33 protein-coding genes and 8 pseudogenes are annotated in these 41,278 nt (G+C 66.7%); 25 read left to right on the plus strand and 16 right to left on the minus strand.

Features of this window, described 5'->3' with window-relative positions:
* The first annotated feature begins 9 nt into the window (after positions 1-9).
* Together OXS49_RS17670 and OXS49_RS17675 are read left to right on the plus strand one after the other, a co-directional pair.
* A complete protein-coding gene (locus OXS49_RS17670) occupies positions 10-1,068 on the plus strand; it encodes a GSCFA domain-containing protein (RefSeq protein ID WP_267425931.1) in 1,059 nt (352 codons plus the stop codon).
* A 231-nt stretch (positions 1,069-1,299) separates the two neighbouring features.
* The gene (locus OXS49_RS17675) at positions 1,300-2,007 is read left to right on the plus strand and encodes an SGNH/GDSL hydrolase family protein (protein WP_267425900.1); all 708 of its coding nucleotides are present in this window, start codon (positions 1,300-1,302) and stop codon (positions 2,005-2,007) included.
* On the opposite strand, the gene OXS49_RS17680 is transcribed toward OXS49_RS17675, so the two are convergent.
* Positions 1,971-2,552, minus strand: a complete 582-nt coding sequence (locus OXS49_RS17680; protein WP_267425901.1) for an SGNH/GDSL hydrolase family protein — start codon at positions 2,550-2,552, stop codon at positions 1,971-1,973. The two genes, OXS49_RS17675 and OXS49_RS17680, sit on opposite strands and share 37 nt — an antisense overlap.
* Before the next feature lie 121 nt (positions 2,553-2,673).
* Between OXS49_RS17680 and OXS49_RS17685 the strand changes: the two genes are divergently transcribed.
* Entirely contained in the window at positions 2,674-2,880 is a 207-nt protein-coding gene (locus tag OXS49_RS17685; protein WP_267425902.1) for a hypothetical protein, read from the plus strand.
* A 304-nt stretch (positions 2,881-3,184) separates the two neighbouring features.
* Here the strand turns inward: OXS49_RS17685 and OXS49_RS17690 are convergent, their stop codons facing one another.
* Positions 3,185-4,231, minus strand: a complete 1,047-nt coding sequence (locus tag OXS49_RS17690; RefSeq protein ID WP_267425903.1) for a hypothetical protein — start codon at positions 4,229-4,231, stop codon at positions 3,185-3,187.
* A 400-nt stretch (positions 4,232-4,631) separates the two neighbouring features.
* Here OXS49_RS17690 and OXS49_RS17695 point away from each other — a divergent pair, with 400 nt between their 5' ends.
* A complete protein-coding gene (locus tag OXS49_RS17695; protein ID WP_267425904.1) occupies positions 4,632-5,615 on the plus strand; it encodes a WcbI family polysaccharide biosynthesis putative acetyltransferase in 984 nt (327 codons plus the stop codon).
* A 254-nt stretch (positions 5,616-5,869) separates the two neighbouring features.
* Here the strand turns inward: OXS49_RS17695 and OXS49_RS17700 are convergent.
* Positions 5,870-6,942, minus strand: a pseudogene (locus OXS49_RS17700) (IS3 family transposase); the annotation flags it as partial.
* Between the two features lie 134 nt (positions 6,943-7,076).
* On the opposite strand from OXS49_RS17700, the gene OXS49_RS17705 reads away from it, so the two are divergent.
* From OXS49_RS17705 to OXS49_RS17750, 10 genes and pseudogenes are all read left to right on the plus strand, one after another.
* Positions 7,077-7,292, plus strand: coding sequence for a type II toxin-antitoxin system ParD family antitoxin (locus OXS49_RS17705; RefSeq protein ID WP_267425905.1), 216 nt, complete (start codon positions 7,077-7,079; stop codon positions 7,290-7,292).
* 5 nt (positions 7,293-7,297) lie between these two features.
* On the plus strand, positions 7,298-9,811 hold the full coding sequence (locus tag OXS49_RS17710; RefSeq protein ID WP_267425906.1) for a PAS domain-containing protein: 2,514 nt from the start codon (positions 7,298-7,300) through the stop codon (positions 9,809-9,811).
* 337 nt (positions 9,812-10,148) lie between these two features.
* A pseudogene (locus OXS49_RS17715) lies at positions 10,149-10,469 on the plus strand (ATP-binding protein); the annotation flags it as partial.
* A 207-nt stretch (positions 10,470-10,676) separates the two neighbouring features.
* Positions 10,677-11,393: pseudogene (locus OXS49_RS17720) on the plus strand (ATP-binding protein); the annotation flags it as partial.
* Between the two features lie 196 nt (positions 11,394-11,589).
* Positions 11,590-12,471 carry an STAS domain-containing protein gene (locus OXS49_RS17725; RefSeq protein ID WP_267425932.1) on the plus strand — a complete coding sequence of 294 codons (882 nt, stop codon included), beginning with the start codon at positions 11,590-11,592 and terminating at the stop codon, positions 12,469-12,471.
* A gap of 4 nt (positions 12,472-12,475) precedes the next feature.
* Entirely contained in the window at positions 12,476-12,877 is a 402-nt protein-coding gene (locus OXS49_RS17730; protein WP_267425907.1) for an STAS domain-containing protein, read from the plus strand.
* A complete protein-coding gene (locus OXS49_RS17735; RefSeq protein WP_267425908.1) occupies positions 12,858-13,262 on the plus strand; it encodes an ATP-binding protein in 405 nt (134 codons plus the stop codon). Before OXS49_RS17730 ends, OXS49_RS17735 begins: the two co-directional genes overlap by 20 nt.
* Positions 13,263-13,264: 2 nt before the next feature.
* On the plus strand, positions 13,265-14,266 hold the full coding sequence (locus OXS49_RS17740) for a SpoIIE family protein phosphatase (RefSeq protein ID WP_267425909.1): 1,002 nt from the start codon (positions 13,265-13,267) through the stop codon (positions 14,264-14,266).
* A 20-nt stretch (positions 14,267-14,286) separates the two neighbouring features.
* Positions 14,287-14,637, plus strand: a pseudogene (locus OXS49_RS17745) (ATP-binding protein); the annotation flags it as partial.
* A 369-nt stretch (positions 14,638-15,006) separates the two neighbouring features.
* Positions 15,007-16,146, plus strand: a pseudogene (locus OXS49_RS17750) (ATP-binding protein); the annotation flags it as partial.
* A 24-nt stretch (positions 16,147-16,170) separates the two neighbouring features.
* Here OXS49_RS17750 and OXS49_RS17755 read toward each other — a convergent pair.
* A complete protein-coding gene (locus tag OXS49_RS17755; RefSeq protein WP_346016956.1) occupies positions 16,171-16,755 on the minus strand; it encodes a response regulator in 585 nt (194 codons plus the stop codon).
* 365 nt (positions 16,756-17,120) lie between these two features.
* Complete coding sequence (locus OXS49_RS17760; protein WP_267425910.1) at positions 17,121-18,839, minus strand: HWE histidine kinase domain-containing protein; 1,719 nt, start codon at positions 18,837-18,839, stop codon at positions 17,121-17,123.
* Between the two features lie 256 nt (positions 18,840-19,095).
* Between OXS49_RS17760 and OXS49_RS17765 the strand changes: the two are divergent.
* A pseudogene (locus OXS49_RS17765) lies at positions 19,096-20,117 on the plus strand (histidine kinase dimerization/phosphoacceptor domain -containing protein).
* 253 nt (positions 20,118-20,370) lie between these two features.
* The gene (locus tag OXS49_RS17770; RefSeq protein ID WP_267425911.1) at positions 20,371-22,161 is read left to right on the plus strand and encodes a PAS domain S-box protein; all 1,791 of its coding nucleotides are present in this window, start codon (positions 20,371-20,373) and stop codon (positions 22,159-22,161) included.
* An 86-nt stretch (positions 22,162-22,247) separates the two neighbouring features.
* Here OXS49_RS17770 and OXS49_RS17775 read toward each other — a convergent pair whose 3' ends face one another.
* From OXS49_RS17775 to OXS49_RS17795, 5 genes are all read right to left on the minus strand, one after another.
* On the minus strand, positions 22,248-24,221 hold the full coding sequence (locus tag OXS49_RS17775) for a response regulator (RefSeq protein ID WP_267425913.1): 1,974 nt from the start codon (positions 24,219-24,221) through the stop codon (positions 22,248-22,250).
* 225 nt (positions 24,222-24,446) lie between these two features.
* Complete coding sequence (locus OXS49_RS17780) at positions 24,447-24,863, minus strand: ester cyclase (RefSeq protein ID WP_267425914.1); 417 nt, start codon at positions 24,861-24,863, stop codon at positions 24,447-24,449.
* Between the two features lie 61 nt (positions 24,864-24,924).
* The gene (locus OXS49_RS17785; RefSeq protein WP_267425915.1) at positions 24,925-25,470 is read right to left on the minus strand and encodes a type 1 glutamine amidotransferase domain-containing protein; all 546 of its coding nucleotides are present in this window, start codon (positions 25,468-25,470) and stop codon (positions 24,925-24,927) included.
* Positions 25,471-25,516: 46 nt separating this feature from the next.
* A complete protein-coding gene (locus OXS49_RS17790) occupies positions 25,517-25,741 on the minus strand; it encodes a hypothetical protein (protein ID WP_267425916.1) in 225 nt (74 codons plus the stop codon).
* 83 nt (positions 25,742-25,824) lie between these two features.
* Complete coding sequence (locus OXS49_RS17795) at positions 25,825-26,904, minus strand: catalase family protein (RefSeq protein WP_267425917.1); 1,080 nt, start codon at positions 26,902-26,904, stop codon at positions 25,825-25,827.
* A gap of 358 nt (positions 26,905-27,262) precedes the next feature.
* On the opposite strand from OXS49_RS17795, the gene OXS49_RS17800 reads away from it, so the two are divergent.
* The 4 genes and pseudogenes from OXS49_RS17800 to OXS49_RS17815 all read left to right on the plus strand — a co-directional run bounded on the left by OXS49_RS17800 (position 27,263) and on the right by OXS49_RS17815 (position 30,179).
* On the plus strand, positions 27,263-27,499 hold the full coding sequence (locus tag OXS49_RS17800) for a hypothetical protein (protein ID WP_267425918.1): 237 nt from the start codon (positions 27,263-27,265) through the stop codon (positions 27,497-27,499).
* Positions 27,500-27,640: 141 nt separating this feature from the next.
* A pseudogene (locus tag OXS49_RS17805) lies at positions 27,641-28,465 on the plus strand (cytochrome b/b6 domain-containing protein).
* Positions 28,462-29,385: pseudogene (locus OXS49_RS17810) on the plus strand (molybdopterin-binding protein). The pseudogenes OXS49_RS17805 and OXS49_RS17810 overlap by 4 nt, the downstream one beginning before the upstream one ends.
* Before the next feature lie 224 nt (positions 29,386-29,609).
* Positions 29,610-30,179, plus strand: a complete 570-nt coding sequence (locus tag OXS49_RS17815; protein ID WP_267425919.1) for a fasciclin domain-containing protein — start codon at positions 29,610-29,612, stop codon at positions 30,177-30,179.
* A gap of 52 nt (positions 30,180-30,231) precedes the next feature.
* On the opposite strand, the gene OXS49_RS17820 is transcribed toward OXS49_RS17815, so the two are convergent.
* The 5 genes from OXS49_RS17820 to OXS49_RS33675 form a co-directional block, all read right to left on the minus strand.
* Positions 30,232-30,927: an anti-sigma factor gene (locus OXS49_RS17820; protein WP_267425920.1), complete on the minus strand. Its 696-nt coding sequence runs from the start codon at positions 30,925-30,927 to the stop codon at positions 30,232-30,234.
* Complete coding sequence (locus OXS49_RS17825) at positions 30,924-31,475, minus strand: sigma-70 family RNA polymerase sigma factor (RefSeq protein ID WP_267425921.1); 552 nt, start codon at positions 31,473-31,475, stop codon at positions 30,924-30,926. Before OXS49_RS17825 ends, OXS49_RS17820 begins: the two co-directional genes overlap by 4 nt.
* A gap of 223 nt (positions 31,476-31,698) precedes the next feature.
* Positions 31,699-32,871, minus strand: a complete 1,173-nt coding sequence (locus tag OXS49_RS17830; protein WP_267425922.1) for a hybrid sensor histidine kinase/response regulator — start codon at positions 32,869-32,871, stop codon at positions 31,699-31,701.
* 8 nt (positions 32,872-32,879) lie between these two features.
* On the minus strand, positions 32,880-33,305 hold the full coding sequence (locus OXS49_RS17835; protein ID WP_267425923.1) for a response regulator: 426 nt from the start codon (positions 33,303-33,305) through the stop codon (positions 32,880-32,882).
* Positions 33,289-34,413: a PAS domain-containing sensor histidine kinase gene (locus OXS49_RS33675; protein ID WP_267425924.1), complete on the minus strand. Its 1,125-nt coding sequence runs from the start codon at positions 34,411-34,413 to the stop codon at positions 33,289-33,291. Before OXS49_RS33675 ends, OXS49_RS17835 begins: the two co-directional genes overlap by 17 nt.
* Positions 34,414-34,624: 211 nt before the next feature.
* On the opposite strand from OXS49_RS33675, the gene OXS49_RS17845 reads away from it, so the two are divergent.
* The 5 genes from OXS49_RS17845 to OXS49_RS17865 all read left to right on the plus strand — a co-directional run bounded on the left by OXS49_RS17845 (position 34,625) and on the right by OXS49_RS17865 (position 40,461).
* Complete coding sequence (locus OXS49_RS17845; protein WP_267425925.1) at positions 34,625-34,834, plus strand: hypothetical protein; 210 nt, start codon at positions 34,625-34,627, stop codon at positions 34,832-34,834.
* Between the two features lie 41 nt (positions 34,835-34,875).
* A complete protein-coding gene (locus tag OXS49_RS17850; RefSeq protein ID WP_267425926.1) occupies positions 34,876-35,511 on the plus strand; it encodes a glutathione S-transferase N-terminal domain-containing protein in 636 nt (211 codons plus the stop codon).
* 99 nt (positions 35,512-35,610) lie between these two features.
* The gene (locus OXS49_RS17855) at positions 35,611-35,772 is read left to right on the plus strand and encodes a hypothetical protein (RefSeq protein ID WP_267425927.1); all 162 of its coding nucleotides are present in this window, start codon (positions 35,611-35,613) and stop codon (positions 35,770-35,772) included.
* A gap of 176 nt (positions 35,773-35,948) precedes the next feature.
* A complete protein-coding gene (locus tag OXS49_RS17860) occupies positions 35,949-36,461 on the plus strand; it encodes a hypothetical protein (protein WP_267425928.1) in 513 nt (170 codons plus the stop codon).
* 997 nt (positions 36,462-37,458) lie between these two features.
* Positions 37,459-40,461, plus strand: coding sequence for an ATP-binding protein (locus OXS49_RS17865; RefSeq protein WP_267425929.1), 3,003 nt, complete (start codon positions 37,459-37,461; stop codon positions 40,459-40,461).
* Here OXS49_RS17865 and OXS49_RS17870 read toward each other — a convergent pair.
* Complete coding sequence (locus OXS49_RS17870) at positions 40,385-41,032, minus strand: phage integrase N-terminal SAM-like domain-containing protein (protein ID WP_267425930.1); 648 nt, start codon at positions 41,030-41,032, stop codon at positions 40,385-40,387. The genes OXS49_RS17865 and OXS49_RS17870 overlap by 77 nt on opposite strands.
* Positions 41,033-41,278: the final 246 nt, after the last annotated feature.

Genomic DNA, 41,278 nt, shown 5'->3' on the forward strand with positions numbered 1-41,278 from the left:
GAGGCCAAAATGTCGAACAACCCGTACAAGTCGCTGCCGTCCAGGCAGTTCTGGTCCAATGCTGTTACGAATGTGCCGCCTTTCGCCCTGGATCTGCGCTCAAGCGACAACTTCACCATCTCGTCCGACGACCGGGTAGCCACGGCCGGTTCCTGTTTCGCGCAGCGCGTGGCGGTCGCTCTCCGTGCTTCGCAGTTCAACTACTACGTCACCGAGACCGCACCCGCTGGCATGTCGCATGCCCAGGCGCAGGCTCTTCAGTACGGCACATATTCGGCCCGCTACGGCAATCTGTACTACACGCGACAGTTCGTGCAGCTGTTCGATCGGGCATACGGGATCTTCGAGCCCGAACTCACTACCTGGGAGCGGGCAGATGGACGGTTCGTCGATCCGTTCCGGCCGAGGATTCAACCGGGCGGCTTCGCGAGCGCGGACGAGGTACGGGCGGCGCGCGACGCTCATTTTGCCGCCGTGCGTCGGTTGTTCGAGACGTTAGACGTTTTGGTGATCACGCTCGGTCAGACCGAAAGCTGGCGTTGGCGTGCAGATGGAGCAGTCCTGCCGCTCGCCCCCGGAGTCGCCGGCGGCACCTACGACCCGGCTCTCTACGCGTTCGTCAACGTAGGCGTCGCCGAGGTCATCGACGACCTGAACGGTTTTTTGGACCGGTTGTGGCGTGTCAATCCATCAGCGCGCGTCGTGATGACGGTTTCACCCGTCGCAATGGTGGCCACTTACCTTGATCAGCACGTCATGACTTCGAATTGTTATTCCAAATCGATTTTGCGTGCCGCGGCCGGCGAATTGTGCGCCGCGCGAGGCGATAAGATTGTGTATTTCCCATCTTACGACCTCATCACCGGCAGTGCGAATGCCGGGCGGTATTATGATGAGGACCAGCGCACCATCAACGATGCCGGGGTGCGCCATGTCATGCGACAGTTCCTTGGAACCTTCGCAACGAACCGCGCTGAACCCGCGGTGCATCGAGCTTTGATCGACCTTCAGGCCGAAGCCAACTGCAACGCCGCTGTGATCTGCGACGAAGAAGCCATCACGCGATAGCTTTCTGTCAACGTTCGCAAGTCTCTTCCCATGTTTTCATGCGGCAATTTCTAGTTAATAAGCAAATACTAGTCGCATGTCGCAGTCTTATCGAACGGATTCAAACACTGTCTGGCGAAAAAAAGTGCCGTTAAGATATATTGATGCAATGGAATGTCTATGATTTGGTTTAATAGTCCAATAAAGAATTGGCGGCAGGCGCGATTCATCCGTCTGCGCCGGATCGAGCGCTTGCCGATTATTCGCGCCGCGCTCCGCACGGCACCGAACGGCTACGTCGCCTTGGTCGGAGACTCGCATGCCGAGTTCCTGGGAACACCTGATTTCGGCGGCCGAAGCTGCGTCAATCTCGGCATCGGCGGCAGCACGGCAGCCGATTGTGCACGCCACCTCGCCAGCCTGCACCCGGACGCCGGTGCCACAGCTGCCGTGCTGTTCGTCGGCACCAACGACATTCTGCGCTGGCGACACCCAGACCGGCCGACGGCTGCGGACTGCTTCACCGACGACGTTGACCGGATCTTGCAAACCCTTTCGGCCTGGGCGGAACAGATCTTTGTGGCGGCGGTCCCGCCGATCGGCCCATGGACCACGGGTCGTGACCCCGCCGCGGTAATCGCCTTCACTGAACGCCTTCGGGCGTTATGCGGGCGAAGCGGTTTCACCTTTTTCGACCCGTTCGCCGGGATCCGCGACGGCGCGAGCGGTTTCGCGCTGGCGGGACTGCATCGCGACGGCTTTCACCTGGCCGATTATCCCGGCTTGGCTAAGGAGGTGGTTCGGCTGGTCAGCCTTCGCGTCGCGCCTTCTCAGGTACCGACGATCCGGGCCGCCTCAACTTCGACGCGGGATCGGCATCCCCGGGCGTCGAACAGGACGTTCGGCGCCGTTCGTTTACGCTTCTATCCAACAACGCCTGCACGCTCACTCGACTGTTGAGATCGACGATCGCCATCAAGGACAGAGCCGACAACCCGATCGATCTCACCAGCGAGGGCCACGTAGTCGGCCAGATGTATATCGTCGGAGAAGAGGCCAGTCGTCGCGCGGCCTCCGGCGCTCGTGCGAATGCCCGCGAATGGATCGAAGAAGACGTGCCGCTTCTCCGCGCAGAGTTGCTTAAGGCGCTCTGAAAAGGTCACGACGGCGTCCGCGTCATGGTCCGCCGCGTCGGGGCCGAGGGGCGGCACGGCGGCGACGAAGACATGCGCGGACCAATTACCAAGGATCGCGAGGATACGCCGTACGTCGGCCTCGAACCGTCGCCCCGTGACCGGCCGTTCCGGGCGACGGCGCCGGGCGACGTCGTTCGTCCCGATGATCAGCACTGCGGCATCGGTTCGTGCCGGCGTGTCGAGGCGTGCCAGCCGCGTGGCGCAACCACGTGCGGTGATACCGCCGACGGCAATATTGATGCTCGGTGGTCGACCGGCGATCTGGGGGTGTTCCAGCATAGCTGCGTGCGAGTTGCCGACGAGCAGCACGCCCCCCTCGGGAGCGGCGGCGAGGTCAGTTCGAATTTGCGCCCAACGCGTATCTGCGCGTTGTCGAAGCAAGCTTCGATTCCGCCAATTCTTCACAAACGAGTGGATCGAGGGAGCATACATGACCATCCTGACACCGAATGAACGATTGTCAGCGTATCTGAAAGCCCGTGAAGGTCAGGTACGAGACAATTGGCGACGATCGATGGACAGGATGGTCAACATTCAAAATCGCTATCGACCAGACAGCCACCGCAATAAGGCACAGAACGTCCTTGAAATGTATGTTTCGAATATCACTGGGGGGAACTTTGTTTCTCAAGCCTGATGTTTGCTGCTGATGATGGTTTCTGTTTTTGCCCATTGCCCATTTCTCATCCTAAAATATTAAATCCGACTTATTTAGCATTCAGGCGGCTAACCGCAGAATGCTGGCGACAACGAAATTTGTTCGACGGACGCTTGTTTAAGTAATACTGTCACGCGATCAAACATACACATGTAACCGGCCGCCGTATCCTGCAAGCATTATGCAACTGTGACCAAATGTAGTATACATGGCTCATCTTTTTAGAAGTCATAATTAATTTCTACACAGTTCCTATTCAATCCGTTTTGCGCGCCATCTAAGATCAACCGTCCCAGTGCTTCCCGACCGAAGCTTTCACCATGTCGGATAGGGCCACGTCGAATACGAGCATCTCCTCGATCGCCTTGACGGATTTGAGCCGCTCCGCCAACGCCTGGGTCTTGGCGGGCACCGGCGGCATGATCGGGATCGGCGCGTCGACGCCGAGGCGGTCGAACAACATCGACGCGAAGGCGGGGAACTGGACCTTGTGGCCGACGATGCCGACCCGAGCGAGAACCTCCACCGCGACGATCGAATTTCCCGGGTGCAGGGGATCCTCCGGCAAGCGAGTTCCGAGCTGGCGGGTCAGCGGATTGTAGAGCAGCCGATAGGCTGCTTCTGGCAGCATGCGGAAGAACCGCTTGAAGCTCTTTACGTCGGTGAAATCATACTCGTCCGCGAAGGATGCGGCCTCGGCGAGCGGGCCCAGGCGCCAGCTGCGAGCGGGATCGGCGGCGTCGTCAGCCCGCGCCTTTAGCCAGAGCAAACGAGTTGCCATCTCGACATGTGGTTCTTGTAACAAGATAGCGGTGACCATCAGGTCCGGCGTCATATAATCCTCGTAACGCGGGATCACGATTGCGCCCGACAAAAGCGCGGACGGCATAGCTTGTGTCGTTAGAAGACTCCTCATGATCTCGTCAGACAGGCGATGCACGTTGAAGTGGCAGTGCTGAAAATGTGGGAAGAGCGCGGTCTGAAGCGCCGTCTCAGGCTCAATGCCGGTGTTGATCAGCATGGTCCGTAGTGGGACCGTCCCGTCCGGCGGCAAGCGACGGTAGATCAGTACGTTGGTGTCGGCGTCGTAGAGCTCGAGCCGCGGGATCTCCGGCAGCCCCGGCACCTCCGCATGGGTGAGCACGAAAGTGCATTGCCCGGTCGCGTGCCAGCCATTGCGTTTGAACGCCTCGTCAATGACGCTGGCTGAGATCTCGGCCACGCGGCGTCCATCGACGGAGACGGCAACTCGGCTGATAGCGAGGGGATTGTCTGGCACGATCCAGCCGCGGATCGAATTGCCCTGATCGTGGTCGATGAAGAAGCGCATAATCAGACCGGGGTTACCGTCGGATGCTTTGTGCCGCGGAAGTACTCGGGGCCGCAGCTTGCTGCGGTGTTGGTGGCTGAAACCCCCACAAACGGCTCGGTTCACACACGGTTTGGCGCCAGATGCGTCCGCGGGCGACGACAACGGCTGGGGCGGCAAATGTCCTGCGGCACGACGATCTAAAACGTGGCAACATGCTATAGCTCATTGACGTGTGATTTTTTCCCACGTATACGGTCCGGAATGATGTGGCAAGTCCTGCCGCAAACGACAGCATAAAAATGCGTCTATCTAAAAATCATGCTCTGAATCAGGTCGAATTCGTCGTCTTGACCGCGGCAAAAAGCAGATTTGGCGTCCGTACGCTATATCTGAAACGCCGAATTGTCGGCATATCGTGATGATGTCGTTGCTCGATACTTCCATAATTCAGAGAGTCAGATCGATTTTCTCCGCTCGGCAGTCGAGTGGCTCGCCGCGCCTCCTCGTCGTCGGAGGAGAGCAGAGCGCCGCGGTCGCGCATGCGATGGGATGCATCGCACCGGAGGCAGCTGTTACATTCAAGCACGTTGTCGCCGCGGCCAAACTTTATACGGCAGAACGACTCTTATCTGAGTTCGATCGGCATGACGTAGTCTTCCTAAGAAGCGATCTTCCAATCTGCCGCCCAGTTGGAGCGGTCGCAGGCTCGCACGGTCATACCAAGGTCGTGCGCGTTCCAACAATTGCGTTCGCAGCCTTCCACCCCGATCAGATTCGAGTCGGTTCCGATCACCGCTCCCCGATCGTAGGGCCGATGGGTCAGTTACATTCCGCGCTCGTCCTGTTCGGTTTCCTTTCTGGCCTATCCCAGGGTGCAGTGATGAAATTGTTCCAATGCAGCGCCTTCGAGCGGGTTGGTTACTTCGAATTTTGGGCCGAGGCCGCGAAGCGGCTGTATGAGTTCGGTGCTGAGGCGGACTATGATCTCGAAGCGTCCCTAGCGCGCTGGATGCGGCGGGGCTGCTTTATGCACTCGGTCAATCAGATCAAGCTGCATGTTGTCGTCGATCTCGCCCGAGGGCTCCTCGAGCAAGCAGGGATTCGCTATCAGCAATGTAACCTTGAGGATTATCTATCCGGTGATCCCGGGAAAGGGGAGAGCTGGCCGGTCTATCCTGAGATCGCCGCCCATTACGGCGTTGCTGGTAGCGCTCTCTTCCTGCGGCCAGCATCGGGACGGCACACATCACGCTCGACGATGTCGCTCAGCTGCTTCATCGAGGAAAGCTTCGACGCGTACGCGCGCCTGCCTCGAACGTCCCTGTTTAATAACAGGGTGATGCAGTGGCAAACCGATGTGGATCTCCGAGCGGATCTTTGCCGCATAGCGGAAGGCTCGTGATGCTGCTTGGAAAACGGATCGCCGTCGTCCTCCCCGCCTACAATGCGGCCGCTACTCTCCAGCGGACCTACTCAGAGATCCCATTGGACATTGTTGACGATATCATTCTGATCGACGATGCCAGTGGCCTGCCCCCATCCGGTGGCCCAGGTTCAAAGTTAGTGCATCGTCGGTCGTGTGACGATGGCAGGGCGAGCGGACGGCACTGAGCCGCTCGGTTCGGTGGGCCAGATGACGACCTCTGGCGCAGGCTAGCGGTAGCCGAGTGACGAGTGCGGTCGGATGCTGTTGTAGTGCCTCCGCCATTGTTCGATCACGACGCTGGCTTCCTTGAGGGTGTAGAACACCTCGCCGTTGAGGAGTTCGTCCCGCAGCTTCGCGTTGAAGCTTTCGCAGTACCCGTTTTCCCAAGGACTACCTGGCTCGATGTAAGCCGTCTTCGAGCCGACCGCTGCGATCCAGTCTTGGACAGCTTTGGCGATGAACTCCGGGCCATTGTCCGAACGGACATGCCCGGGCACGCCGCGCAAGCTGAACAGATCCGAGAGCACGTCGATCACGTCGTGCGCCTTCAGCTTACGGGATACGCGGATGGCCAGGCACTCACGGGTGAACTCATCGACCACGTTCAGCATCCGATACTTGCGCCCATTGTGCGTGCGGTGCTCGACGAAGTCGTAAGACCGGACGTGGCCGGGCCGCTCCGGCCGCAAACGGAGGCAGGAGCCGTCGTTGAGCCAGAGACGGGCTCGCTTCGGCTGTCGGGCTGGGACCTTGAGCCCCTCCCGCCGCCAGATCCGTTCGACGCGCTTCACGTTCACCGTCCAGCCGTCGCGCTGGAGCATCGCCGTGATCCGACGGTAGCCGTAGCGCCCGTACTGGAGAGCCAGTGCGACGATGGCGGCGGTCAATGCGGCCTCGTCCTCGGCCACCACGGCGCACTTGCGCTGTGTCGAGCGGTGCTGACCGAGAACGCGGCAAGCGAACCGTTCCGATACGCCATGCTCGGCCATGACGTGATCGACACAAGCCCGGCGGCGAGCCGGGCTCAGAAGTTTCCCGAAGCTGCCTCCTTCAGGATAAGCTTTTCCAGCGTCAGGTCCGAGATCGCCCGACGCAGGCGCAGGTTCTCCATCTCCAAGGACTTTAGCCGCTTGACCTGATCACCCTTCAGGCCGCCGTACTCGGATCGCCAGCGGTAATACGTGACCTCCGTCACCTCGATAGACCGGATTGCTTCGGCGACCTTGCGTCCCTGCGAGACCAAAACATCGACCTGACGCAGCTTGGCGACGATCTCTTCAGCCGTATGCTTCTTCCGACGCATCATAACATCCTCCACATGGCGCGAAGCCATACCTCAGGGAGGACCACTTTTCAGGGGGCAGGCCACGACCCTTCGCCCGTGAACCTTCGGGTGGCTGAAGGTGTCACCCATCCCTTCGGATGGTAGCTTGGCGGATGGCTGCCAAGTTTTCCCAGCACGTCGCGCTGACCGCCCCGCTCGCGCGCTACGTCGCAGACCAGGTCGAGAAGGGCGAGTACGCAACGGCGAGCGAGGTCATCCGGGCCGGGCTGCGCCTGCTGATCGAGCGCGACGAGGATCGCGCCCTGGCCAAGGCCGGACATGACCGGCGCCCCACCGTGGCGACCACGCCCTCGCGCGGGCAGGCCTGAGCCCGATGCTGACCTTCGGGAACAACGACGGCGCGGTCGCCGCCCGCCACCTCGTCGAGCGCGAGCGCCGTGTGCTTGCCCGGATCGCGCGCGGCGTCCCCCTGAACGAGGTGCTGGAGGAGTTGCTCCTTGCCGTCGAGCAGGGCTCCGAACGGCACATGATGACCTCCGTGCTCTTCGTGAGTGAGGACGGGGGCTTCCTGCGTCACGGGGCCGGGCCCAGCCTTCCCGCCGCCTACAATGCCGCCATCGACGGCATCGCCGTCGGCGAGGGGGTCGGCTCCTGCGGGACGGCCATCGCCCGGGGCGAGCCCGTCTACGCGAACGACATCGCCACCAACCCGCTTTGGAAGGACTTCGCCGGGCTCGCCCTCGGGCACGGCCTGCGCGCCTGCTGGTCGACGCCGATCCGGACCGCGGAGGGAACGGTGCTGGGCACCTTCGCCGTCTACTACGCGGAGCCGCGCGCCCCGACCGAGAACGACCTCGAAGCCATCGCCTTCGTCACCCAGACCGCGGCACTGGCCATCGAGCGGCACAGGTCGGACGAGGCCCTGCGCCGCAGCCAGGCCGACCTGACGCGCCTCGCCGAGCGCCTGGAGCAGGACGTCGCCGCGCGCACCCAGGAGCGCGACCGAGCCTGGCGCGTGTCGCAGGACCTCCTGGCCATCGCCACGGCCGACGGCATTTTGGAGGCCATCAACGAGGCATGGACACGCCTGTTGGGCTGGGACAACCACGAGCTCGTAGGCACGCCGGCCCTGGACCTCGCCCACCCCGACGACGTCGCGCCGACCCTGGCCGTCCTCGGGAGCATCATGCACCGACCTTTGACGGTGCCCTACGAGTATCGACTCCGTCACAAGGACGGAGACTACCGCTGGTTCGCTTGGACCGGGAGCTTCGAGAACGGTCGGATCTACGGCAGCGGCCGTGACGTGACAGCCCACAAGGAGCGCGAGGCGGTCCTGAGCGACACCCAGGACTTCGCTCGTCTCGCGTTGTCAGCCGTCGGTGGCGTCGGCGCCTGGACCTACGAGGTCGCCACCGACCGGTTCCACTACGACGCCAACATCGCCGAGCTTTACGCGCTTGATCCGGCGCGGGGGGCGAGCGGCGTCAAGCGAGCGGAGTTCCTGGGCAACGTCCACCCCGAGGACAGGGCGAGCCTGCGCGAGACCATGGTCCGGGGGCTGAAGAACGCCGGCGACCTCGAACTCGAATACCGCATCCTGCACCCGAATGGAGCGATCCGATGGGTCCACTCTCGTGGGCATACCTATCATGATGCCGATGGCACTCCGGTCCGGCGCACCGGAATCGGGGTCGACAACACCGGCCAGCGCCAGACCGAGGAAGCCCTTCGCCAAGCCCAGAAGATGGAGGCGGTCGGGCAGTTGACCGGGGGGGTCGCGCACGACTTCAACAACCTGCTCACGGTCATCAAGTCGTCCACCGACCTGCTCAAGCGCCCCAACCTCGCCGAGGACCGGCGCATCCGCTACGTCAGCGCGATCTCGGATACGGTCGACCGGGCCGCGAAGCTGACCGGGCAGCTCCTGGCCTTCGCGCGCCGACAGGCCCTGAAGCCCGAGGTGTTCGCGGCCTGCGACAGCGTCCGGGCCATCGGCGAAATGATGGCCACGCTCACAGGCGCCCGCGTCGAGATCGAGACCGACCTGCCGGCGGAGACCTGCTTCGTCGACGCCGACCCGAGCCAGTTCGACACGGCGCTCGTCAACATGGCGGTCAACGCCCGCGACGCCATGGACGGCGTGGGCCGGCTCACGATCAGCGTGCGTCCGGTCGAGGGGATACCCGGGCGAACGCGACAGGGTGCGGAGAAGGGCGCGTTCGTGGCGGTGTCGGTCACGGACACCGGTTGCGGCATTCCGGCGGAACGGATCGACCAGATCTTCGAGCCGTTCTTCACCACCAAGGGCGTGGGCCAGGGCACCGGCCTCGGCCTCTCCCAGGTGTTCGGCTTCGCCAAGCAATCGGGGGGCGAGGTCACGGTCTCAAGCACGGTCGGCGCCGGCACGACCTTCACGCTCTACCTCCGGCGGGTCACGGGGGAGACGGTCGCGAAGGCGAGTTCGGTCGAGCCGGAACCCCTCGCCGATGGACATGGCACCTGCGTGCTGGTCGTCGAGGACAACCTCGACGTCGGCACCTTCGCCACCCAGACCCTGACCGAGCTCGGCTACCGGACGGTCTGGGCTGCGAACGCCGAGGAGGCGCTGGCCGAGTTGGATAAGGACGCCGACCGGTTCGACGTCGTCTTCTCGGACGTGGTGATGCCGGGCATGAACGGCATCGACCTGGCGCACGAGATCCGCCGCCGGCACCATGACCTGCCGGTGCTACTCGCCTCTGGCTACAGCCACGTGCTCGCGAAGAACGGCACCTACGGCTTCGAGCTCCTGCACAAGCCTTATTCGGTCGAGGACCTTTCGCGGCTGCTGCGCAAGGTCGCCATCTGGCAACGCCGCAAGCGCATCCTCGCGGGACAGCCCTAGCTTCGACGTCCGTCCCGGACCCGCGTGACGCCCGGTTCGTTATGCTATCCGGCGGCCAGGCCCAAGGCATCCGACGGAGCAATGACGGAATGCGGTTTCTGACGCAGGATCAACGAGCGCAAACGCCGACCCTTTCCCCGTCTCGCCTCGTATCCCCGTCGGGCGGCGAAGATGACCGGAAGCCATGTGGCTCTAGAGGGCGCGGAACGTCTCGCAAGCCGCCAGATGCGGAAGCCATGGATGGTGGATTTGCGCAGGCATACCTCGCACCGGTTGTGCACTCGTGACCTGGCCGCTCGTCACCACCCGCATCATCCACGAGGCCGACATCGTCGTCGTGCGACAGCAATGCCGCCGTCTCGCCAAGTGCCTGGGCTACCCGACCCTCGACCAGACCCGGCTGGCGACGGCCGTGTCCGAGATCGCACGCAACGCCTATGTCCACGCCGGGGGCGGTAGGGTCGCCTTCCGGGTCGATGCGGAGGGGGGCGAGCAGTTCCTGGTCATCGAGGTCGACGACGATGGGCCGGGGATGAACTCAACCGACGAAGTCCTCGCCGAGACCTGGCGTCACGGCAAGCTCGGCGGGCTCGGCCTCGTCGGGGCCCGACGCCTCATGGACCGTTTCGAGCTACGTTCTGAAGCCGGCGTGGGCACGCGCGTCACGCTCGGGCGTCGCCTGCCTTCGCACCGCCCGCCCCTGACGGGTCCGGATGCCGCCGTCGCCGCAGCGGCGTCGCGCGCGCTTCCCGAGGACGGGCCCTACGCCGTCGTCCAGCAGCAGAACGACGAGCTCCTGCGCAGCCTCGCGGCGCTGACCGAACGCGAGGCCGACCTCATCGCCCTGAACCGGTCGCTCGCAGCCGCGGAAGCCAGCGCCGACGAGGCGCGGCGGGTGGCCGAGGAGGCGAACCGGGCAAAGAGCGAGTTCCTTGCCAACATGAGCCACGAGCTACGTACGCCGCTGTCGGCGGTCATCGGCTATTCGGAGATGCTCCAGGAGGAGCTTGAGGACCTCGGGCACGGCGACATGCTCGGTGACATGCGCAAGATCGAGTCGAACGCACGCCACCTGCTTGGACTTCTCAACGACGTCCTCGACCTCTCGAAGATCGAGGCCGGCGGCATGGAGGTCTACGTCGAGGAATTCGACGTCGCCGCCGTCGTCCACGACGTCGCCGCGACGGTCGAGGGACTGGTGGCGAAACGTGGGAATACCCTCGTCCTCGAACTGCCCCGCGACGTCGGTCAGGCGCGATCCGACATGACCAAGGTGCGGCAATGCCTGATCAACCTACTCGGCAACGCCGCCAAGTTCACCGGGGACGGCCGCATCACCCTGTCCGCCCGTCGCGAGGGCGACATCCTGGCCTTCACCGTCTCTGATACCGGCATCGGGATGAGCCCGGGCCAGGTCGAGCGACTGTTCGCGCGCTTCTCGCAGGCCGAGGCATCGACGACGAGGCGGTTCGGCGGCTCGGGGCTCGGCCTGGCGATCACCCGTGCCTTCGCCGAGATGCTTGGCGGCGACGTGACGGTCAGCAGCCGGGAGGGCGAGGGCAGCGCCTTCGTGCTGCGTATCGCCGGGACGTTGGCCCCGCCATCGCCGTAACGGCGTCGAGCCAAGAGGTTCGCTCACGATTGCGAGCCCTTTCGGCTAGGGACAAGGCATCGCCCTGTCCGAATTCGTGCAATCGATCCGGCGGCTACTATCGACGACGCCGACCATGGGCTAGACGCGGCGGGAACGAAACAGGATCCGGCGCGAGGGGACCTTGATGGGGACGGACGGCAGCGAGGTCCTGACCAGGACCGTGGCGGGCGAGGCGGACACGATCCTGAGGGAATGGCTTGGCCTGCTCCGGGCGGGTAGCTCATTGCAGTCGGGCCGCATCCGAGAGGCCGAACTCGAAACCCAGGCCAAGTCCGTGCTCGGGCTGTTCGCAGACGCCCTGCGCTCGGGCGGAACCGACGCGGGCACGGAAGCCTACGGCGCCCTCCGGGACACCCTCGGCGACATCTCCCGTTCCCGCGCCGTCCAGGGCTTCACGCCGACCGACACCGCCAATTTCGTGCTCTCCCTCAAGGAGCCGATCTTCGACGCCCTCAACCGGGTTTCCGCGGGGGACGCTGCTCAGGTGGCGGCTGGCACCTGGGCCGTGAGCAGGGTGGTCGACGTCCTCGGCCTGCACACGATGGAGGTCTTCCTTCAAAGCCGCGAGGAGGTGATCGGACGGCAGGGCGAGGAGATTGCCGAGCTCTCGACCCCGGTCGTGCGCCTGTGGGACGGCATCATCGCGCTGCCGCTGATCGGCACCCTCGACAGCGCCCGCACCGGCGTCGTCATGGAGAACCTGCTCCAGGCCATCGTCGACGAGGAGGCGGAGATCGCCATCATCGACATCACCGGCGTGCCGACCGTCGACACGCTGGTCGCCCAGCACCTGCTCAAGGCCATCGCCGCCGCTCGCCTCATGGGCGCCGACTGCATCGTCTCGGGCATCCGTCCCCAGATCGCCCAGACCATGGTCCATCTCGGCGTCGAGCTGAACGTCGTCTCGAAGGCGACGCTCGCCGACGCGTTCGCCGTGGCGCTGCGCCGGACCGGGCGCGCCGTGGTCCGCAAGCCCCAGGCGACATCCAACGAGGCGGCGCGATAGCCCAATGGACCGCATCCCGATCCTCAAGCTGGGTGGCGCGCTCATCGTCACAATCCAGGTCGACATGCACGACCGGCTCGCCGTCGCCCTTGAGGAGGACCTCACGGCGATGATCGTGCGCACCGGCGCCCGCGGCGTGCTGATCGAGATCTCAGCCCTGGAGATCGTCGACTCGTTCATCGGGCGCATGCTGGACACCATCGCCTCGGTCTCGCGCGTCCTGGACGCTGAGACCGTCGTGGTCGGGATGCGTCCGGCGGTCGCCATCACCCTGGTCGAACTCGGCTTGACACTCGCCGGCATCAGGACGGCCCTGAACGTCGAGCGCGGCATGTCGATGATCCAGGCACGGCTCGACGAGGATGCCGACGGCCTGGGGAGCGCCCGTGGCCGTCACGAGGACTGAGCTGCTGCCGATACGGTCGGGCGAGGATGTCGTCCGCGTGCGGCAGCGCGTGCGTGCGCTTTCGGTCGAGGCGGGGTTCGGCCTCGTCGACCAGACCAAGTTCGTCACCGCTGCGAGCGAGCTCGCCCGGAACACGCTCGATTACGGCGGCGGGGGGGACGTCGCCTGCGATCTCCTCCAGGAGGGCCGACGGAAGGGGCTCCGGTTGACCTTCGCTGACCAGGGGCCTGGCATCCCGGACGTGGAGAAGGCGCTGACCGACCATTACACCACGGGCGGCGGGCTCGGCCTCGGGCTCGGCGGTGCCAAACGCCTTTCCAACGAGTTCCACATCGAGTCGACCGTCGGCGTCGGGACCCGCGTGACCATCGCGCGCTGGAAGTGAGCATGATCAGCATCGCGGTGACGGAGGCAAGCGGGGTGGCCGAGGCCAGGCGCCGCGCGACCGGCGTCGCGCAGGCGCTCGGCTTCGAGACGACGGCGGCGGGTCGCGTCGCCATCGTGGCGACCGAACTCGCGACCAACCTCGTCAAGTACGCGACTGGCGGCGAGATGCTGATCGGGACGTTCGAGGACGACACGGGCACCGGCGTGGAGATCCTTGCCCTCGACCGCGGCGCCGGCGTTTCAAACGTCGCGGACGCGCTCCGGGACGGGCATTCCACCGGCGGCAGTCCCGGCACCGGCCTCGGCGCGGTCAAGCGGCAATCGGAGGCCTTCGACATCGCCGCCTGGCCCGGGCGGGGCCTCGCCGTGCTCGCCCGCGTCGCGGCGGCGCCGAGGCCTCCGGGCGCGAGCCTGCCCGTCCCTCGGTGGGGCGCGGTCGCGGTTCCGCTCCGCGGCGAGACGGCGAACGGGGACGCTTATTGCATCCGCCGCCGCGGCGACGGGTGGACGGCGCTCGTCGTCGACGGGCTCGGTCACGGCCTCCAGGCCGCGCAGGCGTCCGAAGCGGCCGTGCGCGTGTTCCGGGAGCACGAGCACGAATCCCCGGGTTGCATCGTCACGGCGATCCACGCCGGTCTCGGCCACACCCGCGGCGCCGCCGTGTCCGTGGCCCGCTACGAACCGGGGCGGGGCACGCTGGTCTTCTCCGGCATCGGCAACGTGGCGGGCGCCATCGTCACGGACGGCGTGGTCAAGCGTCTCGTGTCGTTGTCCGGGACGGCCGGGCTCGTGGCGCGGCGCATCCAGGAATTCGAGTATCCGTTCATGTCGCGGAGCCTCCTGATGATGTGCTCGGACGGCATCGGCACGAACTGGACGCTCGACGACTATCCGGGTCTCGCCGCCGCCCACCCGGGCCTGGTCGCCGGGGTGCTGTACCGCGACTTCGCGCGCGCGCGTGACGACGCGACCGTCCTGGTCGTCCGGGAGGCAGGGGCGTGAGGTGGCCGCTCGTCACGATGATGGTGGCGCACGAGGAAGACATCTTCACCGTGAGGCAGCGCGCGAGGCGCGTCGCGGGTCAAGTCGGGTTCGGCGCCCCGGACCAGACGCGGATCGCCACGGCGGTATCGGAGATCGCGCGCAACGCGCACGACTACGCCGGCGGCGGCAGGGTCGAGTTCGGGATCGACGACGAGGGGCCGCGACAGCTCCTCGTGGTCCGCATCGTCGACAAGGGTCCGGGCATCGCCGAGCTGCCGGCCATTCTCGAAGGCCGTTACCGCTCGACCACGGGCCTCGGCATCGGGATCACCGGCTCGCGCCGGCTCATGGACCGCTTCGAGGTCGTCACGAACCCCGGCGCCGGCGCCGTGGTGACCCTGGGCAAGGCCATCCCGACCGGCCGGCCGGCGCTCGACGGCCCGGCCATCGTCGCCCTCGCCGATGCGATGCGGTCGTGGAGCGAGGGACCGCAGGCCGCGATGCGCGAGCAGAACCGCGAGCTGCTCGCGAGCCTCGCCGAACTAAGCGAGCGCGAGGAGGAGACGCGGCGCCTCAACGCCGAGCTCGCCGAGACCAATCGTGGCGTGGTCGCGCTCTACGCGGAGCTGGAGACCCAGGCCGGTCGGTTGCGTGAGGCCGGAGCGAGTCTGGAGAACCAGGTCGCGGCCCGGACCGCCGAGCTCGCCGAGGCCAACGCGCGCCTTGAGGCCGAGGCCACCGAGCGTGAGCGCATGGGCGAGGACCTGCGCCAATCCCAGAAGATGGAGGCCGTCGGGCAGCTCACCGGCGGCATCGCGCACGACTTCAACAACCTGTTGACCGGCATCGTCGGCTCGCTCGACCTGATGCAGTCCCGGATCGCGAAGGGGCGTGTCGAGAACCTCGGGCGCTACATCGAGACGGCGATGGCCTCGGCGCATCGCGCGGCGGCGCTCACGCACCGCCTCCTCGCCTTCGCCCGTCGGCAGCCGCTCGACCCGAAGCCAACGGACGTACGGAAGCTCATCGACGGGATGATGGATCTGATCCGCCGGACGACGAGCGAGGCCATCGCGATCCGCGTCGCCTTCGACGAGGATCTGTGGCCGACGCTGTGCGACCCGCACCAGCTTGAGAACGCCATCCTCAACCTGGTGATCAACGCGCGCGACGCCATGCCCGGGGGAGGCACGCTGACCATCGCCGTCTCGAACGTCCGGGGGCCGTCCTCCGGCCCGTCGCCGGGCGATTGCGTCTGCATCGACGTCTCCGACACCGGGACCGGCATGCCGCCCGAGGTCGTCAAGCGGGCCTTCGACCCGTTCTTCACGACCAAGCCGCTCGGCCAGGGCACCGGCCTCGGCCTGTCGATGATCTATGGCTTCGCCCGCCAGTCCGAGGGCCATGCCCGGATCGAGAGCGTGGTCGGGCGCGGCACGACGGTCAGCGTCCGCCTGCCTCGCCACCTCGGCGGCCCGGCGGAGGCGACCATGCCCGAAGGCGTGCCAGAGGTTCCCCCCGGCGAGGGCGAGACCGTCCTCGTGGTGGAGGACGAACGGGTCGTGCGCGACCTCATCGTAGAGGTGCTTCACGAACTCGGATACGAGACCCTTCAGGCCCCGGACGGCTTGTCCGGGCTGAGGGTGCTACAATCGCTGGCGCGGATCGACCTCCTCGTCACGGACATTGGCCTGCCGGGCCTGAACGGGCGGCAACTCGCGGACCAGGCGCGCGAGACCCGCCCGGACCTCAAGGTCCTGTTCATGACCGGCTATGCCGAGGGTGCGGCGATGCCCTCGGGCTTCCTCGATCCCGGCATGTCCCTGATCACCAAGCCCTTCGCCGTCGACGCACTCATGGCTCGGATCGGTGCCATCCTGGCGGACAGGCCGGAGTGACCCGGGCGCCCGCGACGACCGTCCCTACCGGGCCGTGATCCCTTTGCGACGTCGCCAGGTCACGACCTTGCGCAGCAATCGCGAGAGGTCCTCGACCAAATAGGGCTTTTGCAGCAATTCGAACCCGTAGGTGCCGTTCCGCGCCAGCACGTGGCTGTAGCCGGAAGCCAGCAGGACCGGGAGGTCGCGGTACCGCCGACGGATCTCGTGCGCCAAGTCTATGCCGTTCATGCCCGGCATCACCACGTCCGAGAACACCACGTCGAACCGGTCGGCGTTGTTGGCAAGCTCGAGCAGCACCTCCTCCGCATTGGTGGCCAGCACGGTGACGTAACCGAGGTCGCCCAGCATCTGGGTGGCGAAGGAGCCGACCTCGGCCTTGTCCTCCACGACCAGGACGCAGGTGCCGTGCCCGTCCATCAGCGGGTCCGGCTCCCTTGTGAGGGACACGGCGGTCCCCGGCGACGAGTGGCAGGTAGGGGCCCGCCCGACCTCGCTATCGACGAGCACCTCGCCGCCCGATTGCTTGGCGAAGCCAAACTCTTGGCTCAGACCGAGACCGGAACCTTGTCCAATGCCTTTCGTCGTGAAGAACGGCTCGAAGATCATCAAGCCTGTCCTTCGGAATGCGGCACCCTGTGTTCGAGATCGAGACGGCGACGAACGCACCCGCTACGGCGGCGTGGGCGTGCACAGCCGGCATCGCCTCGACCAGCCGGATGTCGATGTTTAACTCGCCTTTCCCAGCCACCGCATCGCGGGCGTTGACGACCGTGTCGATGCAGGGAGTGCGCTCGGCTGGACGACGTCCCCAACGGTCGGCTTCGCGGAAGGGTCGGAGGTGTCCACGCCGGCGCGCATGTTAAACGGTCATGACGGGTCGATAACCCGAACCGTCTTGGGCGATGCCTGGGTGACTACTATCTCGCGGTGCGGTCTCACGCTGCCGGCCGCATCCCGCACCAACACAGGCCCTACTGCCGCGTCGAGGCGATATGGGGCTGCATCATCCCGCCGACAGCAGCGAGGGGAACGTCCACGGAGCAGTGCAGACCCGACGTGGCGAAGTCCATGGCGACACGGCCGTCAAGTTCGTTTTCCACGCTGACTCCGATAAGTCGCGTGCCGAACCCGCGCCGCGCCGGACGCTCCGTCAAGGGGCCGTCGGTCTCGATCCAGTCGAGATGCAACCGCAAGGCGCCGTCCTCGGCGCGACTGGAGCGCCAAACTATGCGTATACGACCCCGCTCCACCGAGAGAGCACCGTGCTTCGCGGCATTGGTGGTGAGCTCGTGCAACGTCATTCCCAGCGCCAGCACGTGACGGGCCGGCAGGTCCAGGTCCGGCCCCTCGACCTCGAAGCGGGCGGGATGATCGCGGTAGGGCCCGATCTCGCCCTCAAGCACCTCCCGGAGCGGGGCCGACGTCCAGTCGTCCCGTGTCAGAAGGTCGTGGGTCTTGGACAGCGCCAGGATACGGGCCTCCAGGCGCTCGCCCTGCGCCTCGCCGCCGCGCGTCGATTGCCGCGCCAGGGCCTGCACGGTTGCGAGAGTATTCTTCACACGGTGATTAAGCTCGTGGAGCAGCGTCACCTGCCGTTCCTGGAGCTCGCCCGCTCGGCGGACCTCCGCTCGCAGGTCACCCTCGTTGCGCTGGATGGTCCCCGCCATCGCGTCCAGCTCCCGCCCGAGCTGGCCGAACTCGTCGGTGCGGCGCATGCCGGTGCGTGCCCCGAGGTCGCCGGTCCGCCACGCCGCCGCGGTCCGCAGCAGGCGGTCGAACGGGCGGCGTATGAATAGACGGCCGGCCGTCAGCGCGGCCGCGACCGCTAGGGCGACGCCCGCGGCCATCAGTTCGAGGCCGCGCCTGGTGGCGGCCTCGACATCGGCAAACGCCGCCTCGTGGTCGCGTCCGACCGTGATCCAGGCCCGCACGGCGGCGGACCTTGGCCGCGCGTTGGCCAGGATGCGCTCGCGCCCGTCGATGCCGAGATCCATCCGGACGCCCTCGCCGCGGCCGGCCAACATGGCCACCCGTTCGGGCGGTATCGGTTTGCCGATCCATTCGGCACTGTCTGGACGGCGGGCGATGATGACGTTGTCCTCGTCGGCGACCGTCAGCGATGTGCTCGGCAGGCGAAGCGCCTGTTGCAGGTGCTGCGAGAGCCAGGCGAGGTCGACGGAAGCCACGAGCACGCCTCGGGTCCCGCCGTCCGGCCCGCGCATGGGCTGGGCGAAATGGATCGAATCCTTGCCGGTGGCGACGCCCCGGGCATAGTTGCCCATCACGAACCCGCCCTCGGCGGTGACGCGGCGATGATAGGCACGCCCGGCGTTCGAGTAAGTCCCCGGGGCGGAGCCGATGCTGTTGCACACCACTACGCCGTCTGGGCGGGTCAGGGCGAGCAGGTTGACGTGCGGCAGCTCCGCGGCGGCGCGGCGCAGGTAGTCCGTGCAGGCCGCGGGTTCGAGCCCCCTGACGCTTTCGTCCTGCGCCACCAGGTTGAGCGCCTGGCGCACGCCGTCGGCCACCTGTCCAAGATCCTCCGCGACGTCCCGCGCGGTCGCCATGGTATCGGCCCGCACCGAGGCGTCCCGGGCGGCGCGTAGGGCGAACTCGTTGTAGCCCTGGATGGCGAAGGCTGGAGCGAGTGCCAGCAGCACAAGGAACAGGATGCGGGTCGTCAGGGACATGGCGAGTGGGTTGGGCGCCGGCGCGGCCGATGCGCCGCGGGAGGGCGTCTCGAAGTCACCCGTGGATAGGGAGGGGATAAACGTCGATAGATCGATAACGTGCGCCCGTCACGGGACGTTTCCGTGAGGCGACGACAGGGCGGGCATGACGCCCTCGGTCGTCTCACCTCGACCCTGGCGACCGGTAACGCCCTGGACCGGGGGCCGGCATGGCTCTAGTCATTCGGCGACCTCGGCAGCGAACGACCACCCTTCCATGCGAGAGATCCAACCGGCGCTCGTCCGCGTCCGAGCTGCCGCGGACGACCTGCGGGGCAAGCCCCGGTTGGGCGAGCTCCTCGCCGTCGGTATGTTCGCCGGCGCCTGGGGGCTGCGCGCCGCCCTCGACGACGTCCTGCCGCCGGGCTTCCCGTACCTGACGTTCTTCCCGGCGGTGATCCTCACGACCTACCTGTGCGGCCTGCGGCCGGGCATCACATGCGCCGTGCTCGGCGGTCTCGCCGCATGGTACCAGTTCCTGCCGCCGTACGGTTCGTTCGACCTCACCGGTCCGACTGCGGTGGCGCTCGTGTTCTATGCCTTCATCGTCGCCGTCGACATCGCGCTGATCCACACGATGCACGTGTCCGGCGACCGGCTGCGCGCCGAGCGGGGCGTCACGGCGGCGCTGTACGACCAGCAGCGCACGATGTTCCAGGAGCTCCAGCACCGTGTGGCCAACAACTGCAGTTCGTGGCGGCCCTCCTGACTTTGCAGAAGCGCAAGGTCGCGGACGACCCCGCCGCCGCGGCGACCGCCCTGGACGAGGCCCGGGTACGGCTGGAGACCATCTCACGCATCCACCGGCACCTCTACGATCCCGAGCGGATCAGCCTCCCGGTCGGGCAGTACCTCCAGGAGCTGTGCACGGACCTTCTCGACGCCACCGGCGCGCGGAACGTCGTCTGCCTGGTCGACGTGCCGCCGGTGAGCCTCGACCTTACCCGGCTCACCACGCTGTCCCTGCTCGTCGTCGAGGTCGTCACGAACGCGCTGAAGCATGCCTTCGCCCCGGGCGGGCGCGGCACCATCACGGTCCGGCTCGAACGGCTGGACCCCGAGCGCCTGGCGCTCACGGTCGCCGACGACGGCCGGGGCATGCCGTCGGGGTTCGACCCGGGCAAGAGCAAAAGCCTCGGCTACCGGATCTCGCAGGGGCTCGCAGGCCAGCTCGGGGGCACGTTGGCCTACGGGGGTACGGCGGGAACGGTCGTGCGCGTGGAGTTCGCCGCAACGTGAGGTCGGCCCCACGGCTTGACTGGTCGAGCCGGTGGGATGGGGACGCTCCCTCGTCCTCGTGCGAACGGGACTCCTGCATGATTGACGCCGAGGCGGCGTTGCCCGCGAGCCGGACGTCGACCGCCGCCAAAGCGTTGGGCAAAGGACGGATCGACCGCTTGGCAACGGGCTATTCCGGACGCTACCGTCGGCCACGATGACTGATGCCCGACGGAACGATGCACCTGCGGTCCACCTCCGGATGGATGTGCCCGTGCTCGACCTGTTCGAGGCCGCCCCGAACCCGTACCTGCTCCTCGCGCCCGACAGCCCGACCTTCACGGTGATCGGGGTCAACGAGGCGTACCTGCGGGCCACGATGACGGCGCGCGGGGCGCTCATGGGCCGGCCGCTGTTCGAGGCGTTCCCCGACGACCCGGCGGCGCCCGGGGCCAACGGCGTCCGCAACCTGCGCGCTTCCCTCGACCGGGCGCTGGAAACCGGGCGGCCCGACCGCATGGCCGTGCAGCACTACAACATCCGTCGTCCGGACGGCACGTTCGAGGAGCGGCACTGGCGGCCACTGTCCGTGCCCGTGATCGGTCCAGGCGGCGAGGTCGTGAGCCTGATCCACTACGTCGAGGACGTCACGGACGACGTCGTCTCCGCGCGCACGGCGAAGACGGCGTTGACCGCGAGCGAGGCCCGCTACCGCGCCATCGTCGATAGCTCGGTCGATTACGCCATGGTCGCCACCGACCTCGACGGGACGGTCACCACCTGGAACACCGGGGCGGAGCACGTCCTCGGCTGGACCGCCGCCGAGATGGTCGGACGGAACGCCGACCGGTTCTTCACCCCGGAGGACCGCGTCGCCCGCATCCCGCAGCAGGAGATGCACAGCGCGCTCACGGAGGGTCGCGGGATCGACGAGCGCTGGCACCTGCGCAAGGGCGGCGAGCGGTTCTGGGCCAGCGTCGAGATGATGCCGCTCCGGGACGAGGGCGGCGCGCTCGTCGGCTACCTCAAGATCCTGCGCGACCGCACCCGGCAGCGGGAGACCGAGACGGCCCTGGAACGCCAGGGCATCCTGCTGCGGACAGTCACCGACCACGTCAGCGAGGCGGTGTTCCGGCTGGACCCCGACGGGACGATCCAGTTCGCGAACCCGGCCGCCGAGCGCCTGTTCGGCTGGCCGGCGGAGGACCTGCGCGGGCGCAACTTCCACGACGCCTTGCACCACAGCCACGAGGACGGACGTCCGTTCCTGGTAGAGGATTGCGTCTTCGTCCGGGCCCTGCGCGACGGGACCAACCTCGCGTCCGAGCCGGCCGTGTTCTTCCGGAGGGACGGCGGTCAGGTTCCCGTCGAGTGCAGCAGCGTCCCGTTCCGGCTCGGGGAGGAGTCCGCCGGGGCGGTGATGACCGTCACGGACGAGACCGAGCGTAGGCGGGTCCGGGAACAGCAGCAGGTGGTCAACCGCGAACTCTCCCACCGCATGAAGAACGTGCTCGCCGTGGTGCAGGCCATTGCCGCCCAGACCATGCGCAACGCCGCCGACCTCGGCTCGGCGAGTGAGGCCCTTGCCGCGCGGCTGGTCGCACTCGGCAGGGCGCACGACATACTGCTCGACGAGGCGACGGACGGGGCGGAGTTGCATGCGCTGGCGGCGTCGGCTTTGGGCCTGTACGACGACCGCCTGCCCGGACGCTTCTCCATCGATGGCCCCGTGGTGGCCGTCGGCGAGTCCGCCACGGTGTCGCTCACGCTCATGCTGCACGAGCTCGCGACGAACGCGGCCAAGTACGGGGCGCTTTCGACCGCGGAGGGGTCGGTCGCCATCGCGTGGGCCGTGACGGGCGACGGCCCGGAGCCCACGTTCCGCCTGACCTGGACGGAACGGGGCGGCCCCCCGGTGGTGCCGCCCACCCGCAGGGGGTTCGGTTGGCGACTGATCGCGCGGGGGCTGTCCGGCGGCAGCACCGGCTGGGTCGAGCTGAACTACGAGCCGGCCGGCGTGGCCTGTCTCCTCACCGCGCCCCTGGCGGAGGTCGAACGGCCGTAAGCCGGGGATTCAGGCTCTGTAGGCCAGGAGGCGCCGGGTCGGGACACGCTCATCGGACACTATTTGGGACTTCATCCTGCGATCAGTCACGCCCGTCCCGGCGACACGTTCCCCGGTTCCTTCGCATGTCCCAGTCGGTCGACCTCGGCCACGAGTTCCTGCAGGCTGGCGTCGCCCTTGCGCAGCACCCGGTCCGCCCCCGCGAGTTCCCTATGCTCCTCGCCCGATACGTCGCGGGCGCTGAGGACGACGACGGGGATCTCCCTACAGCCCGGCCGGGCCCGCATCTCGCGCAGGAACGTGAACCCGTCCATCACCGGCATCGTCAGGTCCAACAGCACCAGCCTGGGCTTGGCCTCGTCCACGTGTCGCAGCGCCTCGACCCCGTCACCGGCCTCGCGCACCGCCCAGCCATCGCGCTCCAACACCGTTCGGAGACGTTGGCGCATGTCGGGGTCATCGTCCACCACGAGCACGTCCCCGTCGGCCGCCCGGACCTGGTCCAGTATCGTTTTGAGGCGCGCCCAGTCCACGGGCTTCGGTACCGCCCCGACCGCCCCGAGCGACGCGCTCAGGGCGGCGTCGGCGACGAAACTGACCATGACCACCGGGATGCCTGCGAGTTCCGGGTCGGCCTTGAGGGCGGCGAGCACCGACCAGCCGTCCATCTCCGGCATCATCACGTCGAGAAGGATCGCCCGGGGCCTGAGCGCACGCGCCATTTCCAGGCCGGTTCGTCCGTCACCCGCCGTTCGTACGGCGAAGCGCTGGCGTTCGAGGAAACGGGTCATCAACTCGCGCTGGTTGGCCTCGTCGTCGATGACGAGCACGAGGTCCTCGAACCCGGACTGGTTCTCCGGCGGATCCGGTGGAGTTTCCTCCGATGCCCGTCCGGGCGCGTCGGCGGGTATCCGCAGGGTGAAGGCCGTGCCATGGCCCTCGACGCTCTCCACCGTGATGTCACCGCCGAGCAGTTGCGCGAACGCGCGGCTGAGTGCCAGCCCGAGGCCGGTCCCGCCGAACTTGCGCGTCGTGGTCTCGTCGGCCTGGGTGAACCGCTCGAACAGGCGCCCGACCTGCTCCGGGCTCATGCCGATGCCGCTGTCCTCCACCGTGAACCGGAGCCAATCGGCAGTCGTGCCCTTCTCGCGCACGACCCGCAAGGTGATGGTGCCGGCCTCGGTGAACTTGGCTGCGTTCGACAACAAGTTGAACAGGCACTGGCGCAGCTTGACCGCGTCCGTACGGGCCCGGCCGACGTCGCCGGCGACGTCGAGCGCCAGAACGTTGCCCTTCTTCGCGACCAGAGCGTCCACGGTTCCGGTGGCATCGGTGGCGAATGCGGCGACGTCGATGTCCTCGGGGTAGAGCTCCATCTTCTCCGCCTCGACCTTGGACAAGTCGAGCACGTCGTTGATCAGCCCCAGCAGGTGCTTGGCGTTCGACTTGATCTTGCCGAGGTCCTTGAGCAGCCCGTCCTGGTTGAGCTCCTCCGCTTCCTCCTCCAGCATCTCGGAGTAACCGATCACCGCGGACAGCGGCGTGCGCAGCTCGTGGCTCATGTTGGCGAGGAAGCGGCTCTTGGCCCGGCTATGCTCCTCCGCCGCCTCCTTCGCGGCCTCCGCCCGGGCGTTGGCCTGGGTCAGTTCCGCCTGGTTGCCGACGAGGATGCGGTTCGCGGCGTCGAGGCTTTCCAGCGTCGCGTCGTTGCGCGCGACGGACCTGCGCAGGGCATCGCAGATCCAGATCATGATCGCGCCGACCGCCGCGTACTGGCATAGGAGGGAGAGGTCGACGCCACTGAGGCTGCCGTCCCGGGTGTAGAACCACGTCGCGATCCCGGTCGACAATGCCAACGTGAGCACGCCGGCTCCCCTTCCGAAAGCGAGGCTTACCGCCAAGAGGACGGGGATGTAGAGAAGGAAGGGAGCGACGTAGGCCGGGGCCAGGAAGCGCACGAACGTCATGGCGGCGATGGCCAGCACCGTCACGCCGTAGCGCACGGTGTGGGAGGGCCGGTGCCGGGACAGGGTGTTGATGAATCCGTGCGAGCTGACCATCGCGGAGGAGTGTCACGCCGCGTTCGCTTTGCAAAGCGCGAGTGGTTCGGGAAACAGCTTCAGTCCCTAGTTCGCACCCCTGCAGAAGCCCGTTCAAGGGAACGCTTCTCCGGCGTCCTCACGGAGGCCTGACGATAGGCTGACGACCCTGAACCCACCCCTTGCGGGAACGGACAGGTGGGACGGGGAGGAGGCTGACTTATCCCTCGTCGAACCCGAACTCACCTAGAGGTCGACAGCGCCGATCTGCTTGAGCATGGTCAGGTTGTCCATCAGGGCCCAGTGCTCGACGAGGCGCCCGTCGGCGACGCGGAAGTAGTCCATCACGATGATGTCGACAGGCTTCCCCGTGGCGGGGATGCCCTGGAACTCGCCGGTGTGCCGGCCCTGGAAACGAAGGCGGGCAAGCACACGGTCGCCCTCGGCGATGACCTCGTCGATGGGCATGCCGATGTCGGACAGTCCTCCATGAAGCACCGCGGCGAGCCGACGTATCCCGGCCGGCCCACGGACCTCGAATTCGAGGCCGGGGTCGTGTCGAACGAAGTTCGGGGCAATGAACCGGTCCCACCACGCCTCGTCGCGGTCGCGGAACGCGTCGAAGTAGGCCCGGACCAGCCGCTTGTCGTCCTCGCTCGCCATATGGGGGCTTCTCTTTTGATGGATGGTGCAACTGGTCCGACCCGGGCGCCCCGTCGTCCGGCTACGCGTCCTGCCCGAACAGCTCGACGATGGCCTCGCAGAAGGCCGGAATGTCCTTCGGGTTGCGCGAGGTCACCAGCTTGCCATCCTTGGCGACCTCCCGGTCGACCCAGTTCGCACCGGCGTTGCGCAGGTCTACCTGGAGGGAGGGCCAGGACGTCAGGGTCTTGCCGGCGACGCCCTCCGCGTTGATGAGCATCCACGGCCCGTGGCAGATCGCGGCGATGGGCTTGCCGGCCTCGACGAACGCCTTGACGAAGGCGACCGCCTTTTCGTCCAGGCGCAAGGCGTCTGGGTTGGTCGTCCCGCCCGGCAGCAGGAGCCCGTCGAAGCCCGCCGGGTCGGCGTCGGCCACCACCGCCTCGACGGCGTGCTTGCCGACGGGGTTCACGTCCTTCTCCATCGCCTGGATTTCGCCGGGCTTGAGCGAGACGAGCGTGGTCGATGCTCCGGCCGCTTGGAGGGCCTGCACCGGCTCGGTCAATTCGACCTCCTCGACCCCGTCCGTCGCCAGCACGGCGATCTTGCGTCCCTTGATCTCCGCCATCGTGAGCCTCTCTCTATTCATGTCGTGGAATGGGTAAGGCCGGGCGTCAGCGGCGCGGCTCGACCTTGATGCAAGTGAAGGCGACCGGCAGCGGCTTGCCGCCCTCGACCTTCCGGGTGAACGAGGCGGCATTCGCCATCGTCGACGCCACCGCGTGCTCGGCGTCCGGGCTGTCGACCGGCAGGACATAGTCCTGGCCGTCCTCCATTCCCTTGGTCGGATCGAACACCCGGATCGTCACGTCGAACGGCTTGAGTTCGGTTTTCGGCATGCTGTCCGCGCGGGCTTGGATGACGACGGCGAGAACGGCAGCGACCGCCATCGCGGGGAAGGTGCGCCTGGTCGGGCCGCCTGTCAGCGGACGGCGCCGGGCTCGTGGATAGGGCAACGGTTGAAGCGCTCGCGGAACTCGGCCGAATGCTTGTAGGGCGCATTGCGGGCGCGGTTAATGTTCCCGAGGGGCCGATGCGCGGCCAGCGCCGTCCAGACGCTAAACCGCATCTCCTCGTCGACAGCCTGCACCCTGGCCGGGTCCCAACTGTCCTGATGTTGCACCCGGATGGTTGCGACGCGTTGGAACGGCGCCTCGTCCTCCCTCCACTCGACGGTCGGGTCTTCGACCGGCTGGCGTTCGAGGTCGCGGCAGAGCTGCACGCGGAACTCCCACTCGCCCGCGATGCCGGCCATCTCGGACCGGACGGTCTCGCGGATGGCATCGGGGCGGCCGGAGGCGTCGATCTCCGTGCCGGTCAGCGCAGTCAGCGCAGGCGACACCGGCGCGACCGAGAACTTGGCGATGAAGTCGCCGTACCGGAACGGGGTGAGGCTGTAGTAGGTCTCCCCGAGCGGGTCGACGTTCGGTGCGCCGCCGAGCGAGCCCAGCGTCGGGCTTTTGATACCGACCGCGGTGAGCGCCTTGTTGACCCCGCGGAGCACCGTCGATGCGCCGACCTTCAGGCCCTCGGCCCGGTCGGTGGTCTTGGCCAACAGCTTCAGGCTGCCCAGGAACTTGTCCGCCGTCGGCGCCTGGAAGACCTTGCCGTTGACCATGATGAAGTTCTGCGTCGTCCCCTCCGCGCCGGGCAGGCGCTCGCCCAGAACGTCGAGGACCTTCAGGGCCAGCCCGCGCGGCAGGGAGATGGCATCCGGCAGGATGTCGCCGGCGTTGGTGGACATCCGCATGTAGACCTTGTGCTCGCCCGGCGTGGCGAACATGCCTTGCGCAAGTTCCGGCGGCAGTCCGGCCTCGACCGTCAGGGTGCCTTCCAGGATGCCGTGCGCCTTGGCGTGGACCGAGCGCACCGCGTGTCCCGAGTTGTCGGCGACCGTCGTCAGGATGGTGTCGAAGGTTTCGTTCAGACCCTTGATGGTCCTGTCCTCGTCGGCGGCGATCTCCTCGACCTCGGGGGTGTAGCGGACGGGCGCTGGTGGCATGGGCGATCTCCAGAATTCGCTTGTGCACAACCGATCAAGCCCAAACCCGTTCCAGGCGGTCCCAGGTTCAACCCCACATCCTGGCCTCACGTAAACGAGAACCAATGCGTCGAGCTGATGGCCGGCCACTGGCGGTGGCGTTCCCGGTCCGTCGTGAAACTTTCGTCAGCAAGCCTCCGTATCGGTCGACACACGCCCAGCCTGGGCGCGGCGCGAGGTCCTGCCTCGGCGTCCGACTTGTTGCGCGCAGACGCCATCGGGAACCGTTTTTTCTTTGCAAAAACAGGAACTTGGTGGCCGACCCTTCTCTTGTCTCCTTGCGCGAAAGGGGATTCCTTCCTCGTACAGGAGACATCGAATGAAGATCACCACCCTCGCCCTCGCCGCCTCGGTCCTCGGCAGCCTCGCGCTCGGAACCGGCGCCGCCTCCGCGGCACCGATGGGCCCGAACGGTCTTCAGGCCGGCTCCTCGACCGTTACCCAGGTCCGCATGAGCAGCAGCGAGCGCATGATGATGAAGAAGCGCATGATGCGGAAGCAGATGATGAAGCGCCGCATGATGAAGAAGCGGATGATGATGAATCGCGGCATGTGATTCTGAGGCGCCGTGCGCTTCCGGAGGCCCCGATCCAGGGGCCTCCGCCCTGGCCATGACGCGTACGAGGAAGACGGTTTGGCTCGAACGTACCTCACCCGATCCGCTCCGGAGATTGGCGAGGTCGAGCGCCGCCGTTGGATGTTTCGCCATCCCCTCGTCATCAGGGTCACCCACTGGGTGAACGCGGTCTGCCTGCTGGTCCTGCTGATGAGCGGCCTGCAGATCTTCAACGCCCATCCCGCCTTGTATTGGGGCAAGGTCTCGACCTTCGACGCACCGCTGCTGGCGATTTCCTCGGCCGAGGACGATCCGCCGAAGGGCGTCACCAAGGTCCTCGGACGGACTTTCGACACCACCGGTGTGCTGGGTTCCTCGACCGGCGCAGGCGGCGAGGCGGCCGACCGCGGCTTCCCGGCCTGGGCGACCTTGCCGAGCGACCAGGACCTCACCGGTGGTCGCTCCTGGCATTTCTTTTTCGCCTGGGCCTTCGTCCTGAACGGCCTCGCCTACCTGCTCTACGGATTAGCCAGCGGGTAGTTGCGCTACCGGGTCGTACCGCAACACGACCAGGTCAGATACTTCGCCGCATCGGTATGGGAACATCTGACCCTGCGCTTCCCCCAGGGCGACGAGGCCAAGCGCTACAACGTCATCCAGAAGCTCACCTACGCCGTGGTGCTGTTCGTGCTGCTCCCGGTGCAAGTGCTGGCCGGCCTCGCCATGTCGCCGGCGATGGACGCCGCCTTCCCCTTCCTCCTGACGCTGTTCGACGGCCGGCAATCGGCGCGGACGGTCCACTTCGTCGTGGCGGCCCTGCTCCTCCTGTTCGTCGTCGTCCACGTCGCCCTGGTGGTGCTCTCGGGGTTCTGGAACAACATGCGCGGGATGCTCACCGGTTGGTTCGTGATCGAGCGAAAGGTCGAGCCGGCCCCCGCCGCAGACGGATCGGGAGGTTCCGCATGACCCGCCCGCCCAGCCGTCGCGCGCTCCTTCTCGGCGCTACCGCCGCGGCCGGCACCGCCATGCTCGGCGGCTGCGACCGGCTCGGGGAAGCCGAGTGGTTCCGGCGCACGCTCAAGACCGGCGAGGATGCCAACCTGTTCGTGCAGCGGTTGCTCCTGACCGAGCGGACCCTCGCACCTGAGTTCCCTGAGGCGGACATCTCCCCGTGGTTCAAGCCGAACGGCACCGAGGACCCGCCGGACAAGGCGTACAAGGCCCTCGCGAGGCGCAAGTTCGCGACCTACCGCTTGGAGGTCGACGGCCTGGTCGAGAACCCGCTCAAGCTCTCGCTGGCCGAACTGCGCAAGCTCCCGTCGCGCACGCAGGTCACCCGGCACGATTGCGTCGAGGGCTGGAGCGCCATCGGCAAGTGGACCGGCGTGCCGCTTGCCGACCTCCTCGGCTAGGCCCGGATAAAGCCCGAGGCGCGTTACGTCGTGTTCCATTGCGCCGACACGATGGACCAGGGCGAGGACGGCGGGGCGGAAGATGCCGACGGGGCGGAGGGTGACGGCCAACCGCAAGGCGGCAACGCCGACCCCGCCATGACCAAGCAGTCGGGTGGCGGCGAGGACAGACGGGATTCCGGGGGGCAGCACGCCGCGGATGCCGAGCCGGCAAGCGAGCCGGTGCGCTACTACGAGAGCATTGACCTGATGGACGCCTTCCACCCCCAGACCATCCTCGCCTACGAGATGAACGGGGCGGCCCTGCCTGTGGCCAACGGCGCCCCCCTGCGCCTGCGGGTGGAGCGCAACCTCGGCTACAAGCAGGCGAAGTACGTCATGCGCGTCGAGGTGGTCGAGAGCTTCGCCGACATCGGCGAGGGCAATGGCGGCTACTGGGAGGACCAGGGCTACGCCTGGTACGCGGGAATTTGAAGGGGCCGCGCTGGTCGCGGCGGTTAACCACCCGCGTCGTGCAGTGTCCTGGCGCGATTGCCGACCGCATCGACCTGGACGGGATGCGCTCCCGGGACCTTGCATCCGGTCGGATGCCCGGGAGGCGCCGAACCGGATCCCGCGCCGTGGCGAAACCTTTCGGTCCGAGGTCCCGTAAGGAGCACGCGACCCCCGCTAATGCGGGTCGAACGGAAGGAAACACCATGCCTGCGATGAAACTCGGCCGCCGCACGGCCACGGCGCTCGCCCTCTCCCTCGCGCTCGGCCTCGGGGCCGGCGGCGCGGCCTACGCCAAGAACCCGATGGTCGGCGGCGCGCCGATGTACGCGCAGAAAACCATCGTCGAGAACGCGGTCAACTCGAAGGACCACACCACCCTGGTCGCCGCCGTGAAGGCGGCCGGCCTGGTCGACACGCTGAACAGCCCGGGCCCGTTCACGGTGTTCGCGCCGACCAACGCCGCCTTCGCCAAGCTGCCGCCGGGCACGGTGGAGAGTCTCGTGCAGCCACAGAACAAGGCGACGCTGACGAAGATCCTGACCTACCACGTGGTCCCGGGTGTCTACACGGCCAAGGACCTGATGGCGCTGGCCATGAAGGGTCAAGGACAGAACCAGCTCACCACTGTCGAGGGTGAGCCGCTTGCCGTGACGGCCCGGGGCAAGAAGGTTTACGTCACCGACGTGAAGGGCGACACCGTTCCGGTGACCATCCCGAACGTGATGCAGTCGAACGGCGTCATCCACGTCGTCAACGGCGTGCTGATGCCCTGATCGAAGCGAGCGGTCCGGTGCCCGCGGCGACGGCGGGCGCCGGAAGGCCTCGTCACTCGGCGATCAGCTTGCCGCTGTAGACCACGGGACCGGTGGGCTGACCGGTCGGCGACCCTCCGGGTGGCTCCACGGAGACCGCGATCACCCCGTTCGGTGCGGTCGTCGGCGGCAGCCTCACTTGGCTCTGGTCGGCGCCTAGGAGACCGAGCGGCTTGGGACCCTGGGCTCCGACGTACCAAAGCTCCAGGCTACGGTCCGCCGGCGCCTCGGCGGACAGGCGACGGACCTGCGCGATGCCGGTGCGCGTATCCACGCGCACGATCAACGCCGGGAGCGTGCCGCCCCCCTGCACCACCGCGAGGTAGCGTCCGTCCGAGGGGGCCGACGCCGGCCCGAACGCCAGCAAAAGCGCGAGGCCGGTGGCGACAAGCCCCGCCCCGCCGGCAGCGAACCGCCAGCGCCGGAGCCGGGCGCGCAGCACCTCGATCTGACCCGCATACGGGCGGTCACCTCCTTGCACCGCCCGAAGCAACGCAGCGCGCACGCGGGTCGGCGGCGAAACGTCTGGAACCGCTTCCGACAGCGGTCCCAGACGACGTTCCCAGGCGTCGATGCGTGCCCTGGCGACCGGGTCGGCGGCCGCCTCCCGCTCCACTGCCTCGCGCTCGCGTGCGTCGAGCGTCCCGAGGACATACTCGGCCGCGCGCATCTCGGAGGCGTCTGGACCCGGTGCGCCCGTCCCGCTCACCGCACCGCCTCTATGCAGGTCTTCAGCGCGGCGAGCGCACGATGCAGCCAGGTCTTGATCGTGTTGACCGGGTGGTCGAACCGACGCGCCAGCTCCTCGCGGGAGTAGCCCTTGCAATAGGCCAGCACCACGCAATCCCTCTGCCTGGCTTCGAGACGACCGAGACAGGCCAACAGGGCGTCGCGGTCGAGGAACGCGGCGGCCGCGTCATGCGGATCGGCTAGCCGCGCCACCCAATCCTCACCGTCGTCCGGGTCCGCCCCCTGCACCTCGCTCCTCCTGCGTACGCTGTCGATGGCGCGATTGCGGGCTATGGTCACCAGCCAGGCCAGCGGCGTGCCGACGTTCGACCTGTAGCTTCCCGCCGCCTGCCAGACCCGTATGTAAACGTCCTGCAGGACGTCCTCCGCCAGGTTCCTGTCGCGCTGGATACGCAAGATCAGCCCGTAGAGTTTCGGGCTCGTGAGGTCGTAGAGCTCGGCCAGCCGCTCCGGCTCGCCTCGGGCGATGCCGGCGAGCAGCCGCTGCAGAAGGGCGTCGTCGGCCAAGATGATCCCCGCGAGCCCGGGCGCGTCCCCTCCTGGGGTTTTTCCGGGTGCGGTCCTTAGATCACCTTTCCCGACCGAAACGATAGGTCATGAGACGGAATGCGGCCGCTCGGTCGTGGCATAACCGGTTTCGACGGCGCGCTGAGCACCTCGACAGCCGGTCACCGCCGCGTGCTTGAAAACCCCAGCTTCCGACTTCGCCCCGTAGCCGGAACTCGATAGCTCAGGATGTCAGATCGGCGTCGGCCGGAACCCGTCCCGGCACGAGGGGCGCCGGCAGCCGGAACTGGAAGGTCGTCCCGCGGTCGATGGCACTGGTGACGGCGAGCACGCTGCCCTGGCGCTCAACGAGATCCCGGCACAGCAGCAAGCCGAGCCCGCTTCCCCGCTCGCCCGCCGTCCCGTTCGTGGTCGTCCGCCGGTCGAGGCGGAACAGGTCGTCGACCTTGCCCGGCGGCATGCCGACCCCGGTGTCCGTGACCGAGATCTCGACCTTGTCGCCGTCGCGGCGACCGGCGACCGTGATGGTCCCGCCGGGCAGCGTGAACTTGACGGCGTTGCCAACGAGGTTGCGCAACACCGTCGTGAGCATGTCCCGCTGGGCACGGACGACGACCCCGCCGCAGGAGACGTCGAGTTTCAGTCCCTTGTCCGCGGCGGCCTCCGCGGCGCCGTGCACCACCTCGGCAGCGATGGCGGCGAGGTCGACGTCGGTCATGCTGACCGCCATCGTGTCCATCTGTAGGCTCGCCCAGGAGAACAGGCTCTCCAGCAGGGCGTAGGCCTGCGTCGCCGCCTCGTGGATGCCCTTCGCCCGACGCTCGACGGACGCCGGGTCACGTGCCACGACGGCCTTGCCCAGCACCTCGGACAGGCCCAGCAGCGCCTGGAACGGGTTGCGCAGGTCGTGGGCGATGATCGAGAACAGCAGCGACTTCTGCCGGTTCAGGGTGTCGAGTTCCAGGGACTTCGCCTCCGCCTCGCGCCGCGCCGCGGCGAGCTCCGCCTGGAAGGCCTGCCTGGCCTCCGCGTAGCGGATCGCACGGGCCAGGCCGGAGGGCGTGACCTCCGCCTTGTCCAGGTAATCCAGCGCGCCGGCCCGCATCAGCCGGGTCGCGAGGTCGGGGTCGGCCTCGCCTGTCAGCATCAGCACCGCCCGCGCATGCCCCTCAGCCGCCAGCAGCGTCCTGAGCAGCGCGAAGGTGTCGATGCCCGGCAGCCGGTAGTCGAGCAGCACGCAGTCGAAGGTTTCCGCCGCGGCGAGGCGCAGGCCCTCTTCGCCCCCGGACGCCTCGGCCAGGGTGTGCGCGAGGCCGGACTTGGCCAGCGCACGGCGCACGGCCGCCCGGTCGACCGCGTCGTCGTCGATCAGCAGGATGCGGGTAGGAGTGGTCACCGGGGTGGCTACGCCGGGAACTCGACGACCTTCCAGTAATGCTCCAGCAGCGCCACCGCCTCCATGAAGGTGTTGGCCGGGTCGCGCTTGACGATGTAGCCGGCGACGTTGTGCCCGTAGGCGCGCATCCTGTCCTCGTCGGCCTTCGACGTGGTGATCATGAACACCACCGCCGAGCGCAAATCCTCGTCGGCGCGCACCGCCTCCAGGAACTCGATGCCGTTCATGCGCGGCATGTTCAGGTCGAGCAGGATCAGGTGTGGCCTCGGCAGGCGCTCGTGACCGTTCTCGCCGCGCAGGATCTCCAGGGCCTCGATTCCGTCACGGGCGACGGTGATCGGGTTGCCGATCTTGCTCTTCTTGAAGGCGCGCTTGAGCCCCTGGACGTCGACCTCGTCGTCGTCGACCAGCAGGATGTTAACCGTCGAACCCATCCGTCCGCCCCTTCCCGCCGTCGCGCGGCCACGTGAAATGCACCGTCAGCCCGCGCCCGTCCGGGCCATCCGCGAGCCAGACCTTGCCGCCCTGACGGTCGACCAGCTTGCGCACGATGGCCAACCCCATGCCGCTGCCCTCAACCTCGTCGCGGGGCTTGAGCGTCTGGAACATGCCGAACACACGCTCGCGGAACTGCTCGGGGATGCCCGGACCGTCGTCGGTCACGACGAACTCGACCGCGTTACCTGCCGGCTTGGCCTCGACCTTGATGTGCCCCTCGGCCGGCCGGTCGTGGTGCTTGATGGCGTTGCCGATCAGGTTCTGCAAGGCCTGGGTCAGCGGGGCCCGCGCCGCCTGTAATGTCGGCAGCGACGCATCGGCCGTGATAGCAAAGCCTTCGGGAGGACTGATTAGGACGGCGAGTTCCTCGACGAGCGCCCTCGTGTCGACCGTGTCCATGGTCGCGTCGGCCCGTCCGGCCCTGGAGTAGGCCAGGAGGTCGTCGAGCAGGCTGTCGAGGCGCCGCACGCGGCTCTTGAGCAGCTCCATGTTGGTCTGGACGTCGCCGGTCAGCAAGCCTTCCAGGTCCTCCTCGATCCACCCGACGAGGTTCTCGATGCCGCGCAGGGGCGCCTTCAGGTCGTGCGAGGCGACGTAGGCGAACTGCTCCAGTTCCTCGTTGGAGCGGCGCAGGTCGATGGCGTGGCGGGCGAGCCGGCGTTCTAGGCCCTTGCGCTCGGTGATGTCGGTGTTGGTCCCGAACCATCGCAGGATGGCGCCGTCCGGCCCGCGATGGGGCTGGGCCAGCGACAGGAACCAGCGGTACTCGCCGTCGGCGCCGCGGAGCGGGAAGGTGTCCTTCCACGGCTCGCCGGTGCGGAAAGCCTCGCCGATGCGTTCCACGACCCGGTCGACGTGATCCGGGTGTTGGACGTCGCGCCAGCCCCAACCCCTCATCTGCTCGATGGTGGTGCCCGTGTAGTCGTACCAGCGACGGTTGTACCAGATGATGTCGCCGTTCGGCTCTGCGACCCAGGCCATCTGCGGCAGCGCGTCCGCGAGGGCGCGGAAGTCGTCCGTGGTGAGGTTCGCGGCACGCTCCACGCGCGGGTCTCCTTACGTTGAGGCTAGGACTGCGGCCGATCCCGCATAGCCCCGGGCTGGGTGCACGTCACGAGGTGGTGCCCTTCAATTTCGGTCACCATGGCGGGAACGGCCGCCTAGCGAGGGGACGGCGCGGAGGCCGCCGGGAACCGCCGGTGCATGGGCAGATTGGCTCTCGGAGCCGGTGCCGCAACCGGCGGGGAGGAACGCGATGTCCACCGACACCGAGAAGCACCGGGCGCTGTTGAACGCCCTCAAGAATGCGCAGGGCAAGGGAGACGGCTCCTTCGAGCATGCCGTTTCCGATGCCTTCGAGCATGTCTTCGAACACCTGGGCCGCTTGAACGATCACGTCTCCCTGTGCGGCCCCGATGGTGGCGACCCTCACCTCAAGCCCGGCGAATCCGCGACCCTTCGATAGGGGCCGGGACCGACAGGGGCCGCGAAGCGAAAGGGACGCGCATGATCACGCTCTACACCTGGTCGACCCCGAACGGTCGCAAGATCCCGATCATGCTGGAGGAGTGCGACCTGCCCTACACGGTGGTGCCGGTGAACATCGGCAAGGACGAGCAGTTCGCCCCCGACTTCCTGAAGGTCGCGCCCAACAACAAGATCCCGGCCATCGTCGACGACGAGGCGGAAGGCGGCCCCCTGTCGGTGTTCGAGAGCGGGGCGATCCTGACCTACCTTGCCGAGAAGACCGGCCGTTTCCTCGCACCGTCCGGCCCCGCCCGGTACAAGGCGCTGGAGTGGCTGCACTGGCAGATGGGCGGCCTCGGCCCGATGCTGGGCCAGCTCGGGTTCTTCGCGGTGCGTTCCAACGAGAAGGCCCCCTTGGCCATCAAGCGTTTCACTGACGAGGCCGACCGCCTGCTGCACATCATGGACCGCCGCCTCGGCGAGGGCCCCTACCTTGCGGGCGCTGACTACTCCATCGCCGACATCGCCTGCTACGCTTGGACGCTGGCGGCCACGACCTTCCTGAAGGAGCCGCTTGAGGAAACCCTGGCCGGCGTCCCGAACGTGCACGCGTGGCTGGAGCGGGTCGGCGAGCGGCCGGCGGTGAAGCGCGGCATGGAGGTCCCGAAGACCTGAGGTGCAGAAGCTTGGCGGCCCGGAAGCAAGGGCGGCAACCGCTCCATGGCGGTACCGCGTGCCGTCCGTCGCGTCGGCGCCATCATGGGAGACATCACGATGAGCGACGGGCCCAAACCCAATGAACTGCCGCAGGCGGACGAGGGGGCCGGCCTGCCGACGCCACCCAGCCCGGGCCGGTTGCCGCCGCCCCACCTGCCGCCGCCTCCGGACGAGCGTGGCCCGTCATCCGATGTCGAGGGGTCGGAGGAGGGAGGGTGACGGGCCACGCGCGAAATGAGCGCAGGAGCTAGGCTTCGTCGGGTCCGACGCAGTGAGGCGTTCGACCGGGAGACTTGTTGCTTTGTCGGTCGTCACCTCAGCCAAGTGTGGCTGTGCGTTCGGGAACCCCCGGCCTTCTCGTGAACTGGTCCCGTCCACGGAACCGGGAGACACACATGCGCCTTGCCATCGCCGCCCTCGCCCTGTCGGCCGTATCCATCGCGGCCCGTGCCGAGGCGCCGGCGGATGCCGTCGCCATCGGTCCCTGGAAGGTCGACGCCATCTCGAAGGGCCAGAAGTTCGACCGTTGCACGATGACCCGGACGACGGACGACGGGGTCGAGGTCCGGTTCACCCGCGACGCGGCGGGGCTCGACCTGACGATGAGTTCGGCGAAATGGAAGCTCGGGCGCGGGAAGAGCTATCCGGTCGAGTTAGTGGCCGGATCCTCGACGCTGCAGGCGGATGTCGCCGCCTCCGGCAACGCGGTGTCGCTGCCGGTCAAGGACGAGCGGTTCCTCAAGTCGCTGAAGCTCGCCGACGGCCTGGACGTGAAGGGCGAGGGCGCGACCATCAAGGTGGCGCTGGATAAGAGCGCCGCCGCTCTCGACCGGCTGGAAGCGTGCTACGCCATGAACGGCTCGGCAGCCGAGAGGAACCCGTTCGTGGCGCCGAGCGGCAAGCCGTAGTCGACCACCGTCCCCTATTGACCGGGAGCCTGACGTCGCCGTCGCACTTGAAATTGCTGATGAACGAAGGCGTGGAACTGCTGATTGGCCAGCAGCCCCTCGCTTACTCCAGGTTGATCCAGTGCGGAACATTGAGGTCCGAGACCGGATCTTAGAGGCGGCTATCATAGAGTACTAACTGTCGTTCTTGATCTACAGTAAGTCGATGCGGTTGGTGAGCTTGTTTGCGGGGTTTTCATCGAAGGCGGCCGCAGTCGCGTCAAAGTGGGTTGAAATTGGCTCTACGATGTTCAGAGCACGGGCAAGCGTGCGCTGAGAATGACGGAGAGATTGGCCCCTGAAACGGAATTAGGCGTGGCTATTTAAGCCAGGCGGAAGGTCTGCTTCCCTGCCGTTTGAACTCCGAAGCGGCCATTCAGCTTACGGCCAGACTACGTCACGCCAAATTGCCGGCGCGCGCAGAACCAGACATTCGGCTTGGCGCCCATCCCAGTCATTTGATGGCTTGCAGCGGCAACCTCAAAGCGGACATGGGCTGGATCGAATGGACAACTGCGTCTTCTGCAGCGACGGCGAGACAATCGCGCAGACCCTAGCCCCATTCACCCAATCTCCCGAGGACGAGCGGGTGCAAATTCCCGAACCGAACCCTTCTAAAATTTCAAGAGGAGGAAAACGAGGACGTTAGAGAGGCCGCGAGGGCGAACTGCATATCCGGACAAAGCCTTGCGAGCATCATCGCAGGTCGCAGGCGCTTAAGGCTGTCTCGACGCTATGGAGGGCGACGCGCTGGCTCCATGCTGTTAGGTGGAGAAGGGGTGCCGAAGGGCGGCGGGCGACCCCAAACGATCGGGCCAAACGAGAATTCTAGCGCATAGTAGCGCGGGCAGAGCTGTGGTGAGACGCCCTACTGACGGATGGTTTACCGAACGTCATTAGACACTGAGATAAGATGGCACAAGCGGAGTCACATTCCGGAACGCTAGGCTAATTCGTCATGAAGGCACTCGCAGCCGGATACATCAGGCGACGGATCATCCTGCTTGGAGCAGTCATCTGTTCGCTGCTCGTTGGGCTTGAGGCATGGCACGAATGGGATCAGCGCGCGGTCGAGATCCAGCAAACTGAGACGGCTGCTCTCAACGTCGCTCGTGCCGTTGCCCGCGAAGCCGACGCCACCTTCCGACTCGCAGAGACTGTTCTCTTCGGCATCACGGAACGGCTGCAGAGCGGCGGCCGATCACCGGAGGCGCTCCGTCGTCTCAGTCAGAGCATGACCACGGCCACGCGCTCGTTGGAGAGCGTCGGTGCGCTGTTCGTCTATGATGCCGAGGGGCACTGGATCGCCAGTTCGCTGGCGCAGATTCCGCAGAGTGTGAACAATGCGGATCGCGCCTATTTCCAGTTCCACAAGGACAACGCGTCTCTCGCCGCTCACCTAAGTGAGCCGATCCGCAGTCGGTCTTCGGGATCCTGGATCATCCTCGTTTCCCGACGACTGCAGAATCCGGACGGCAGCTTTGCCGGTGTTGTGGCCGCGACCGTGGACGTCGAGCGCTTTGTCGAGCGCCTGTCCGGTTTCGATGTCGGATCGGGTGGGGCGATCGCCTTGTTGACCCGCGAAGGACGAATCCTGGCGCGCCAACCCTTTCTCGTCGATCAAATTGGGCGCGATATCGCGGCTTCACCCCTGTTTCAGGAAGATTTGCCGCAGCGCTCGTCCGGTGTGGGGCGCTATCTCTCGCTGATTGATGGCAAAATCCGCTTCGCCGGCTTCGCCACCGCGAGCGTCTTCCCTGTCATCGCCTACGCCGCAATCTCTGAAGACGAGGCCTTGGCCTCCTGGCGCGCCAGCGCCCTCGTGCGCGCTTCTATCTTCGTTCTGTTGCTCGCCGTGCTCGTAGGCCTCGGCCTGAAATTGCTCCGGGATGTCCGGCAGCACGAACAGACCGAGATCGAGCTTGCACAAAGCGAGGAGCGCTACCGCGCCGCTGCCGAGGTGCAATTGCAGGAGGCGCAGGCACACGCAACTTCCACCACTGCCACCAGTGCTGCCATCTTGGCGCAGCTTGCCGAGGGCGTCATCGTCACGGACTCGGCCGGAAGGATCACACTGGTCAACAAGGCGGCGGCCGAGATCCACGGCGTGGCTCGGCTCGACGTGGAGCCGGACGCCTACAGCGACAGCTATCACCTGTTTACCGAGGAGGGCCGCCCCCATCCACCCCTCGATCTGCCGCTTGCCCGCGCCGTCGGTGGACAGGAGGTGCGTGGCGCACGCTGGCGGGTGCGACGGCCGGACGGCACTGAGGTGCTCGCCGTCGGCAACGCGCAGCCCCTCATTGACCAAGAGGGCGCGCAGATCGGCGCCGTACTCACGGTGCGCGATGACACTGCGCGTGATGCTGCCGAAAGGGCTCTGCGTGATCTGAATGCCGGCCTCGCACAGCGCGTAGCCGAACGGACGCGCGATGCCGAGACGGCGAGAGAATTGGCTGAGGCGGCGAACCAGGCGAAATCTGAATTTTTAGCCTCGATGAGCCATGAAATTCGCACGCCGCTCAACGGCGTGATCGGGTACGCCGACCTGCTGCTCGATGAGCCTGGGATCAGCAGCCGCGCCCGCCAGTGCGGCGAGCGCATCCACTCGGCTGGCGCAGCGCTGCTCACCGTCGTCAACGACATCCTCGATTTTTCGAAGATCGAAGCCGGACAGTTCGAGATTACGGTGCGCCCATTCTCCCCGATGACGCTGGTAGACAACGCTGTGTCCATCGTGCGTGGGCTCGCCGAGGCGAAGGGACTTAGCCTCGACGTCGATCTTGATCCGGTATTACCCTCCTGGCTATCAGGTGATGAGGATCGCCTGCGGCAGGTACTTCTGAACTTGCTCAACAACGCCATCAAATTTACCGCGACCGGCCGGGTTACGCTGCGCGTGAATGCGGATGTCGGCGCCGATCCGATGCGAGTCTTCGTTGCCGTGAGTGATACGGGCATTGGCATCCCGGCGGACAAGCGCGACCGTCTCTTCCAGCGCTTCAGCCAGATCGATGGCTCATGCCGCCGTAGCTTCGGCGGCACGGGGCTAGGGCTAGCGATCTCGAAATCACTTATTCAGCTTATGGGCGGCACGATCGGTGTCGACAGCGATGAGGGGAAGGGATCCACATTCTGGTTCGAGGTTGGTTTGGATCCGGCGCAGCCTCCCCAACCAGTCCTCGCTGAGACTGGTGCTGCTGCGGCGTGCAAGGGCCGACGTCTTCTGATTGCGGAGGATGTGCCTCTCAATCAAGACCTGATCCGTGCCCTATTGGAAGCGGCTGGCCATACAGTCGACATTGTCGACAACGGTGCAGAAGCAGTGCGCGCTGTCCAGGCTGAACGCTACGATCTTGTACTCATGGATGTGCAGATGCCGGTGATGGACGGCATGAGTGCCACCCGGTCTATTCGCGCGCTGGCCGGGCCAGTCTCCGCTATCCCTATCATCGCGCTGACGGCCAACGTTCTCCCGCAGCAGGTCACCGAATTCCGGAATGTGGGCATGACGGATCACGTCGGCAAACCGTTTCGTCGCGACGAACTGCTCGCTGCCATCGATCGCTGGGCTCAACTTCCTCGTGAACGGTCATCAGTGACAATCGGAGCGGTGCCGTTCCCAGGTCCGGCTATCGATCCCTCCGTGCTCGACACCGCGGTGCTCGCGGAAATGGAGGAGAGCTTCGGAGCCGATCGGCTCGGCACTATGCTTGGCCTTCTCGCCAGCGAACTCACCCAGCGCCTCCGCCCGGATAAGGGGACCCGAGAACAGATCGCCTACGACGCACACGCTCTCGTCTCAGCGGCCGGTACACTTGGCTTCGTCGGCTTGTCGAGCCTATGCCAAAAGGTTGAGATCGCTGCTCGAACAGGCGCCGACCTTACGCTGCTGATCGAGCGTCTACAGGAGCAACGTGCGACCGCACTGCGCATGATCGAGAAGCTGAGAGCGGCCTGACAGATGGCCAACTTGCGCGCTCGCTACAGGACCGCTTCTTCCTCGTCAGCACGCCCGAAGCAGTCGCAACAACACAAAATTCGCAGCGAGTGAGCACGTGACAACATGCGACCATGTCCGTGACCTTCAGCGCCGCGACCTCGGCTACGCGCAGGCCGGCGCCGTAGGCTACGGCCAGGGCCGCTCGGTGCTCGGGGCGAGTCGTGGCGGCGAGCAGGCGGACAACCTCGTCGCGGCTGAGGGCGACGGGCAGCGTGCGCGGATAGGCCAGACGGACGAGCCGGCGCGCCAGATCCGGGCGGTCGATGGCGTGGATGAAGATGAAGCGCAGGGCCAAGACTATGCTGTTGAGGGTCGGCACCGGTACGCTGGCCTCGCGCTGTTCGACCTGAAAGCGGCGTAGGTCCTCCGCAGTGGCCGTTTCAAGGCGACGTCCGAGGAAGGTGGCCAGACGGCCGACATCGCGCAGGTCGTTGTGCTGGGTCTCGTGCGAGAACCGGCGCAGGCTCATCTCCTCGATCAGGCGTTGGTGCAGCGGGCTGATGGCTGGGGCGGGAAGCAGATCGTGCATTGTCGGGCTTCTCGGATTAAGGAGCCGCGATGCTCGGCCCGCCGCCGACAGGCCTCAAACGACGCGCGACGGTCCCGATGCTACCGCGACCTAACCACCCGAGCCCTCCCGCGCAGCGGGTTCGTTCTTCGGCCAGCATTTGCCGCCGCCCAGTGCCCTGACGAGCGTCTCAGATGGGTGGATTTCTGCCGGTCCGCTTCCGGGCGGCCATGCATAAGAGCGGACCTCACCACCGCGCCCGCACAC

It is taken from the genome of Methylobacterium sp. GC_Met_2, from assembly GCF_026540795.1.
GTDB lineage: Bacteria > Pseudomonadota > Alphaproteobacteria > Rhizobiales > Beijerinckiaceae > Methylobacterium.

Excerpts from the sequence above, each read along its gene's own strand:
- OXS49_RS17780 (WP_267425914.1), bottom strand. The coding sequence starts at position 24,863 with ATGGCGAGCGAGGACGACAAGCGGCTGGTCCGGGCCTACTTCGACGCG.
- OXS49_RS17845 (WP_267425925.1), top strand. The coding sequence starts at position 34,625 with ATGTCCACCGACACCGAGAAGCACCGGGCGCTGTTGAACGCCCTCAAG.
- OXS49_RS17705 (WP_267425905.1), top strand. The coding sequence starts at position 7,077 with ATGGCTGCCAAGTTTTCCCAGCACGTCGCGCTGACCGCCCCGCTCGCG.
- OXS49_RS17690 (WP_267425903.1), bottom strand. The coding sequence starts at position 4,231 with ATGCGCTTCTTCATCGACCACGATCAGGGCAATTCGATCCGCGGCTGG.
- OXS49_RS17730 (WP_267425907.1), top strand. The coding sequence starts at position 12,476 with ATGGACCGCATCCCGATCCTCAAGCTGGGTGGCGCGCTCATCGTCACA.
- OXS49_RS17725 (WP_267425932.1), top strand. The coding sequence starts at position 11,590 with ATGGGGACGGACGGCAGCGAGGTCCTGACCAGGACCGTGGCGGGCGAG.
- OXS49_RS17860 (WP_267425928.1), top strand. The coding sequence starts at position 35,949 with ATGCGCCTTGCCATCGCCGCCCTCGCCCTGTCGGCCGTATCCATCGCG.
- OXS49_RS17760 (WP_267425910.1), bottom strand. The coding sequence starts at position 18,839 with ATGTCCCTGACGACCCGCATCCTGTTCCTTGTGCTGCTGGCACTCGCT.
- OXS49_RS17685 (WP_267425902.1), top strand. The coding sequence starts at position 2,674 with ATGACCATCCTGACACCGAATGAACGATTGTCAGCGTATCTGAAAGCC.
- OXS49_RS17815 (WP_267425919.1), top strand. The coding sequence starts at position 29,610 with ATGCCTGCGATGAAACTCGGCCGCCGCACGGCCACGGCGCTCGCCCTC.
- OXS49_RS17870 (WP_267425930.1), bottom strand. The coding sequence starts at position 41,032 with ATGCACGATCTGCTTCCCGCCCCAGCCATCAGCCCGCTGCACCAACGC.
- OXS49_RS17795 (WP_267425917.1), bottom strand. The coding sequence starts at position 26,904 with ATGCCACCAGCGCCCGTCCGCTACACCCCCGAGGTCGAGGAGATCGCC.
- OXS49_RS17670 (WP_267425931.1), top strand. The coding sequence starts at position 10 with ATGTCGAACAACCCGTACAAGTCGCTGCCGTCCAGGCAGTTCTGGTCC.
- OXS49_RS17855 (WP_267425927.1), top strand. The coding sequence starts at position 35,611 with ATGAGCGACGGGCCCAAACCCAATGAACTGCCGCAGGCGGACGAGGGG.
- OXS49_RS17755 (WP_346016956.1), bottom strand. The coding sequence starts at position 16,755 with ATGATCTTCGAGCCGTTCTTCACGACGAAAGGCATTGGACAAGGTTCC.
- OXS49_RS17835 (WP_267425923.1), bottom strand. The coding sequence starts at position 33,305 with ATGGGTTCGACGGTTAACATCCTGCTGGTCGACGACGACGAGGTCGAC.
- OXS49_RS17800 (WP_267425918.1), top strand. The coding sequence starts at position 27,263 with ATGAAGATCACCACCCTCGCCCTCGCCGCCTCGGTCCTCGGCAGCCTC.
- OXS49_RS17850 (WP_267425926.1), top strand. The coding sequence starts at position 34,876 with ATGATCACGCTCTACACCTGGTCGACCCCGAACGGTCGCAAGATCCCG.
- OXS49_RS17785 (WP_267425915.1), bottom strand. The coding sequence starts at position 25,470 with ATGGCGGAGATCAAGGGACGCAAGATCGCCGTGCTGGCGACGGACGGG.
- OXS49_RS17740 (WP_267425909.1), top strand. The coding sequence starts at position 13,265 with ATGATCAGCATCGCGGTGACGGAGGCAAGCGGGGTGGCCGAGGCCAGG.
- OXS49_RS17775 (WP_267425913.1), bottom strand. The coding sequence starts at position 24,221 with ATGGTCAGCTCGCACGGATTCATCAACACCCTGTCCCGGCACCGGCCC.
- OXS49_RS17790 (WP_267425916.1), bottom strand. The coding sequence starts at position 25,741 with ATGCCGAAAACCGAACTCAAGCCGTTCGACGTGACGATCCGGGTGTTC.
- OXS49_RS17695 (WP_267425904.1), top strand. The coding sequence starts at position 4,632 with ATGATGTCGTTGCTCGATACTTCCATAATTCAGAGAGTCAGATCGATT.
- OXS49_RS17710 (WP_267425906.1), top strand. The coding sequence starts at position 7,298 with ATGCTGACCTTCGGGAACAACGACGGCGCGGTCGCCGCCCGCCACCTC.
- OXS49_RS17865 (WP_267425929.1), top strand. The coding sequence starts at position 37,459 with ATGAAGGCACTCGCAGCCGGATACATCAGGCGACGGATCATCCTGCTT.